We start from the raw sequence: 50,064 nt of genomic DNA on the forward strand, positions 1-50,064 counted from the left end.
CACGCTGGGGTGCCCGTTCAGCCGCCCTCGCCGGCCGGGGACGGGCTGTCACCGGCGTCCACCGCGTCGGCCCCCGTCCCGCGGCAGCGACGCGGTTGGTGGAGCCTCCTGACCGGACTGCTCCGGCGGTGAGGGCGGCGGCCACCGCCACGACTCCTCCCGCACGACCACTGGTTGTCGCGGCAGGCGGGGCATAACCTCACCCCGAGGGTGCAGGTATCTCTGGAGGGGACGATGACGGTTGCCACTGTCGGGATCCTGGGGTTCGCCCTGGGGTGTCTGGTCGCGGCGGCGGTGCTGCGGAACCAGGCCGTCGGCGCTGCCCGGCGGGCCGCCGAGTCGGCCGCCGCAGCCGCCCGTTCGGCCGCCGAGTCGGCCGCCGCGGCGCAGCAGCCCGCGCCGGTGAAGGGTCGCAGGACCCCGCCGGGCAAGGCGGTGAGCCCGACGACCAGGCCGACCTCCAAGCCCACCTCCAAACGTGCGTCCAAACCCGCGCCCGCGAAGGCCCCCAAGCCCGCGCCCGCGCCCGCCTCCGAACCCAGGCCCGCGCGGGCCGGGAGCAGCGAGCCGGCGGCGGAGTCACCGCCCCCCGAGGACTCCCCGGTCACGGACGACGGGCTGCCCCGGCTCGACCGCGTCCCCGTACCGCGGGACCGGCCGGGCCCGGTGCCCCGGCGCCGGGAGTGGGAACGGCACCACTACTCCGGGGTGTGGGACAAGCCGACCGAACGGGAGTTCCCCATCGAGCGGCCCGAACCCGAGGCCGTGACGATCGCCCTGGTCGAGGCCTCCGCCGAGCACGGGCACGTCACCATCACCCCGATGACGCGCACCCCGACCCGGGTGGAGACCCATGCGAACCTGCTGTTCCACTACTCCGCGACCGAGCGCGGCACCGCGCGCACGGTGGTGTCGCGGGACGTCACCCACCTCAAGGTCGAGAGCAGCGGCGACTGCGAGTGGTCCGTCCGGCTGTTCGGGCCCTCCGAGATCGACGAGTTGCTCCGCGAGCGCGACGGCTCCGGCGACGCCGTCCTCATGGTCCGCCCGGACGCCCCCGCCGAGCTCGTCGTCCACGTCAACTCCTCCTCCTGGCAGGTGAGGTTCGTCTGCGGCTGCTGGCGGGCGGACCGGTACGGCACCTGCAAGTGCCCACTTCCTCCGGGCTGGACCAGCAGGGGTTCGACGTTCGCGAGTGCGAGCGGCGAGGCCATGCGGACCGTCGCGGTGCCCCGTCCCGGCCTGCTGGTCCTGAGGACGTCGGAGCCGACCGACCCGTGGCGCCTGCACCTGCGCCCCCGCGGCCCGGAGCAGGAGGACGAGTGACACCGCACCCGTACCGCGGCGGCCCACGGCGTACCCGCGCGGAGCGCCCGGCGGGAGGCGGGGCCCGAGGTCGGAGTCGCCCGGAGCGCGGGTGCGGTCCGGATCGGGTGCCGGCCCGAGCGGCGTCATCCACCTGGCCTTCGCCCGGCCCCGACCCGGTGGCGGGTGGCGTTCGAGGCGGGTAGGTCGACGGCGGGGCGGTCGACGGCGGGGCAGGCGGTCCGGTGGTCCCGCGCCCGGGACACGCTCCGTGCGCGTCCTTTCACGCCCTGCCCGGCCGGAGCCTCGGTTCCTAGGGTGGGAGCGCATGGCCGTGACGGTCCGTCGCGGCCCGCGCCGACGAAGGGGAACCGCCCGTGCAACGCCGAACCGTCGCCGCCGCCCTCACCGCCGTGCTCGCCCTGGGCACGGCCGGTCTCATCGCGCCCCAGGGCGCAGCCGCCGCCGTCCCCGGAGGCTGCGCCTACACCTCGTCGAGCCACCGCCCGGTGCTCAGCCAGGGCTCGACCGGCGCCGCCGTCAAGCAGGCGCAGTGCCTGACCAACGTCTGGGGCGGCGTCCCGAAGCTGGCGGTGGACGGCGTCTTCGGCCCCGCGACCCGCACCAAGATCAAGTGGATCCAGGGCTGTCACGGCCTCGCCAAGGACGGGATCGTCGGCCCGGCCACCTGGAACGCCCTCTACAACCCCGTGCCCGACTGCTACGACCCCTACCCCGGCTGATCCCGCACACCGGGTCGCGGGCCCGGTGCACCGGGCCCGTCACGTGTGCCGGGTCGGTGCACCGGGCCCGTGTCGTTCACCGGGCCGCCGCGTCCATCGTGTCCGCCGTGTCCGCCGAAGGGCGGGCGGCCGTCAGACGTCGCCGCCCGGCTCGGCGAGGTGGGCGTCCATGGTGGCGTTCAGGTCCGCCACGAAGGACTCGAACCGGTCCAGGAGGTCCGGCGGGTACCGGTCCATGGCGGCGCCCATCCGGTGGGCGAGCGGGCCGAAGAACTCGTCGGCCCGGTCCTGGATGTGGTCGCCGCCGCGCAGGGTCACGACGCGCCGGTCGGTGTGTTCCCGGGTGCGGGTGATGTGGCCGGCCGCTTCGAGGCGGTTCAGCAGCGCGGTGGTGGCGCCCGTGGACAGCGAGATGCGCTCGCTCAGGCGGGCCGGCGAGAGCGGGACGCCCCGCTCCTCGGCCGCGGCGATCTCCAGGACCGCGGTCGCGTCGGTGGAGTGCAGGCCCAGCCAGGCGGCGAAGCGCCGGCTCAGCTCCGCGTAGTGGCCGCCGTAGATCCGCAGGCCCTCCATCAGTCGCTCGTGCTGCGCCGCCTTCTCCTCGCGTGCCGGTTCCGCCATCGGCCAGCCACCCTTCCTCTCCCGTCGCACGGTCCGCGTCGGCGGTCGCTTTGACAACCTACCGCCATCACTTTACCTTCATCATGGAATTACTTCACCATGGAGGTATCGCGATGCTCGACCCGTCCCCCACCACCCGCGAGGGAACCGGGCCCTACCGGTGGCGGTGGCTGATCCTCGTGGTCATGCTCGTCGCGGAGATCATGGATCTCCTGGACGCCTCGATCGTCAACGTCGCGGGGCCCGCCCTGGAGGAGTCCCTCGGTGCGACCCCCGTCGGCCTGCAGTGGGTGATCGGCGGCTACGCCCTGACCCTGGGAGCCGGGCTGGTCCTCGGCGGCCGGCTCGGCGACCGCTACGGACGCCGCCGGATGTTCCTGCTCGGCCTGGCCGCCTTCACCGCCACCTCGCTGCTCTGCGCACTCGCACCGAACATCGGCTCACTGATCGCCTTCCGCCTGCTCCAGGGCACCGCCGGAGCGCTGCTCCTCCCCCAGGGCCTGGGCCTGCTGCGGGAGAACTTCTCCGGCGCGGAGCTCACCAAGGTCTTCGGGATCTTCGGCCCCGTCCTCGGCCTGGGCGGCATCATCGGCCCCGTCCTGGGCGGCGGGCTCATCGAGAGCGACCTCTTCGGACTGGGCTGGCGGTCGGTCTTCCTCGTCAACCTGCCGATCGGCATCGCCGCCCTGGTCGTCGCGGCCCGGTTCATCCCGACGAAGCCCGGCGACCGGACCCTCCGGGTCGACCTGGTCGGCGCCGGGCTGATCGTCGCGTCCTGCGCCCTGCTGGTCCTGCCGCTCAACCAGGGGCAGGAGGACGGCTGGCCGCTCTGGACCTGGCTGTCGATGGCCGGGTCCGCCCTGGGCTTCGCGCTGTTCGCCCTCCACCAGCGCCGGACGGCCGCCGCCGGCCGCGAGCCGCTGGTGACCCCCGGCCTCCTGCGCAAGCCCGCCTTCACCGTCGGGCTCGGCGGCATCGCCCTGTTCTTCGCCGGGCTCGTCGGCACCCAGCTCGTCCTGACCCTCTACCTCCAGATCGGCCGGCACTTCACCGCCGGGGAGGCCGGTGTCGGCAACCTGCCGCTCGCCCTCGGCACCGCGATCGGCGGCGCGGTCAGCGGAGCGTTCCTCGCCGACAGGATCGGGCGCAAGGTGCTCCAGATCGGCCCGCTCGTCCAGCTCCTCGGCGCGGTCCTGCTCTGGTTCGAGCTCGACGGCCGGGGCACCGACTCCTTCTCCGTCCTGGACATCGCCCCGGGCGTGGTCGTGGCCGGCATCGGATCGGGCATGGTGATCGCCGCCCTGTTCAGCTTCCTCCTCGCCGCCGTCGACGACCACGAGATCGGCTCCGCCTCCGGTGTCCTCTCCGCGGTGCAGTCCGTGGGAGGCTCCGTCGGCGTCGCGGTCTTCGGCTCGGTCTTCTTCGACCGCGCCGGGGAGGGTGACTTCACCGGCGGCTTCCGGAACGCCCTCGTCGTCCAGATGTGCCTGCTGGCCGCGTTCCTCGCCATCACCTTCCTGCTGCCCGCGAAGGGCCGCCCCGAGGACGAGCAGCACGCCGCGCCCGCCTCCCCCGCTCCCGTCGCCGCCGACGTCTGACCGGAGGTCCGGCCCGCCCGGTCCCCCCTGGCCGGAGCGCCGTCGGCGACCACGGTCGCCGACGGCGCCCAGGACCGCGCCGGCGACCGTCCCGGCGAGAGCGCAGAGGAAGGCCAGGCGGGAGGCCCGGGACCAGGTGGCGATCGCCCCGTCGGCCCAGCGCAGGTAGGGCGTCAGCGCGACGACGCCCACCGCCGAGCCGAGGACCAGCATGGCGAGCAGGGTGCGCCGGGGCGGCTGCGGCCCGCGCCACAGCGCGGCCAGCATCGGGAGGAGGAGCAGCGTCAGCACGGCGGCCAACGCCACCCCGGGGACGGCCCACAGGAAACGTCCACCGCAGAGCCAGGCCGCGAGCCAGAGCCAGCACAGGCAGACGACCTGACGGATCGCCAGCCCGAGCGCCGGGTGGGCGCGACGGCCGCGCGCGGTACCGCTCAGCAGCCGGGCGGCGAGGGCCGCGAGGGCCGCCGCGCATCCGGCGGTCACCGCGACCGGGATGCCCAGGGCCCAGGAGCGCGGTCCTTCGACGTGGACGACGGGCGGGCGGACCGGGTACGCCAGGGACTCCCACCTGTTGTCCTGGTCGCCCCGGATCAGCGCCTGCCCGGGGTAGTTGGCGAGCACCGCCCAGCCACCGTGCACGGTGACGACCACGATCTGGGCGGGATAGTCGGCCCTGGCCGTCGGCCGCACCGGCGGCTGTGCGCCGGTCGGGTCGACGTCGACGGTCTGTTCCGGCATCGGCGGGTCCGCGGTGGGCGGATCCGGCACCGGCACCTCCGGCATCAGCGACTCCGACGACTCCGACGGGAGCGGCCCCCGCGGCGTCGCGGCCGCGGGCAGCCCGGGCAGGGCCTGAACCAGGACGGACGGCCGCGGAGGTGGGAGACTCCTCCGCACCGACGGGCCGGGGTCGTTGGCGAGCCCCCAGTGGCGACCCCCATCGGTGCTGACCTCGATCGGCGAGGTGGAGTCGAGCAGCCGGAAGCAGTGCAGGGGGTCGCCGGGCAGGCAGGAGCCGGTGTCCGGGCGCCGGGCCCGATCGCCGGGCCGGGCGGTGGGCTCCCCCTTCAGCAGGGTCCAGGTGGAGCCGCCGTCGCCGGTCGTCCAGAGGTCGCTCCCGACCTCCAGCACCGGCCGGCCCCGATCGTCCCAGAGGAACGGGGTCCGGTCCTGCGTCGGCGAGGTGGCCACCATCGCAGCCACGGCCAGCGGCACACCCACCACCGCCGACCACGGCCGGCGGCGCCGGGGCGCACGCGCCCGGGTCCACAGCCACCAGCTCAGCCCGAGCAGCGGCAGCGCGGCCAGGTCGGCCGGGTCCCCCTCGATCCGGCTCGGCAGCCCGCTCCACGACCAGATGCCGGAGGCGATCTCACCGCCCGGTGGGCCGGACTTGGCGAAGCCGAAGCTCACCGCCGTGACCAGCAGGCCGATCACCGCGGGCCGGTCGCCGCACAGGCGCAGCGGTGCGCGCACCGGCAGCAGGGCCGCGAGCGGGGTCAGCACCAGGGTCACGAGCAGGGCCGTGACCGGGGGCGCGGCGAGCATCCAGGCGAGGTCGCTGGCCTTGCCGGTGAGCAGGGTGTCCGGCCAGATCCGTTTGCCCACATGGTCGTTGACGACCAGCACCAGAACGGCGCCCAGTGTCCCCGGATGCCCCGCCCAGCGCGCGACGGCGCGCACGGCGTCCCGCTCCCCCGATGTCCCCATGCGCCCGAGTGTTCCGCGCCCGGGACACGACAACGCCACGCCGACATCGCGATTCGGACGCGGCCGAACCTTCCGGGGCCTGGATTCCGGAGCCGGGGCCGGGGGGTGGGACGCGGTGACGTCGGCAGGCCACGTGCGCACCGTTCGCGGCCGGTTTTGGCGGGTCGCCGGGGCGGTCGCCGGGGCTACCGTGGCGGGATGCGGGCGCGACCGGGAAGGACGGCCTGCGCCGCACAGCCGTTGGGAGGACGGATGTCTTCGCCTCGCGGGGCGGGCCGGCCAGGCCGTACCGCCCGTCTCCTGCTCAGCACCCTGGTCGCGGCCGCCACGGCCGTGATCGCCCTGCCCGCGACCTCGGCGCACGCCGCCGGCCGGGTCGTCTACCTCACCTTCGACGACGGACCGGGTCCGTACACACCGCAGGTCCTCTCCGTCCTGGCCCAGTACGGAGCGCGCGCGACCTTCTTCGAGATCGGCCAGAACGTCGCCCGCTACCCGGAGTTGACGCGGCGGGTGGCGTCGCAGGGGCACAGCGTCCAGAACCACAGCTGGTCGCACCCCGATCTCAGGTCGCTCTCCAAGTCCGCGTTCCGGGACCAGGTGACCGCCACCGACGCCCGGATCCGCGCGCAGACCGGCTCGACGCCGGGCTGCCTGCGCCCGCCCTACGGCGGGGTGAACGCGACCGTCCGGTCCAGGGCGGCCGGGCTGGGCAAGACGGTGAGCCTGTGGAGCGTCGACCCGCAGGACTGGGCACTGCCGGGCCGGGCGGCGATCGAGCGGCGGGTGCTCGCCGGGGTCGGCCCGGGATCGGTCGTGCTGCTGCACGACGGTGGCGGCAACCGCGCCCAGACCGTCGCGGCGCTGCCCGGCATCCTGCGCACCCTGAAGGCACGGGGTTACAGCTTCGGCCTCCTGAACTGCCGCTGACCCCCCGCCGGACGGCGGCCGGGCCGCCGGTGCGGCCGGGCAGGGCCGCCGCCCGTCCTGCCCGGCCGCACCGGGCCACCGCGCGTGGCGGTGGCCCGGTCCCGGTGACCGGCGGTCCGTTCCGGCGCACCGGCCGCCGGGTCCCGGCGGTGTCTGCGGCCCCGACGGCCTCAGCGGTGCCGGCGGCGTCAGCGCACCGGCTGCGGGGCGCGCTGCGCCCGGACGGCCCGGGTCTCCGACGCCGAGGCCGCGCCCAGGCCCGCCCCCCGGGTCTCCTCGGCCCACAGCACGCAGACCAGCAGGCCGACCGCGGTGACGCCGGCCGCGATCAGCATGGTCGGCCCGGTGCCGAGTCCGGTCAGCGACAGCGGCAGCAGGTAGGTGCCGACGGCCGCGCCGATCCGGCTCACGGAGGTCGCGACGCCGACGGCGGTCGCCCGGATCTCGGTCGGGAAGAGTTCGTTGGGGTAGGTCCAGTCGAGCACGTTGGGCCCGCCGCACAGGAAGGCGTACGCACACAGGGCGACGACCGCGACGACGGCCGGGGCGGCCGGCCACAGGCCCAGCAGGGCCAGCGGGACGATCATCAGGGCGAACGACCAGATGATCACCGGACGGCGGCCCCAGGTGTCGATCAGGCGCAGCGCCGGGTAGCAACCCAGCAGGAACACCAGGCTCACCAGGCCGGTGCCGAGCGTCTCCAGCACCGTCCCGCCCGGCATGCCGAACGCCGCGAGGATCTGCGGCCCGAAGGTGAGCATGGCGAAGAGCGGCGCGACCTGGCAGAGGAAGAACAGCCCGCAGAACAGGGCCCGGCGCCGGTACGGCGGGGTCATCAGCAGGCGCAGTCCGGTGGCACGGCCGGGCTCGGCCGGCTCGGGCATCAGCTCGCGCCCGTCCACCCGGACGCCGAGGTGCTTCTCGACGACACGGACCGCCTCGCCGACCCGCCCGTTGGCGGCGAGCCAGCGCGGGGACTCCGGCGAGCCCCGGCGGATCACCAGGAACACCACGCACAGCACGGCCGAGCTGGCCAGCATCCACCGCCAGCTGCCCGGCCCCCCGATCCGCAGGAACAGGTAGCCCGTCAGGTAGGCGAGCACCGAGCCGGCGTACCAGGCGACGATCTGCTGGCCGAGCAGCCGTCCGCGCTGCTTGGCGGGCAGCCACTCGGCCAGCAGCGAGGTCGCGATCGGGTAGTCGGCGGCCACCGCCATGCCGAGCACGAAGCGCAGCAGGGTGATCGCCCAGACGGCGTCGACCCAGAAGGACAGGACCGAGCAGGCGATCATCACGAGCAGGTCGGCGGTGTACATCACCTCCCGGCCGATCCGGTCGGTCAGCACGCCGAAGAGCGCGCCGCCGACGAACATGCCGATCAGGGCCGCGGCTCCGATCAGGCTGACGTCGGTGGCGGAGAGCCCGAGCTCGGGGCGCATGCCGATGAGGGCGACGCCGACGATGCTCAGGATGTACCCGTCGAGCAGGGGTCCGCCGGAGCAGGCGAGGGCGAGCCTGCGGTGGAAGGCGGTATACGGGGCGTTGTCGATGGTGCGTGACATGGAAGTCGGGTCCTCCGGAGCGGACGGCGGTGCTCCCGCACCCCGTACGCCGGCGTAGACGACGGATAGGCGGGCCGCCCCCCGGGGGGAACGGCCCGCTCGCCCGGAAACCGACCGGGCGACCGTCCACAGTTGCCCGCCTTTCCGACCCGGCCGCGGGGGCGAAGGTCAGCACGGGAGAGGACGGAGGTCCCGAATCGGACGGGCCCTCGGCCCCTGCCGGAACGGCGCCCGCCCAGTCGTGACGGGCCGTCCGGGGGTGTCCGCAGCCCTCCGGGCCGCGCCGTGTGACCCTCGACACCCCGTCGGCTCCCCCGGCCGGGCGGTCCGGCGGCCCCGAGAGCGGCGGTTTACTCCCGGCGGGACGGGTCAGACGGATCCCATGAGCGACCGACCCCGCCGTCCCGGCGTCTTCGACCACCACGGGAGCTGGCAGACCCGCGCGGCCTGCCGGCACGCCGACAGCCGACTCTTCTTCCACCCCAACGGCGAACGCGGTCAGGCCCACGAGGACCGCGACCGGGAGGCCAAACGCGTCTGCGCCCACTGCCCCGTCAGCCGGGCCTGCCTGGAGTACGCCCTGCTGGCCGAGGAGGTCTACGGCATCTGGGGCGGGCTGACCGAGGCCGAACGCGCCGAACTCGTCCGGCCCTCCCGCCGCAGGACCGCCCGCCGAACGGCCACCCACGACAGGGCCTCCTCGCGCGGTTCCCACGACGCGGCGTAGCGGACGCCGCTTCCGCGGGCAGGCACCGCGGCGCGCGCCGTCGGCGTCCCGTGCGACGCCGGGCACACCGGGCACCGCCGCCGCGTCGGGGGAGCCTCCCCGCGCACCCCCTCCCTCTTCACAAAATCATCACGCGACCGGGGGACATCACCCCGCCGGTCCCGGGTAGAGCCGTCCTCGTCATCGCGGAACCGATGAAAGGACCGACATGGCTGCGCCCAGTGATGCTCTCCTCGCCCCCGCCCCGGCGGCCGTCCCCGGCCGGGCCGGACGAAGGGGTGCCTCCCCCGTCACCGCCCTGCCCGCGCCGACGGCCGTCCGGCCGCTCCAGGACGAACGGCCGGCGCCGTACGTGCTGCCCGAGGTACCGGACCCGTCCGAGGTCGCCCCCGCCGACGCCCGCGAGCTGACCCGGGACCTGCTCCTGCGGCTCCGGGACCTGGAGGAGGGCACGCCCGAGTACTCGTACGTCCGGGGCACGCTGATCGAGCTCAACACCTCGCTCGTGCGGTACGCCATGCGCCGCTTCGCCTCCGGCCGCGAGCCGCAGGAGGATCTCCTCCAGGTCGGCACCATCGGTCTGATCAAGGCGATCGACCGTTTCGACCACAGCCACGGCGTGGAGTTCACCACCTTCGCGATGCCCACCATCCTCGGTGAGATCCGCCGGCACTTCCGCGACACCACCTGGGCGGTGCACGTCCCGCGCAGGCTCCAGGAGCTGCGGCTGGCGCTGGCCAAGGCCCAGGAACGGCTCGCCCAGGGCCTCGACCGCGCGCCGACGGTGGCGGAGCTCGCGGAGGACCTCGGCCTCACGCAGGAAGAGATCATCGAGGGGCTCACCGCAGCCAACGGTCACTCCGCCGGGTCGCTGGACTCCTCGGCCGACCCCGACGCCGCGGACTCCCCGCTGCGGCGACTCGGCGGCGTGGACGGCCGGCTGGAACTGGTCGAGAGCCTGGTCGCGCTGAAGCCGCTGATCGCCGAACTGCCCGAACGCGACCGGCTGATCCTCTCGATGCGCTTCACCGAGGAACTCACCCAGTCCCAGATCGGCGCCCGCCTCGGCGTCTCCCAGATGCACGTCTCCCGCCTGCTCAGCCGAATCCTGAAGCGGCTCCGGGACGGCCTGGACGAGTCCTGAGACGGCCCGAGTCCCCGCCCGTCGCCGAGGCCGGGACCGCGCATCCCCCTGCGCCCCTGGCTGTACGGCCTCTCATCGGCGTAAGGTCACCGAGAGCATCCGGAGAGAAGGGCACGTACCATGCCAGCCCAGGACGACCAGTATCCGGTGGCCGCCCCGGCGGCCACCGTGCCCACCGCACCGGGCGTAGAGGTTCGCCTCGCCGGCACGGAGTCGGCCGTCTGCGCACTGAGCGGCGACCTCGACATCGACAGCCTCGCCCCGGCCGAGCAGGCCCTCACCGAGCTGGTGGCCCAGCGCCCCCGGCGGATGGTCGTGGACCTGCGCGAGGTCGGCTTCTGCGACTCCTCGGGGCTCAACCTGCTGCTGAGGGCGCGGCTCGCCGCCGGCAACGCGGACGTCGAGTTCCGGCTCGCCGCGCCGTCCCCGCAGGTCGCCCGGCTCCTGGAGATCACCGGAGCCGAAGCGGTCTTCTCCATCCACGAGACCGTGCCCGCCGCGCTTGCCTCGTGAGGCGCGGCCGGGCACCCTCCGTGCCCGCCGGGCCCCAGTGGCCCGGCATCCACCCCCAGGCGCAGGAATGACTCCGATGCCCCGGGGCAACCGATCAGACGACCTCTCATCACCCGTGCGAGGAAGGGGTGAGCGACCCATGGCGACGAGCCGCGGCGCGCTCGACGGCAGCCGGTCCGGGAGCGGCCGCCCGGCGAGCGGGCAGCGCCGGCGGCTTCGGCTGGCCGGGCTTCCCAAACCGGTCGCCCGCTCCCGGGCGTTCACCGGCGAAGCACTGGCCGACTGGTCCTGGCTACGGCCCGAGGACGGCGTGGACCCCGACGTGGTCGACGACGTCGTCCTGCTCGTCGCCGAGCTGGTGGCCAACGCGATGATGCACGGCGGGGGCCCGCTGGAGCTGGTGCTCGACGCCACCGAGGCGCGTCTGCGGATCGAGGTCAGCGACGGGTCCTCGACCCTGCCGGAGCTCCGGCTGCCGCACCGGCCCGGCGTGCCCGGCGGGCACGGCCTGTTCATCGTCCAGCGGGCGGCCGACCGCTGGGGCGCCGCGCTGCACGAGAGCGGCAAGGCGGTCTGGGCCGAGATCGACAGCCACCGGCTGGTGCCCGTACAGGGCTGACCGGCCGCCGGGGCGCCACCCGGACCGGGCGTGCCGCGGTCCGCGTCCGGGGCCGGACGCGGACCACGGCACGGCTGGGGTCAGCTCCAGGGGTTGGCGGGCTGGTCGTTGATCGCGGTCCAGAAACGGGTGTTGTTCGGGATGTCACCGTAGGCCCAGAAGGTCCAGCCACCGGTCTGTGCGAGGTCCGGACCGTAGTGGCCGTCGTGGAACTCGGCCTCGCGCCACCCGGCACCGAACGTGGCCTGGCAGACACTGTCGGCCGCGCCGCGGCTGTTGAGGCGGCTGCCCTTCACCGGGCGGCTGAGCGCCACGGTGCCCTGGGCCCAGCCGTCGTAGAAGCCGATGCTGATGCCGGCCGGGGCCGGGCTGCCGTCCACGTTGAGGCAGAGCACGGGCAGCGAGACCGACGGCGCGGTGTCGCCGTAGTAGGCGTTGCTCGACGTGCCGCCGGGGCCCCCGACGTGGACGGTGTCGTCCGGCCCGTACCCGAGGACCTCCCAGGTCATCCCGTAGTGCGTGGCCGGCCCCGGGGCGGCGTTGGCCGGAACGGCGGTCAGCGGGACCACGACGGCCGCGGTGAGGGCCACCGCGGCAGCGGCGAGGCGCTTGGTGAAGGTCATGGCTGTGTCTCCAGAGATCGCAGGCAAGTAGTGGGAACGCCCCCGGCCTTTCATCGGCCCGGTGCGGGTTCGACCCTCTCAATCGACGGCACCGATCTGGCATGATCTGGTCATCAGACCGTCACCAAACGCGACGGCCTGACAGCGGTGTGCAGCGCCCTGGGGAGGGGAACGCATGGAGTTCGCGATTCTGGGACCGCTGGAGGTGCGGACCGGCACGGCCGGCAGGGTCCGGCTGGGGGGCGACCGGCAGGAGCGGCTGCTCGCGGCCCTGCTGCTGAACGCCGACGGCTCCGTCCCGGTGGCGCGGCTGGTCGACGCCGTCTGGGACGACCGGCCGCCGGCCACCGCCGACCGCCAGGTCCGCAACCTCGCCGGGATGCTCCGCCGGCTCTTCGACCGGGCCGACCCCGGTGGCCCGGCCGTGCTGCTCACCGACGGCCACGGGTACCGGATCTCACTGGACGGCCACCGGCTGGACGCCCGGACCTTCGCCGACCGGATCGCCCGGGCTCGCGCCACCGCCGCAGACGGCGAACCGGCCGCCGCGGCGACGGGCCTGCGGGAGGCGCTCGCCCTGTGGCGCGGCCCCGTCCTGGACGGGCTCCCCGGACAACTGCTGGCGGCGGGCTCCGTCGCGCTGGACGAGCTGCGGCTGACCGCCTGGGAGGACTGTCTCGACCTGGAGGCCGCCCTGGGCCGGCACCGGGCCACAGTGCCGGAACTCACCGCGCTGGTGGCCGACCACCCGCTCCGGGAACGGTTCGTCGGGCAGTTGATGCGGGCCCTGCACCGCTCCGGCCGCACTGCCGACGCCCTCGCGGTCCACCGGCGGTTCGCCGGACGGCTCGCGGAGGAGCTGGGACTCGATCCGAGCAGCGAACTCCAGCTGCTTCATCTGGAGTTGCTCACCACCGGACCGGGCCGTCCGGACGGGCCGCGCCCGGACGGCGGCGGGGCCCGAGGGATCCGCGGCGAGCGGACGGACGACGGGGCGGGCGCCAGAACGACGGGCGCCAGAACGACCGGTGGCAGAACGACCGGTGGCAGCGGGACGGGTGGCAGCCGGACGAGCGGGCACCGGCCCGCCGAGCGCGGGACGGGCGGGCGCGAGCGCCACCCGGAAGCGACCGGGCAGGAGGCACCCGGCCGGTCAACGGCCCGGCAGGAGCGGACGGAGCCGGAGCGTGCGGGGCGGGGCGGGGCGGGACGCGGCAGCGCCACGGCGGTGGGCACCGGCCGGGACGGCCCCGGACACGCCGGGCCGGAGAGACCGGCCGGGTCCGTGCCGCGGCCGGCCCAACTGCCACCGCCGTCGGCCACGTTCACGGGCCGTGAGGCGGAGCTGGCGACGCTGGACGGGATCGCGGGGCTCGACCGCCCCCCGGCCCCGGACGAGCCCGCCGGGCAGGCGGGCACCGCACGCCGGGCGAACGCCGGGCCGGGCCCGGCCCGCAGGGCGAGGGCGGCCCCGATCTGTGCGGTCTCCGGCAGCGCCGGCGTCGGCAAGAGCACCCTCGTCGTCCACTGGGCCCACCGGATGCGCGACCAGTTCCCCGACGGCCAGCTCTACGCCGACCTGCACGGCTTCTCCCCGGGCCCGCCGCTCTCACCCCACGCCGTCCTGGCCCGCTTCCTGCGCGCCCTCGGCACCTCCGGCGAGCACGTCCCCACCGCCCCCGAGGAGGCCGCCGCCCTCTACCGCACCCTCCTCGCCGACCAGCGGATCCTCGTCGTCCTCGACAACGCCCACAGCGCCGAACAGGTCCGCCCCCTGCTCCCCGGCGCCCCCCAGTGCCTGACCCTGGTCACCAGCCGCACCCGCCTCGCCGGCCTCACCGCCCGCGACGGCGCCCGGCCCCTCGCCCTCGGCCTGATGCCCGCCCCCGACGCCCTCGCCCTCCTGCACCGCGTCATCGGCGACGACCGCACCCGCACCGAACCCGCGGCCGCGACCGAACTCGCCACCGCCTGCGGCCACCTCCCCCTCGCCCTCGCGATCACCGCCGCCCGCCTCGCCGAACGCCCCCACCGCACCCTCACCGACCACGTCACGGAACTGCGCGACACCGAGAACCGCCTCACCGCGCTCCAGATCGACGGCGACACCACCTCCGCCGTCCGCACCGCGCTCGGCCTCTCGTACCACGCCCTGCCCACCCCCGCCCGCACCCTCTTCCGGCACCTCGCCCTCGCCCCCACCCCCACCTTCAGCACCGCCGCGGCCGCCGCGCTGCACGGACACCCCATCCACGCCGTCCGCCCGCTCCTCGACCAGCTCGCCACCGCCCACCTCCTCACCCACGAGAACCCCGACCACTACCGCATGCACGACCTGCTCCGCCTCTACGCCACCGAACGCGCCACCGCCGAAACCGGCCCCGCCGCCCGCACCGCCGCCCGCGAACGCCTCTGTACCTGGTACCTCCACCACGCCGACGCCGCCGCCCGCCTCCTCACCCCGCACCGCCGCCGGCTCCCCCTCACCACCCCCGGCGCCTGGTACGAGTCCCCGGCCTTCACCACCGCCACCCAGGCCCGGCAGTGGTGCGAGAGCGAACACACCCACCTGCTCGACACCGTCCGCACCGCCGCCCGGCACGGCCTCGACGACGTGGCCTGGCGGCTACCGGCCGCCCTGTGGGGCTACTACTTCCTCAGCCCCCACCTCGACGACTGGGAGGAAGCGGCCCGCCTCGCCGTCGCCGCCGCCCACCGCGCCGGTGACCCCCACGGCGAGGGCCGCACCAGGAACGACCTCGCCACCGCCCTCACCGCGCTCGGCCGCCACGACGACTCCCTCACCGAGCTCCGCCGGGCCCGCGCCCTCCTCGCCTCCGTCGGCGACCGGGTCGGTGAAGCCCTCGTCATCGGCAACCTCGGCGACCACAGCCTCCACACCGGCGCCTACGGGCAGGCCCGCGTGTACCTCCAGGGAGCGCTCGCCCTGCTGCGGGCGCAGCCGGCGGACCGCCGGGACGACTGGGCGATCGGGGCCTGCGAGACCAACGTCGGCGTGAGCGCGATGCGGGCCGGCCGCACCGGGGAGGCGGACGAGTACCTGCACCGGGCGCTCGACCGCCACCGCTCGACCGGGAACCCCGTCCTGGAGAGCATCACCCTGTTCCACCTGGGCGACCACCACCGCCGTCTGGACCGGCCCGAACAGGCCGCCGAGCGTCTCCACCAGGCGCTGGCCGTGATCGACGGCAGCACCGGAAACCCGCGGCTGCGCGCCGAGGTGCTGGCGGCACTGGCCGATCTGGGGGAACGGGCGGGCCGCGGCGAGCGGGCCGACCACGGCACGTCGGCCGGCCTGCGGCGCACGGGCTGACCGTCCGGGCCGCGCCGTCCGCCGCACCGAGCACGCGGCCCGGCCGGCCCGGGGCCGGTTGTCGCCCGGGCGGGTGGTCGGGACACCGGCACGGCAGGGCGGGGGCGGTGCGGGGGGCCGGGCGTGCTCGGATGGCGGAGAGTCCGGCCGGGGCCGGCACGGTGGGCCGTCGCCCCCAGGGGCTGCGGGCGTGCCGGCGGTCGAGGGGCTCCGGCGGGCCCGGGCGACCGGCCGAGGGCGAGGAGGGGACGATGCGGCGCACCGCGATGGCGGCCGTGGTGTCGGCGGCGGTGCTGGCGATCGCGGCGGTCGGACCGGCCGGGCCGCCGGTCGACGACGGGGCGGGTGCGGCGGCCGGGCAGCGGGCGCCGTCGTGGTCCGGGGACTTCGGCGGGCGCGGCGGGTTCGACGACTTCGACGACCTGGGCGGCCTCGGCGACTTCGCCGGAACCGCCGGAACCGCGGGGGCCGACGCCCTCGGCGGCTTCGGCCGGCCCGGTGGACCGGCCGGGACCGGTGGCGGACGCCTGCGGGTGCTCGCCGGGGTCCTGCGGCAGGACCGGCCCGGCAGCGGCTGGTACCTGGTCGGCGGGGCGCACCTGGCGCTCGGCCTCCAGGTCGTCTCCGCCGACCACGAGCAGATCGTGCTGCGCTTCCCACCCGCCCGCCGGGTGGTGTCCGTGCTCTGCGGGCCCGACGAGACGTACGCGCCGCAGGGATTCACCTGCGGCGCGTCCGTCTCGCTCGACCGGGTCACCGTCCGCCTCGGCCGCAACGGGCGGCCCGCCGACCCGGCCGTCACCAGTGCCGGCGAGTACGCCAACTTCTGGTTGCTCGGACTCGTCGAGCGGCGCTGACGGCCGGGGCGGTACCCAGGAGCCGGGGCGGTCCCGGCGGCCGGGTCAGCGCTCGGCCGGTGCCGTCCAGGACGGCTCCGCGGCCGGTGCCCAGGCCCGGTCGTCGCCCGGTCCCTGCTCCGTCGACTCCCACGAGCGCTCCGCGTCGGGGCGCGGACGGCCCCGTCGGCCGCCGGGGCGCACCGGCCACCAGAGTCCGCGGCCGAGCAGGACCGCCAGCGCGGGCACCAGGACGACGGAGAGCAGGAACGCGGAGAGCAGGATGCCGAGCGCCGTCGCGAAGCCGACCTGCTGGGTGGACGGCTGCGGGGTGACCGCCAGGCCGGCGAACGACCCGGCCAGTACCAGGCCCGCCGTCGCGATGGCCGGCGTGGTGTGCCGGACGGCCCTGGCGACCGCGGCCCGGGCGGGCCCGGGGCGCTCCATCTCCTCCCGGATCCGGTCGCTGATCAGGATGTTGTAGTCGGTGCCCAGCGCGACGACGAAGAGGAACAGCACCAGCGGGAGGGTGAAGTTGACGCCCGGCTTGTCCAGCGCGTGCTGGAACACCAGCGCGGACGCACCGAGGGTGGCCGCGAAGCCGAGGCCGACGGAGAGCAGCAGGACGACCGGCGCGAGCAGGCTGCGCAGCAGGACGAGCAGGATCAGCCCGATCAGACCGGCGGCGACCGGGAAGACCAGCCGGAGGTCGTGGTCGACGGCGGTCGAGACGTCGGCGAAGACCGCCGGGGTGCCGCCGACGTGCGCCGCCAGCCCGTTCGGGGTGTTCGCCGCGACCGCCGCGCGGACCGGTCCGGAGACGAGGTCGCGCGCCGCGCCGGACTGCGGGTCGGCGGTCAGGAAGAGGTCGATCCGGACGGCCCGGCGGCTCTCGCTCAGTACCGGCGTGCCCGCCTGGCCGACGCCCTCGACCCGGGCGAGCGCCTTGGCCAGGCCGTCGACCGCGCCGGCGGTGAGCGGGCCGCCGTCCCGCGCCTCGACGAGGACGGTGGTCGGGTCGGACACCCCGGCGGGCAGGGCGCGGGAGATCTCGGCGGCGGTGGTCTGGGCGGCGGTCCGCGGGCCGCCGCCGAAGCCGTAGTCCATCCGGATCCCGATCAGACCGGCGGCCAGCGCACCCATCAGGGCGACCGAGCCGACGACCATGGTCAGCGGGCGGCGGGCCACGAGGTCCCCGAACCGGGCGGACGCGCCCGCGGCGGGTTCACGGCGCAGGGAGCGCGAAGGCCAGAACAGGGCCCGTCCGGTGGCCGCCAGCACGGCCGGCATCAGGGTGAGGCCGGCCAGCAGCATGACCAGGACCGAGACGGCGACGGCCGGGCCGAGCACCCGGAACTGCCCGAAGCTCGCGATCCCGAGGGTGGCGAAGGCAGCGACGATGGTCAGCGCGGCCGACGTGATCGCGGTGCCGACCCGGGCGCCGACCTCGGCCGCGACGGCGCGGTGGTGGCGGTCCGGGCGGGCTCGCAACTCCTCGCGGAAGCGGAACATCAGGAAGAGGAAGTAGTCGATCCCGATCCCGAGCAGCACCACCGCGATCAGGCTCGGCACGGAGGGGTCGAGCTTGATGTCGGCCAGCAGCGCGGTGCCGACGACCGCGCCGCTCGCCACCCCGCCGATCAGGGCCACCGAGACCAGCGGCACGAGGGCCGCCATGACGCTGCGGAACACCAGCACGTTGAGCAGCATGATCAGCACGACCGAGCCGATCGAGGCGATCTTGCCGAGCGTCTCGCTGTCGTCGGCGGAGTCGATCTGCTCGGCCAGGGCGCCGGTGAAGCCGGTCCGCAGGCCGGCGTCGGCGAACTGGGCCCGGGCGCCGTCCCGGAACGCCCGGTAGGTGCCGTGCAGTCCCGGGTCCGCCGAGTTCCCGGTGAGGCTGGCGGTGAGCAGCTCGAAGGTCCGGTCCGGCGCGACCATGGCCGGGGCGACCTGGGGGACCTGCGAGTAGTCCTTCCGCAGCAGGGCCGGGGCGTCGTCGGTCACGGGCATCGTGACCTTCGACCGGCCGAGCTTCTCGGCCACCCCGGCGACGCGCTGCCGGTCCGCGTCGGTGAGCGCCGCGCCGTCGGCCCGCGCGACCAGGACGGTGACCGGGTTGGCGTCGGCCTTGGCCCCGAAGTGTTCCTGGGCGATCGTCGTGGCGGCGGCCGAGTCGTAGCTCCTGGGCAGGAAGTCGGCCGTCTGGGTCTGGGTCACCCGGAAGATCAGGGCCTGGCTGAGAACGGTCAGGAGCATTCCCAGGACCGCCCAGACGGCGATGACCTTCCACGGATTCCTGGTGGAGAATCCGGTCAGGGCGCGGATCACGATGTCCTCCGGCTGTGGTGCGACTGCCGGGGTCTCCCGGCAGATCTCAAGCTCATCAGCCCGCATCCGCCGTTTCCTCCGAGCCCAGGACGAGAACGCCACCGGGACCGCGGTCTCCCGCGCCCTCCCCGACCGGGACCGTGGTCCCGGTCGGGGAGGGCGCGGGAGACCGGGACCGGCACCCTGACGACACCTCACCGGTACCCGTGGTCACGGGGCCCGGACCGGAGCGGGTACGGTCTGACCGGAATGCGGGAACGTGTCACGTCCCCGCCGCAGGGCGGGGCGGACCGGACGCGCCGGTCGAGGGAGAGGAACTGCTCGGATGACGGCACCACCGGAGCCGATCAAGGTGCTGATCGCGGACGACCAGCCACTGGTACGTCGCGGACTGGCCCTGATCCTGTCCCCCGACCCGGGGTTCGACGTGGTCGCCGAGGCGGAGAACGGCGAGCAGGCGGTCGCCCTCGCGCACCGGCACCGGCCGCACGTCGTGGTGATGGACATCCGGATGCCGGTCCTCGACGGCGTCGCGGCGACCGAGCGGCTGTCCCGCGAGCTGCCCGAGTGCCGGGTGCTCGCGCTGAGCACCTTCGACATGGACGAGTACGTGGTCGCCGCCCTGCGCGCGGGGGCCTGCGGGTTCCTGCCCAAGGACATCTCCCCGGAGGAACTGCTCTCGGCGGTCCGTACCGTCCACACGGGCGAGGCGGCGGTGGCCCCACGCCTGCTCACCCGTCTGATCTCCTCCTACGTCACCTCGGCCCGGCCGCCGCAGCCGGCGGCACCGGCCACCGGCCTGGGCGAGCTGACGCCGCGCGAGGTCGAGGTGTGGCGCCTGCTGGCCACCGGGCTCGACAACACGGAGATCGCGGGGGCGATGGAGATCAGCGTCTCCACGGTCAAGAACTACATCACCAGCATCTTCGGCAAGCTCAGCGTCCGCGACCGCGCCCAGGCGGTGATCGCGGCCTACGAGTCCGGCCTGGTCGAGGCCCGGCCGGCGGGCTGACCCGGGGGCGGGCCGGTGACCGGCCCGCCCCCACCCCGCCGGGGGTCAGCGGCAGAAGGCCGCGTCCACGGCGTCCGCCATGTGCCGCACCGTCGCCTCGTTGTCCGGGACGGCGGTCACGGTGATGTTGACGGCGCGCCCGTCCTCGGTGACGCCGCCCCGCGACCGGAACGCCTGGGTGGTGCCGCCGTGGCCCCAGTACACGCCGCCGCACGAGAGCGGCCTGCTCTGCAGGCCCAGCCCGTAGCGGATGCCGGCGCCCAGCTCCTCGGCCGGCACGGTGGTGCGCATCTCGGCGAGCTGCGCCGGCGGCAGCAGCCGCCCGTCGAGCAGGGCCGTGTAGAAGCGGTTGAGGTCGGTGTCGGTCGAGACGACCGCGCCCGCCGCCCAGGCCACCGACGAGTCCATGTCGGTGAACTCCCGCAGCGGCCCGCCCGGTTCGCTCCGGACGTAGCCCTTGGGGTGGCGCTCGTGGATGGCGAGGTCCCCTGGGGCGGGGAAGTAGGTGTGGCGCAGCCCGATCCGGTCGATCACCCGCCGGGTGATCTCCTCACCGACGGGCCGGCCGGTGACCTTCTGGACGATCAGGCCGGCCACCAGGTAGTTGGTGTTGTTGTACTCCCACTTCGTGCCCGCCGGGAAGCGGGCCTTGCGGGCCAGTGCCATGTCGATCAGTTCGCGGGGCTCGAAGTAGCGGTACCGCACCGCGGTGAGGTCGGCCAGCGCCGGGTCCTCCAGGTACTCGGGCAGGCCACTGGTGTGCTGGAGCAGCTGCCGGACGGTGACGGTCCGTCCGTCGAACCCGTCACCGCGCAGCAGGCCCGGCAGGTAGGTGTCGACCGGGGCGTCCAGGCGGACCTTCCCCTCGGCGACCAGCTGCAGCACGGCGACGGCGGTGAACGCCTTGGTGTTGCTGCCGATCCGGACCTGCCCGCCGACGGGCACGGCGGCGCCGGTCGCGAGGTCCCCGACGCCGGCGGTGTAGGTGCGGGTCCGGCCGTCGCGGCCCCGTACGGCGGCCAGGGCGGCCGGCAGGCCATCGTCGCGCACCAGCGCGTCGAGGCTCCGCCGGACGGAGTCGGGCCCGGCAGCGGCGGGTGCCGGGGCGGCCTCGGAGGCGAGGGCGGCGGGCGCACCGGCCGCCGTCAGGCCGGCGACCACGGCCGCGGCCAGTGCGGCGGCCACCGCGGCTCGGCGACGGCCCGTCCCGGTCCGGCGCGTTGCGTGTTCGGTCATGAAGCGACTCCCCTGCTGGACGGCGCCGGGAGCTCCCGGCGTCTTCCAGAGGACCATGCGGGAGCAGGGCGGTTCGTCCGCGTCCGGAAGGAGAGCCGAGGCAGGAGCGTGCTCCGGGAGGGGCCACCGCTTGGGACCGTGCTCCCGGGGACAGGCCGGGCCGGGCCGCCGTGCGCGGCCTGCCGTGCGCGCCTACGACTGGTCCCAGACGTCGACGGTCAGCGTCCGATCGGCCGGGCAGGCGGCGATCAGGTCGGGGTGCAGCTCGTGGCTCCACACCGGGATGTCGGGCCGGGCGCCGGGGATCGCGTCGCCGTCGAACAGCGGCAGTACCTCGCCCGCGCGGACGGTGAAGCGGTTGGGGTAGCCGTCGAAGGACAGCTGCTCGGCCTTCCCGCTCGCGGCGAGCTTCATGATCCAGTCCGCCCCGAAGAGCCCGGTCTCCCATGTGGCGAGGACCACGGGACTGCCCGCGCCGTCCACGGCCTCGTCGGCCTGCGGGCCCGGCGCCGACACGATGATGAACCAGCCGAGCATGCGACACGCTCCCCTTCGGTCCGCTGCGGATCGGTCGAGAGCCTACGCGGGTCAGGCCGGCGGCACACCGCTTCGGCGAACCTCCCGGGTACGGCCCGCGAACGTCCGGCGGGGCCGGAGGAGGCCGCCGGCGGTGCGAGCCCTACGGGCGGCCCGGCCCGGCCCCGGTCACGGCCGGTCCGGTCCGGGCCGAGAGGTCCGGGCCAGGAGGTCCGGGCCAGGAGGTCAGGGCTTGAGGATCAGCCGGATCGGGTCGCCCTTCTTCTGCTCCAGCGCCTCCACCGCGTGGGCGGCGTCGGCCAGCGAGAAGGTGCCGCTGACGGACCGGGAGAACTCCAGCCGGCCGCCGCGCACCAGGTCGACGAGGTCGATGACGTCCTGCGGTCCGGAGCCGTAGTGGCCGCGGATCTGCTGGCGCAGGTAGCTGACGAGGGTGCCGTTGGTGACGGTCAGCGGCTTGTCGGTCAGACCGACCAGCACCAGGCGGCCGTGCTCCCCGAGCGAGGCCATCGCCTGCTCGCGCACCGGCGCGACGCCGGCGAAGTCGAACGCGGCGGCCAGCGGGCGGCCCCGGGTGGCGGCACGCAGGCGGTCGGCGAACGCGGGGTCGGCGGGGTCGAGGGCGGCGTCCGCGCCGAAGGCCAGTGCGCGTTCGCGGGCTGCGGGCAGCGGGTCGACGGCCACGATCGGGTAGGCGCCGACGGCGCGGAGCAGCTGGACGCCGTGGGCACCGAGGCCGCCCACGCCCCAGACGCCGACGGCCTCGGCCGGGCGGACCGCGCCGGTGGACGTGATGGCCGCCCACGGGGTGGAGACCGCGTCCGGGACGAAGCATGCCTGCTCGAAGGGCAGGTCGTCGGGGATGGGCACCAGGGTGGTGGCGGTGGCGAGCGCGAACTCGGCCCAGCCGCCGTCGTAGTCCACGCCGCGGGTGTAGACGACGCCGTCGCGGGTCTCGCCGGCCTGGAGCAGCACGCGGTCGCCGACCGCGGCGGTGGTGACGCCCGCGCCGAGGGTGTGCACGGTACCGGCGACCTCGTGACCGAGGGTGACGGTGTCGCCCTGGAGGAAGAGCGGCTTGAGCATGCCCTGGATCAGGTGGACGTCGGACAGGCAGACACCGGCGGCCTCGACCTTGATCAGGACCTCGCCCGGGCCGGGCGAGGGCACGGGCACCTCCTGGACGGCGAAGGCTCCCTTCGCGACGTCGAGCCGGCCGGCGAGCATCGTGGCGGTCATTCCGGTTCCCTTCCACAGGGGGCGGCGGTCGGTGGGCGCGCCGCTCCGAACTTACTTGTTGTTCGACAAGCAAGTTGCACTCTACCATGGTGGTATGCCTACGCACGAAGCCCCGGACCCGTCCGCCCGGCCGCCCCGCCCCTCCCGGCCCTCGTCCGGCGGATCCGGCGAGCCGCCCCGTCGGACCCAGGCCGAGCGCCGCGCCCGGGCCGAGGCCGCACTGCTCGCCGCCGCCGCCCGGCTGGTCGCCGAACACGGCAGCGCCGGGGTGACCCTCGCCCGGGTCGGCGAGGAGGCCGGTTTCAGCCGCGGCCTCGCCACCCACTACTTCGGCTCCAGGGCCGCACTGCTGACCCGGCTCCAGGAGGAGGCACTCTCCGAGGCGATGGCGGCCGCGGCACCCGAGCGCAGCGGCTCCGACCCCGTCGAGGAGCTCTGCCGGTTCGCCCGAGCCTGCCTGGACGGGGTGCGACGGCCGACCGACCTGGGGCGGGCGTTCGTCGTCCTGGGCGCCGAGGCCCTCGCCGGATCCTCCGAACTCACCGACGCCGTCGCACGGTTGGACGACCGGATGCGCGGCTGGGTGGCCGGCGTGGTCCGCCAGGGCGCGGCCGACGGGCAGGTCCGGGCCGGCGTGGACCCGGACGCCTACGCGGTGGCGCTGGTCGGCCTGCTCAAAGGGCTGATCGTGCAGGCCGCCGCCGCTCCCGAGTCCTTCGCGGTGGACCTCGCGGGCACGGAGGCCGAGCGGTGGATCCGCCTCGCCCTCACCGCGCCCTGACGGCCCGCCCCTCCTCGCGACCGACCGGCGGCCGAGGCGCTCCGGATCCTCGGCACTGCGGCGCTCCGGCGCTCCGGCGCTTCGGAGTTGACGAATCTGTCCATGAAAAGGTCTTCTGTACAACGGAGTCGGGCTTCGCACCCCGCCGGTGACGGCAGCGGGGTATAGCGCCGGCCGTCGGTCCCCAACGGCATCTCCCGCCGATCGGCGGGTGCTCCTACGGTTTGCGGCAACCCCCACACCGTGACCGCAGGAGATCCCCCATGCTCAGACGACCTGTCCGGGCGGCGTGTGCCGTCCTGGCCGCCGCCGTCCTGACGTTGACGGCGCTGCAGACCAGCGCCGGCGCCGCCGCACCCCCGGCGGGCGGCCCCGCCGACACCGCCCGGGCGGCGGCGGCCTCCGCACCGGACACGCTCGGCGTGTCCGCGGCGCCGCCCGAGGTGCTGGCCGCGCTGCAGCGCGACCTCGGCCTCACCCCCGACCGGGCCAGGACCCGGCTGGCCAACGAGGCCCGGGCGGGCGCCAGGGCCGCGGCCCTGGCCCAGGGCCTGGGCGGCACCTGGGCCGGCTCATGGGTCGACGGCCCCGACGCCGCCACCCTGACCGTCGCCACCACGCGGCCCGCCGACGCCGAGACGATCCGGGCGGCCGGCGCCAGCCCCGCCCTCGTCACCCACCCGCTCGGCACGCTGGAACGGACCCTCGCCGCACTCGACCGCGCCGCCGGACACACCACCGCGGTCGCGGCGCCGGTACGGTTCGTCGACGTGCGCACCAACGCCGTCGTGCTCCAGGCCACCGACACGCGCGCCGCCGAGCGGCTGGTCACGGCGGCCGGCGTGGACCGGGCACTGGTCCGGGTGGAGACGGTCACCGAGACACCCCGGCCGCTCTACGACATCCGCGGCGGTGACGCCTACTACATCGGCGGCAGCAGCCGCTGCTCCGTGGGCTTCGCGATCACCCGCGGAACCACCCAGGGCTTCGCCACCGCCGGCCACTGCGGGCGTGCCGGCTCCTCCACCACCGGATCCAACCGGGCCTCCCAGGGCAGCTTCCAGGCCTCGGTCTTCCCCGGCAACGACATGGCGTGGGTCGCCACCAACAGCAGCTGGACCGCCACCCCGTACGTGAGCGGTCCCGGCGGGAACGTCCAGGTGACCGGCTCGGTGCTGCAGCCCGTCGGCTCCTCCGTCTGCCGGTCCGGCTCCACCACCGGCTGGCACTGCGGGACCATCCAGCAGCACAACACCAGCGTCACCTACGCCGAGGGGACCATCTCCGGGGTCACCCGCACCAGCGTGTGCGCCGAACCCGGGGACTCCGGCGGCTCGTTCATCTCCGGCAGCCAGGCTCAGGGCGTCACCTCCGGCGGCTCCGGCAACTGCTCGCAGGGCGGCACCACCTACTTCCAGCCCGTCAACCCCATCCTCCAGGGCTACGGACTCACCCTGAAGACCGACTCCCAGGGACCGGGCCCCGGCCCCGGTCCGGGCCCCGGTCCCGGCACCCCCGGCGGCACCTGGGCGGCGGGCACCGTCTACCAGGCCGGCGCCACCGTCACCTACGGCGGCGGCACCTACCGCTGCCTCCAGGGCCACCAGGCCCAGCCCGGCTGGGAGCCGCCCAACACCCCCGCGCTCTGGCAGAGCGCCTGATCCCGCACCGCACCGACTCCCGCGTGCGCCGTGGTCCGCCGCGTGGCGGACCACGGCGCACGTGCGGTGCACCCCGGGCCGCCTCCGGCACGGCGCGACGGCGGGCCGGTGATGTGAGACGTTGGTCGGGGGTCGGAACCATGGAGGAGGCGCCATGTCGTCCAAGCGACGCCGCAAGAAGAAGGCCCGCCGCAAGCACGCCGCGAACCACGGCAGGCGGCCCCAGTGCTGAACCGCCGCCCGGGGTGAGGCCGGGTGTCCGGCCCGGAGCACCGACGTGCTCCGGGCCGGCCAGCGCTCGGACCCCAGCGGCCGGGCGTCAGCGGCAGCACCCCAGCGGCAGGGTGTCAGGAGTCGGGCGTCAGCGGCCGGCGGCCTCCGGGGCGAAGCAGAGGCTCGCCATGGTGGCGCGGGCGGTCCAGCCGAGGGAGGCGTAGAGCGCGCGGCCGTCCGGGGTCGCGACCAGCAGACCGGTGCCGGCCCCGCTCCGGCGGGCGGCGTCCTGCAAGGTGCGCATCACCAGGCCGCCCAGACCGCGCCGGCGGTGCTCGGGCGCGGTCTCGATCTGGTCGGCGACGGCGGTGGCGCCGGTGCAGGCGATCTGACCGCGCGCGGCGAAGTGGCCGTCGGCGGTGCGGACCAGCACCCGGACCACGCCGCCCCGGCTCCACGAGGTGAGGGTGTAGCCGGCCGGCACCGTCGGACGCTCGGCGGCGAGCGGCACGGTCATCAGGAAGCCCGGCACGTCGAACTGCCAGCCGGGGCCGAGCCAGGGACGGACGGTGTCGTCGTCCGCGAAGAGCTTCAGCCACGTCCCCGGCGCGCTGGTACCGGCCACGATCTTCCGGACGTCGGCCTCGGTGGGCTCGGGCAGGACGTGCCGCGACACCTGGGCCCTCTGTCCGACGTCGACGGTCCACCCCCACGGCTCGTCCACGGGGTCGCTCGCGCCCCGCGAGACGATCCAGCCCTCGATCCACATCCGGACGAGTTCGTTGACGGTGAGTCCCTGCATCATCCACCCCCGTAATGGTCAAAATAGTCCCGTACAGCTTACCCGACCGTGCCCGGTGCGGTCGATGCGTTCGCCGGGACCGGCGTCGCCGCCGCCGCGAAACCGCCGTACCCCCGCCGTTCGGCAGGGGTACGGTCGGCCACGCCGGACAAGGACGCGCCCGGGCCGGTCCGGCTACTCCTCGGGCTCGGCGATCAGGCCGAACTCGGCCAGCAACGCGCCGACTTCGGTCGCGTCCAGCCGGTGCAGCAGGTGCTTGCGCACGAACGCCGGCCCCGGAAGATCGAGTTGCTCGCCGTCGCGCAGCCGGCTCGTCGCGGCGAGCAGCTTGCGCAGGTCGTAGGTCGAGTTGAACACCTCGGGCACACCGCGCTCGATGCCGAGGAGACGGTAGGCCGCCTCCATGCCGGTGCGGACGGAGTACTCGGTGGTGAAGATCGTGTCCCGGGTCGTCTCGGCGAACTGGCCGATGAAGGCGAAGTTGACCGCGCCCTCCGGCACCACGTCCGGCCGGTCCCCGGCACGGCGGGGAAGGAAGAAGGACGTCACGTACGGCATCATCACCGGCACGCACCGCGCGCCCTCGGCCGCGAGGTCGGGAATCTCCTCCACGGGGACGCCCAGGTGGTACAGCCACTCCCGGGTGATCTCCTCCCCCGTGCACTCCTGCATCGGCTTGCGGACGAAGTCGCCGGGCCGGTCCACGAAGAGCGAGTAGAGCCAGACCACGATCCGGTCCGCCGGCTGCTGCTTGAAGTGCGGCTGCCGGTTGACCGTCCAGCTGAGCAGCCAGGAGGAGTCCCGGGCGGTCACGATGCCACCGGTGACGACACCGCCGGAGAACGGGTCGCGCTTGGCGACCTTCTGGATGTACCGCGGGATCCGCGGGTCGAGGGTGGTGACCGTCGCCGACTCCCACTTGCTCTGTGCGATGTTGCCGCAGAACACCTCCGGGTGCCCGAAGGAGGGGTCCTTCGCGGCGATCCGGCGCCACAGGTCCCAGGCCGGGGCGGGGCCCTCGTCGAGCCGGGCCGGAGTGTGCTGGTCGCCGTTGTCGGAGTTCTCGGTGAGCGAGCCGATGGTCGTGAGGACCAGGTCGTCCGCCCCGAGGTCGACGCCGCCCGGCCGCCCGGCCTCGGTCCAGTGGATCCTGGTCGCCAGCTTGCGCCCCGGGGCGAGATCGAAGTCGATGTCGGTGACCTCGGTCCCGAAGCGGAAGACCACGCCCTGGTCCAGCAGCCACCGGGTCAGCGGGAGCACCATCGACTCGTACTGGTTGTACTTGGTGAACTTCAGTGCGGACAGGTCCGGCAGTCCCCCGACGTGGTGGACGAAGCGGTGGAGGTAGAGCTTCATCTCCAGGGCGCCGTGCCACTCCTCGAAGGCGAACATGGTGCGCCAGTAGAGCCAGAAGTTGCTCTCCAGGAACTCCCGCCCGAACACCTCGTCGATCCGTTTGCCCTCCAGTTCCTCGTGGGTGGTGAGGAAGATCCGCACGAGGTCCTTCTGCGCGCGGTCGTCGAGAGCGAAGAGCCCGTCGGTGCCGGCGTCCTCGCCGCGCCGCTCGGTCACCCGCTGGAGCGAGAAGTTCGGGTCGTCCTTGTTGAGCCAGTAGAACTCGTCGAGGACGGAGGCGCCCTCGATCTCCAGCGACGGGACGGAGCGGAAGAGGTCCCAGAGGCACTCCATGTGGTCCTCCAGCTCCCGGCCGCCGCGGATCACGAAGCCCTTGCCGGGCTCCTTGATACCGTCCAGCGCGCCCCCGGGGAGCTTCAGCCGCTCCAGGACGGTGATCCGCTCCCCCGGCAGCTGGCCGTCCCGGATCAGGAAGGCGGCCCCGGCCAGCGACGCCAGCCCCGCCCCGACGAACCAGGCACTCTTCCGCTCCACGCCGTCCGGCTTGCGGGGGCGGGCGAACGCCTCGTAGTTCCCACTGCTGTAGTACACGTCGACTCCCTTGCTCGCTGGCCGTTCCATTCACTCGTGGCGCACGTGCCCACCGCCTCGCGGGCAGGACCGAACGGGTGACGGGACGGCGGTCGCGGCCCGGGTGTCAGACGGCCGCGCTCTCGGGCCGCGGTGCGCGGGCGTCCGATGCCCGCTGCTCGCGCCGCGCCCAGCGGACGGCCGGCGGCGGCGCGACCGGTGGCAGGAACAGCAGGATCGCGGCGGACGCCGCGAAGGCGACCGCGTTGCCGAGGACCGGCAGCCGGTAGGCGGTCACCGTACCCACCTGGACCGTCCAGCCGGCCAACAGGGCGCCGAGCGAGGTGCCGACGTTGGTCACGGCGCGGAGGTGGGCGCGGAATCTCCTGCGGCCGGTCGCCGCCGTGATGCCGGATGAGCGGGCTGCGCGCGGCCAGTCCGGCTGCCTCGGCACCGGTGGCCGCGCACACCGCGAGGACGAACGGCCAGAAGGCGTCCACCAGGACGAAGGCGGCGGTCGCCAGCGCCTGGACGACCAGGGTCGTCGCGTAGACGCCGCGCGCCCCGCGCCGGTCCGCAGCAGCGAGTCCGGTCCGACGCGCCCCCGGGCGGACGTCCGGGCGGCACACCGCCCGGGTCCGGGCCTCAGTACGGCAGGTAGTAGCTCAGGAAGTCGGCCGTGAGCGGCGGGAACAGCACCGGGAACAGCTCCTCGTCCGTTCCGTAGACGTCGGGGCGGATCCGGGCCAGCCCCTCGATGCCGTGCGGGCCGAACAGCAGCGCGGGGAGCTGGTCGGGCGCCACCCCGGCGCCCTTCGCAAGGCCGGGCCCCTGCATCGGGCCGCCGGTGACGACCTCGCCGAGGCCGTCCGCGAGGACCGGGATCCGGTAGTGGGCGCCGAAGGTGGAGATCACGACGTCCCGGCCGACGCGGTCGACGCCGGCCGCGGCGAGGCGTTCCCGGAACAGCGGCCGCAGGCGGTCGAGCAGCACCGCGACGTCCGGGATGCGGACGTAGTACTGCTCCGCCGTGCGGCGCGGCCCGTCGTCGAGGAACTCCTGCCAGGCGGCGGCGGTCACGGTGCCGGCCCGGTGGACGACCCGCAGCCCGCCCTCGGGCACCAGGGCGGCGGCGGCGCGGAGCAGCTCCCGCGCCGCCGCCTCGTCGACCGCCGCGGCCTCGGCCAGCAGCATCTGCTCGCCCGGGGGCGTGATCCGCCCGACGGCCGCGACCGACCCGGCGCGTTCGAGGACGCGGAGGCTGCTGGCGTCGTGCTCCAGCAGCCACCGCCAGCGCGCCTGCGGGTGAGCGACGGCGACGTCGAACCCGGCCTGTGCCGCGTCCTGCAGCGCCGTCACGGCCGGGATGTCGGCCGGTCCGGCGGCACGGAGCAGCGGCGCGCCCTCCCCGGTCGGCAGGCTCCGCACAACCTGCGTCCGCGGTATGTCGATGGCGTACTCGTAGCCGAACAACCGGTAGAAGTACGGAATCCCGATCATCACCTGGACGAGGTGCCCCCGGGCGGCGGACCGGTCGTGCGCCCACCGCATGAGGGCCCGGACCAGGCCCCGCCCCTCGTACGCGGAGTCGGTGGCGACCAGTTCGACCTGGCCGGCGGGCAGCCGGACGCTCCCGATGCGGACCTCCTCGTCGAGCAGCGTCGCGGTGGAGACCACCCGGTCCCCGTCGACGACCACCGCGCAGGACGGATACCCGGCGTCGGGGTCGTCGACCACCAGGCGGTGGTCCAGCGCGTCCCCCGGCTCGCCGCGCTCGGTGAGGAGCGCGCCGATCTGCTCCAGGTCGGCCGGCCCCGCCTCCCGCAGGACGAGGCCGTCGGCCAGCGATACGGACACGGAGGATCCTGTGGTCTCGGTCACGCCCGGACTATTGCACCCGTCGCTCCGCCGCGTCCATCGAGTTTCCGGGCGCCGCTCCGGGGCGGCCGGACGGGGGCGCCGTCGCCCGAACGCCGCACGGCGGGGCGTGCCGCCATCCCACCGGGCCCCCTCCGATGGCCGACCGGGGCCGCGGGGGATTGCATGGAGGGACCGACCCCACTGTTCCGGGAGGGTGCCATGTACGAGATGTGGGCCGAGCACGATCCGGCGGTGAACCCGCCGTCCCTGGTCTGGCACGTCGTGGCGAAGGAGGATGCGTCGAAGTCGCTCTGCGGCCGGTTCCTGGAACCGGGTCAGCGCGTCGTGCCGGGCGGCTCCGACGGGCAGCCCGGGCTGCCGGACAGTTACTGCGACCCGTGCCTCGTCACGGTGCGCGAGAGCATGGCGGCGACCGCCGGCTGATCGTGCCGGGCAGCAGGGTGCCCCGCCGGGACGTCCGGCCGGGCACCCTTCCGGCTGCCCGCCGTCCGCCGTCGGTCCACCCGTTCCGTCCCGAGCTATTGACGCGGATTCCAACAGTGGCGATTCTCGTCACACCGAGTACGCGGGACATGACAGTCGATCCGGCGGGGTTCTCGCGCTCCGAGCGGACGGCCCTTCGACCGCGTCGTCCGCTCGTCCGGAACTGAGTGGTGACCATGACCCGACTCCCCCACGCCCGGCCACGAATCGTCACCCTGCTGATCTCCCTCCTCGCCCTCGCCGCCGCGATGCTCGCCTCCCCGGCGCCCGGAGCGGCGAGCGGCGCCGACTGGTGGGAGCCCGTCTCCCGCCCGGCGCCCGACTCCCGGATCGACGTCACGGGCGAGCCCTTCCGGGGCACCGACGCCCAGGGCAGGGTCCGCGGCTTCGTCGACGCGCACAACCACCTGATGTCCAACGAGGCCTTCGGCGGCCGGCTCATCTGCGGCAAGACCTTCTCGGAGGCCGGCGTCGCGGACGCCCTGAAGGACTGTCCCGAGCACTACCCCGACGGGTCGCTCGCCTTCTTCGACCTCATCACCAAGGGCGGCGACGGCCGGCACGACCCCGCCGGCTGGCCGACGTTCGCCGACTGGCCGGCCCACGACTCGCTGACCCACCAGCAGAACTACTACGCCTGGGTCGAACGCGCCTGGCGCGGCGGCCAGCGGGTCCTCGTCAACGACCTGGTCACCAACGGGGTGATCTGCTCGGTCTACTTCTTCAAGGACCGCAGCTGCGACGAGATGACCTCCATCCGCCTCCAGGCGCAGAAGACGTACGACCTCCAGGCCTACGTCGACCGCATGTACGGCGGACCGGGCAGGGGCTGGTTCCGGATCGTCACCGACAGCGCGCAGGCCCGCGAGGTCGTCCGCCAGGGCAAACTGGCCGTCGTCCTCGGCGTGGAGACCTCGGAGCCGTTCGGCTGCAAGCAGATCCTGGACGTCGCCCAGTGCAGCCGCGACGACATCGACCGGGGACTGGACGAGCTGCACCGGCTCGGCGTCCGCAGCATGTTCCTCTGCCACAAGTTCGACAACGCGCTGTGCGGGGTGCGGTTCGACGAGGGCGGCCTCGGCACGGCGATCAACGCCGGCCAGTTCCTGTCGACCGGCACCTTCTGGCAGACCGAGCGGTGCGCCGGCCCGCAGCACGACAACCCCATCGGCCTGGCCCCGGCGACGGCCTCCGTGCAGCAGCAGCTCCCGCCGGGCGTGACGGTCCCCTCGTACGCCGGGGACGCGCAGTGCAACACCCGCGGCCTGACCGAGCTCGGCGAGTACGCCGTGCGCGGCCTGATGAAACGCAAGATGATGCTGGAGGTCGACCACATGAGCGTCAAGGCGGCGGGCCGCGCCTTCGACGTCCTCGAATCGCAGTCGTACCCCGGCGTCCTCTCCTCGCACAGCTGGATGGACCTCGACTGGACCGAGCGGGTCTACCGGCTCGGCGGCTTCGTCGCCCAGTACATGCACGGCGCCGAGGGGTTCAGCGCGGAGGCGGGGCGCACCGACGCACTGCGCGACAAGTACCGCGTCGGGTACGGCTACGGCACCGACATGAACGGCGTGGGCGGCTGGCCGGGCCCGCGCGGGGCGGACACCGCGAACCCGGTGCGCTACCCGTTCCGCAGCGCGGACGGCGGCTCCCTGATCGACCGTCAGACCACCGGCAGCCGTACCTGGGACCTCAACACCGACGGCGCCGCCCACGACGGCCTCGTCCCGGACTGGCTGGAGGACGTCCGGCTGGTCGGCGGCCAGGACGTGGTGGACGACCTCTTCCGGGGCGCGGAGTCCTACCTCACCACCTGGGGCGCGGCCGAACAGCACCGGGCCACCGTGAACCTGGCGGCGGGAGCACCCGCCGCCGCCAGCTCCAGCGAGTGGAACCCGTTCACGAGTTACGCACCCGGCCGGGCCGTGGACGGCAGCACGGCCACCCGCTGGGCGAGCGACTGGAGCGACGACCAGTGGCTGCGGATCGACCTCGGGGCCACCACCCTGGTCGGCCGGGTCACCCTGGACTGGGAGCGCGCGTTCGGACGGTCCTACCGCATCGAGGTCTCCACCGACGGCGCGACCTGGCAGCCCGTCTGGGCCACCGCCGACGGTGACGGCGGCCTCGACACGGCACGGTTCGCCGGTGTCCCGGCCCGCCAGGTCCGCGTCCACGGCCTGCAGCGCGGCACCTCCTGGGGCTACTCGCTGCACGAGCTCGGCGTCTACGGCGGCTGACCGTCCCGGAGCACGGCCACGGCCGCCTCCCGCAGCGCGTCGCGGCGGGGGGCGGTCGCGGCGCGTGTGACCCACGGTGACGGGGGCGTCCGGGGCGCCGCCCGCCGACGGCGCCCGGAGAGTGCACGGTGTAGTCGACCGGCCACGTGTCGTAGGTCTCATCGGCGGCCCGGGCCGGTTCGTCCGCGTTCCGATGTGGTGGGATGTGCCGTCACCAGGTGATGGTCACTGACGCGGGGGTGCGTGTTGAGGAGTGGACGACTGTTCGGTCTCCGGCCGGACGAGGGTGCGGCGGAGCTCGCCGCGGCGGGCCTGATCCGGCTTGCGGCCGAGGAGCGGCGGGGCGGCGGGGCCGGCACCCGGCCCTGGCTGTGGCAGATGCGGGCGGCCTCGTTCGCGGACGCCTGGCTGGCCTTCGCCGACCCGGCGGCGCCCGGGCTGCGGGTGCCCGCGGAGGCCGTCCTGCGGTCGGTGGTGCACCGGGCGGCCGAGCTGGTCCTCCAGGCGCACGACGGGGACGGGCCGGCGGCGCTCGACCGGCTGGGCCGGCAGGCCGCCGAGGCCCGCGAGCGGGCCCGGCGGGACGACGCCTCCCACCCGGCCGAACCCGACGCCTTCGCCCTCGTCTGGCACGGCGTCCAGGCCGCGTCCGCCGGCCACGGCGCCGAGACCGAGCGGGAACTCCACCGCACGCGCATCGCCGAACGGTGCGAGGCGTACGTCCGCGGGCGGCACCGCCGCCAGGACACGCTCGCGCTCGTGCTGGCCTGCGCCCGGTGCGCCGCGGGCGCCCTGGGCGAGCTGAGCGACGACGACCCGGGGGCTACGGCCGCGTGTCTGGAGGAGCACGCGGCCCGGTTCATGCGGCAGGACGGTCCCGCCCCGCTCTGGGTGCCGGGCCGACCGGGCCAGCTCACCGGCTGAGGCCACCGGGCGGGCGGCCGTCGGCCGCCCGTCACCGGGCGCTCGTCAGGCGCCGGCGCGGGGCACCTCGTCGAGGAGGTGCCCCAGCGCCTCGTCGGCCAGTGCGTACCGGACGACCCGGCCCTCCTTCACCGCGGTGACGGCGCCGGACGCCCGCAGCAGGCGCAGGGTCTGCGAGACGGCGGTGGGGCTCACGCCGCAGGCGAGGGCGAGGTCGGAGACCGGGATCGGCCCGGCCGCGCGCAGGGCCACCAGCACGGCCAGCCGCCCCGGTTCGGCCAGCAGCGCGAACCGGGCCGCCGCCCGGCGCAGCCCGTCCCGGCCGGCCACGGCCTCGGCCGCCGCGCGTGCCGCGGCGTCGTCGATCGCCCGTGCCACCCCGTCCCCCACTCGTACGCATGCCGCCACGTTGCGTTATTGCAACATATGCGCAACTGCGCAACCTTGTCGAGAAGTGCGGCATGCCCCTACGGTGGTCCCGCCGTGGTGCTCGGGAAGACCGGTGACGCTCCTTCGGGAGCCAGTCCGGAGCGGCCCTCGCCACTGTGAACGGGGAGTGTCCCTGCCGGGTCCGCGCACGCGGGCAGTCACCGGTGCCGCACGGCGCCGGGAAGACGAGTCAGGGACGCGCTCGGCCCTGCCCGGACGCGGGCGGAGCCGTCCACCCAGAGCCAGGAGACCGGCCGCGGCGTGCACGACTCCCCCGACCTCACCCGGGGGTGCCCCCCATCGAGGAGCTGGAGAGGCTGCCCGCCCATGTCCCTGACCAATGAGTCCCCCGGAACGACACTCGCCCAGCCGCCCCGCTGGCAGCGCCGGGACACCGTCCGCACCGCGGTCCTGCTGGGCGTCATCGCCGCCATGCACGTGGTCGCCTTCGGCACGCTGTTCCTGCTGGTCGCGCCCAACGACTACACCGTCGGCACCCAGGTCTTCGGCGTCGGACTCGGCGTCACCGCCTACACCCTCGGCATGCGGCACGCCTTCGACGCCGACCACATCGCCGCCATCGACAACACCACCCGCAAGCTGATGGCGGACGGGCAGCGCCCGATCTCGGTCGGCTTCTGGTTCGCGCTCGGCCACTCCAGCATCGTCATGGCGATGGCCGCCCTGGTCGCCGGCGGCGCCCAGTTCGCCGGCACCCTCGTCGACGAGGAATCCAGCGTCCACGGTGTGCTCGGCGTGATCGGCACCAGCGTCTCCGGGACCTTCCTCTACCTGATCGCGGCGCTCAACCTGTTCGCGCTCGCCGGCATCTACAAGGTCTACAAGGCCATGCGGGCCGGGCAGTTCGACGAGCGGCAGCTGGAGAAGCACCTCGACGAGCGCGGCTTCATGAACCGGATCCTCGGCCGCCTCACCAAGTCCATCACCCGCCCCGGCCAGATGTACCCGCTGGGCGTGCTCTTCGGCCTCGGCTTCGACACCGCGACCGAGGTCGCCCTGATGGTGATGGCCGGATCCGGCGCCGCCTCCGGCCTGCCCTGGTACGCCATCCTCTGCCTGCCGCTGCTCTTCGCCTGCGGCATGAGCCTGTTCGACACCCTCGACGGCACCTTCATGAACTTCGCCTACCACTGGGCGTTCTCCAACCCCGTGCGCAAGGTCTACTACAACCTCACCATCACCGGCCTCTCCATCGCCGTCGCCTTCCTGATCGGCACCATCGAGCTGGTCTCCGTCCTGCACGAGAAACTCGACCTCACCGACCCGGTCAGTACCTGGATCGCCGAGATCAGTCTCGACAACGTCGGCTACGTCATCGTCGGACTGTTCGTCGTGGTCTGGGCCTGCGCCCTCGGCTACTGGCGCATCAGCAACGTCGAGCAGCGCTGGGCCGCCCGGGTCGAGAAGACCGGCTGAGCCGAGCACCCCGGCCGGCCCCGGTACCCGGCCGACGCGCGCCCCCGGGCCGCCACCGCGTGGTGGCGGCCCGGGGGCGCCGTGCTTCCGGCGGGGCGGACGGGGCGCAGCGCTCCGTGCGGAGGTCACGTCCGGGCGCCGGGCCCGGCGGGCCCGGCGACCGGGGCCGGCAGGTGCGCGTGCACGGTCTTGCCGCCGCCGGGGCCGAGGGTGGTGTAGAGGCAGTCGCAGAGAGCCGCGACCAGGCCCAGTCCGAGACCGCTCGTGGCGACGCCCGGTTCCGCCGGTCGCGGCACGGGCAGGAGGCGGCTGGTGTCACTCACGGTGACGGCGATCCCCGAAGCGTCGCTGCTCAGGCGGACGTTCCCGGGGCCGCCGGTGTGACGGACGGCGTTGGTGACGAGTTCGCTGACGACCAGCAGGGTGTCCTCGTACAGCGCGGGCGGGACGCGGCTGCGGGCGAGGAAGGCCCGGGCCTGCGCGCGGACCTCCGCGACGCCGGAGGGCCGGCCGGGGAAGGAATCGGTCCACGCCGGCGGTGGGATCCGGGCGGGGGCGGACAGGGGTGCGACGGTGTCCATGGCCTGACGGCCTTTCGGGAGCCGGCCGGGCGGCGGCCCGGCCGGTGGTCCGGAGGTGAGGGGTCCGGGTCCGGCGGCGGGAACGGGCGCGGGGACCGGAACGGGGGCGGGGCGACGCCCCGACCGCCCGTCCGACCCGTCGCCGACCGTACGCCGTGGGGACACGGTGCACGGCCGGCGGGCCCGGTGGCGAGGACCTGGTGGCGGGGCCTGCGGCGGCCTGACGGCAGCCGACGGCGGTGTCGTACGGCGGTGCCGTTCAGCGGCAGTGCCAGCCGGCGGACACCCAGACGCGCTCCCAGTGCGCCGGGGTCCACTTGTTCTCCCAACCGGCCTTGTGCCACACCTTGTGCCAGGAGCCGTCGTGCCAGTGGTGGTGGTTGTCCCACCAGCCCGGGTGCCACTCGTTGTGCCAGTGGCCGGACTGCCGGACCGGCTCCGAGTGGCCGGGCACCAGCTTGTTCTCCCAGTGCGCCGGGTACCAGCGGCACTGCCGGTGATCCTGGTGCTGCCGGTGGTCCTGGTGCTGCCGGTCGCCGTGGTCGGTCGTCCGGACGGTACTCGCCGAGGCGGCCGAGGCCGCACCGGCGGACGTGGCGACCGCTGCGCCGCCGCCGAGCATCACGCAGGTGGCGGCGACGGCCAGCGACTTCCTGGTCCGTGTTGCGCGCATGGCCCGTCCTCCTTCCTGATCCGATGTCATCCGGCCCTTCCCGCCGCACTGTTCGGGTGCTCTGACGGGCGGACGCCGGAACTTGTTCTCTGCCACTGATTCGCACGGGACCGGGCGCCGGACGGGTCACGCGGGCATAAATTGTGGGGGAATGTTCTACTTTTCACCGGTAAAGGAAGCACTGGCGACCCGCCCGGCGGACAGGGGACCCCGCACCCCGCCCCCGGCCGCGGCCGACCCGCGGTCGACCCGCCCGGGTGATTCCTGCCGGGAGACCAGTCCGCGGGGCCCGTCGGTCACGAATCACCAGTGCGGGCGCGCGTGAGAGCCCCCGCGCCCGGCGTGCGACCGTTCGCCGGGCCGTGCGAGTCGGAACCGCCGGGGTGAGCGACGGCACGGACGCAGCCGTACCCGGGCGCCGTCCGTGCCGCCCCGGCTCCGGCGACGAAGGGAGCCACGGTGTCCGAGCCGCTAGCACTGCCCGGCCCCACCGCCGCGGACCGGCGACTGCGGGAGCTGGTGGCCCGCACAGCCGTCGGCGACCACGACGCCTACCGCACGCTCTACCGGGCCCTGGCCGGCCAGGTCCTCGGCATGGTGCGCCGCGTCCTGCGCGATCCGGCCCAGTCCGAGGAGGTCGCGCAGGAGGTGATGCTGGAGGTCTGGCGCTCCGCCGCCCGCTACCGCCCCGACCGCGGCGGCGTCCTGGCCTGGGTGATGACCATGGCCCACCACCGCGCCGTCGACCGCGTCCGGCGCTCCCAGGCCGAGTCCTCACGCGAGGAGAAGGCCGCCGCCCACCTCCAGGAACGCGCCTTCGACGAGGTAGCGGAGCAGATCGAGAACCGGCTGGAGCGTGAGCGCGTGCGCCGCTGCCTGGGCCGGCTCACCGAACTCCAGCGCCAGTCACTCGTCCTGGCCTACTACCGCGGGCTGACCTACCCGGAGGTCGCCGACCTCCTCGAAGCCCCGCTGAGCACCGTCAAGACCCGGATGCGCGACGGACTCGTCCGCCTGCGCGACTGTCTGGGGGCCGGCTCATGACCGCGCACGACTCCCACACCCTCGGGGGCGCCCACGCCCTCCACGCCCTCGAACCCGCCGAGGCCGCGCTCTTCGAGACGCACCTGGCCGCCTGCCCGTCCTGCGTCCAGGAGGCCGCGGAGTTCGCCGACACCCTGGCCCGGTTCGCCGCCGCCGACGCCGTGCCCCTGCCGGACGGCATGGAGGCGCGCGCGATGACCGCCGTCACCGGGATCCGCCAACTCCCTCCGGCGCGCCGCACCCCGGACCCGCGTCCACCGGCACCCCCGGAGCCGGGCCACGAACCGGCCCCGTCCGTACCGGCGCCCCGCCGCCCGCGCCGCCGCGCGCGCGAGCTCGTCCTGGCCGCCTGCCTCGCGCTCACCGCCACCCTCGGCGGGGTCGCCGTGCAGCAGCACGACCAGGCCGAACGGGCCCGCACGGCCGCCGCACACCAGCGGACCGAACTCCAGGAGGTCGCCGCGCTGGTCACCGCCCCCGACGCCCGTAGCAGCACCACCGGCTCCGACGAGGGGAGCGGCACCGTCGTCTGGTCCGCGGACCGCAACCAGGCCGCCTTCCTCACCACGGGGCTGGCCCCCCTCCCGCCCGATCGCGTCTACGAACTCTGGTACGTCGACGACGAACCGCGGCCGGCCGGTCTGCTCCCGCAGTCCCGCGGCACCGTGGTGCTCGCCGGTCCGCTGGACGGCGCGAAGGCCGTCGCCGTCACGGCGGAACCCCTCGGCGGCTCCCCCGCACCGACCACCGACCCCCTGCTCGTCGTCCGCCTCGCCTGACCGCCGCGGGCGCCGCGCGCCGGGGCCGGGAGCCGGTCGCGCCACCGTGACGGCCTTCTCTCCCCCCGTCCTTCACACACCTGTCCTCCCCGGTGTTCGACGGGTGACGCGTACGTCGACCGTGCCGTCGACGCACCCGTCACCCGTCCGGCGTCACCCGTCGGCGTCACCCGTCAGGCGGCACCCGTGGGCGGAGGTCAGTCCTGGGCGATCGGCAGGGCCAGATCCGTGACGGCCGAGCCGGCCGCGAACGCACCGAGCGCGGTGGCCCGTCCGGTCAGGACGTCGACCCGGTAGAGCGACCGGGTGCCGCCGACCTCGAGCGCGGCGTAGCCGTGGTTGGTGCCCTGCCCGGTCGAGTAGTAGATGTCGAAGCCCGCGTCGACGGCGGGGTCGACGCCCAGCGCACCGGTCGGGGCGAGGGTCCCGGCGTTGGCCGGCGACTGCAGGACCGTCCGGTTGAGGGTGGTGTCGAGGTCGAAGAGCGTGGTGGCGGTGGCCGGGTCGAGGTCGTTGTTGGTGTAGGCCGCCGCGGTGACGCCGAGCGCGGTGGTGCCGGTGGTCGCCGGGGGGACGGCCGGGTTGGTCAGCGTGCCGTCGGCGACGGTGGTGCCGGCCGCCGGGGTGCCCGCCGGGTCGTCGAGGTTGTGGCGCAGGTTCTGGCCGGTGTCCGAGATGACCCGCAGCCGGTTGGCGGCGGGGTTGAAGTCCACTCCGAAGAAGGCGCCCTGGAGCGGGACGGTCAGCTGGGAGACCTTGGTGGCGCAGCCGCTGGTGTCGTCGAGGGTGTAGATGCCGCCCTGGTCACCGACCCCGTAGAGCAGGCCGTTCTGCACGCGGTAGTCGATGCCGACGATCCTCGCGTCGCCCGTGAGACCGGTGACCGCCCCGACGGTGCGGACCCGGTCGGGGTGGGTGACCGGGAAGTCCACGAGTGTCTGGTCGGCGGTGAGGCCGATGGCGTGGAGTTTCTCCCCGCCCTTGGCGTCGGCGGGGGTCAGCGCGGTGGCGCCGGGGGCGAAGGTCAGGCCGAGCGAGGCGGCGGTGAGGGCGGTGGCGACGGCTGCCGCCAGACGGTTGCGCATGGGTGCTTCCTCCGGTGGGTGGCGGGCCCCCGGGGTGGGGGCCCGCCACCCAGCAACGCACGGCGTCGGCCGCTCCCGCCGCTCGGCGCGGCCGTGGTTCACCCGGGAGGAGGCCGGGTCGGGGTGAAACCCGTGACCCGACCAGTCCGGCGGCCCTCGGTGTGCGAACACTCCGCTGCCGGGGCGTCGCGCCCCGGCCCAGGGGCACCGCGCCCCGGGTGCGCCCGGAGCGCGGGGAGGGCCTAGAAGTAGTGGACCACCGCCAGCCGGAAGCGGGCCTGTACGGCGATTCCCGCGCCCTCGTGCGCGAAGGTCACGTCCTGGTGCCGGGCCAGGCCGGGCTGCGTGACGTCCGCGCTGGAGATCGTCCCGAAGGACTCGCCCAGGGACAGCGGTGCGATGTCCTCCGCGAACAGCTCCCCGCCGAAGTCGAGGAAGTAGCCGAAGTACTTCGGTTCCGAGGGATCGAGGTTCTCCCCGACGGACAGGGCGATCCGCATCCCCGCGTCGACGGGCGTGGCTCCGCCCCGGAAGAGGCGGAGGGGGCCCTCCGGGAAGGTGAACACGTCGTGCCGTGCCATCTCCACCGCCGTGACGGCTCCGCCGGTCATCAGGACCTTGTTGTAGGTCACTCCCCGGAGCCCGCCCGACACCTCCACGTAATCGTCGGATCCGAACCCGCCGGTCTCGGCGTAGAACTCCTCCAGGACGACCTCGACGAGTTTCGCCATCGGGGACCTCCACCCGCGCGTCACTCCGCCCGGTCCCGGGCGCTGCGCCCGCCGGAGCGGAGGATCTTCCCCGGCATCGCAGCCGGGCGGCGGCCCCGCGCATCGGTCGGGTCCCCACGGCCGAGGGCCCGTCCGGCCGCCGCGGGGTGCGGCCTGCGCCACCTCCGGGACCAGTGGGCCGGGATCCGCCGGGGCGCGGGAAGGACCTCGCACCGGGCCGTCCACGGTACGGCCGGCAGGACAGCGCCGCGCCGCCGGACCGCGCCGCGCACTTCCGGCGCCCCCGACCGGCCCCGGTATCCGCCCGGCGGGCACCCGCGCCGGGTCCCGGCTTCCGTCGCATGACATCGTGGACCCATGTGCGGACGCTTCGTTTCCACCACGACTCCCGTCGACCTGGTCGCCCTGCTCGGGGAGATGCGCTGGGACCCCGCCGAAACCCTCGCCCCGAACTGGAACGTCGCACCGACCGACCCGGTGGCGGCCGTGCTGGAGCGCCTCGACCGGGAGTCCGGTGAGCTGGTGCGGCAGGTGCGCCCGGTGCGCTGGGGTCTGGTGCCGTCCTGGTCGAAGGACGCGTCCGGCGGCGCGCGGATGATCAACGCGCGGTCGGAGACCGTCCACGAGAAGCCGGCCTACCGGAAGGCCTTCGCCGAGCGGCGCTGCGTGATCCCGGCCGACGGCTACTTCGAGTGGCGGCCCGTCCCGGCGGGCGAGGGCCGCAAGGCGTACAAGCAGCCGTACTTCCTCACCACCGGGGAACCGATGCTGATGGCCGGCCTGTACGAGTTCTGGCGCGACCCGGCGGTGCCCGAGGACGACCCGGCCGCGTGGCTGGCCACCGCGACCGTCGTCACCCGGGACGCCACCGACAGCGCCGGCCGGATCCACGACCGGATGCCGCTGACCATCGCCACCGCCGACCTCGCGACCTGGCTCGACCCCGCGACCACGGATCCCGACGAGCTCCACCACCTGCTGCACACCCCGGGCGGCGGCGACCTCACCGTCCGCGCCGTCTCCACCGCGGTGAACAGCGTCCGCTCCGACGGCCCGCAGCTGCTGGACGAGGTGCCGGACCCGCTCGGCCTCGCCGGGTAGCGGCCGGGCCTGCGGTTCCGGCGGCGCGACCGGTGGCGCGTCGGACCGGGGCGGTCAGGCGGGGGCGGTCAGGCGGGCGGGACGTCGGGACGGAAGGCCAGGAGGGCGATGTCGTCGCGGGCGTCGGGGACCTGGGCGAGCAGGTGGTCGCACAGATCGTCCAACGGACGGTCGCGCGCCCGGCCGGCCGTGTGCGCGAGCCGGTCCAGGCCCGTGGTCAGGTGCTCACCGGGGACTTCGACGAGTCCGTCCGTGTAGAGGATCAGGGTGTCACCGGCGGCGAGGCCGGCCCGGTGGGTCCGGCGCTCCTCGGCGGGGGCCACGCAGAGCGGCACGTCCGTCAGGTCCGACGTGAGGTAGCGGGCCGGGCCGTCGGCGGGCAGCAGCAGCGGGGGCGGGTGTCCGGCGTTGGACCAGGCCGCGAACCAGCCCCGGCCGGAGCGGGTGAGCTGGACGTGGACCGCGGTGGCGAAGGAGCCGATGCCGAGGCCCTCGGCGGCCCGGTCGAGCGCGGACAGGGTGTCGGCGGGCGTGTGCCCGGGCGTCGCGTTGTAGGCGACCGAGCGCAGCATGCTGCGGAACTGGCCCATCGTGGTGGCGGCGGTGAGGTCGTGGCCGGCGACGTCCCCGATGGTCAGGGTGAGGGACCCGTCGGGCAGGAGGAAGGCGTCGTACCAGTCGCCGCCGACCTCGGCGGTGCGGTTGCCCGGCTGGTAGCGGGCGGCGAGCCGGGCGCCGGGGACGGCCGGCGGCTCGGTGAGCAGGGCCCGCTGGAGGATCAGCGCGGCGTGGCGGGTGCGCTGGAGCTCCAGGGTCTGGCCCAGCGCGCCCTGTGCGCGCTGGAGGACTTCCTGGAGGAGGTCGATGTCGCCCCGGCCCGGCGGGGGCGAGCCCTGGCAGGTGGCGGCCGCGGCGAGGGCGGCAGGGGTGCCGTCGATGACCAGGGGCAGCAGGGTGAGGCTGGTGGCGCCGGCGGCGGCCAGCCAGCGCGCGGACTCCTCGGGCACCACGCCGGCGGGGATCTCGCCCGGCGGGAAGGTCAGCAGGGCCGGGGTGCGGTCGGCGACCGCGCGCAGGGCCACGGGTCCGAGCCGGAACGTCTGCCCCCGGAGCGGGGGCAGCGGGGGCAGTCCCGCGCGGGAGGTGGAGGCGATGCGGGTGCCGGTCGTCGCCCCGTGGCCCCGTTCGGAGAGCAGGAACACGGTGCAGGCGTCCGTGAGCTCGGGCACCACCAGCCCCGCGACGGCCGCGAAGGCGTCCTCCGGTCCCACGCTCTCGGTGACGGCCATGGTGTCGGCGAGGAGCCGTTCGCGCAGCCGGGTGCGCCAGCGGTCCTCGACGTCGGCGGTCGCACCGACCCACTCCACGAGCTCGCCCTCGCGCACGATCGGGACGCCGCGGGCGGTGATGTGGCGGTACTCGCCGGAGGCGAAGCGCAGCCGGTAGGTGTGTTCGAACATGGCAGGCTCACCGGCCTCCGCCTCCATCCAGCGTTCCCGCAGGCCGGCGCGGTCGTTGGGGTGGACCAACGACATCCAGGCCTCGTCCATGGTGTCGCGCCAGGGGTGCCCGGTCAGCCGCTCCCAGCCGGGGACCAGCTCGGTCATCGCGCCGTCCGGCTGGGCGGTCCACACCAGCTGGGAGACGGCCGAGACGAGGGCCTCGTAGCGCTGGAGGGCGTGCAGGCGTTCCGTCGACAGGCGCTGGGCGCGCTGGGCGGAGTGCACCTGCCCGGTGGTGTCGATGGCGGCGACGAGGACGCCGGGGCCGAAACGGGAGGCGACCGGCGAGCAGCTGTAGACGAAGTGCCGGTGCTCGCGCTCCCCGTCGCCGGAGCCCTCCAGGGTGCGCGGGGTGGTGACCTGTCGGGCGGTGGTGTCGGCGAGGACGAGGTCGAGGGTGTCGACGAGTCCCTCCTCCTGCGGTTCGGTGAACAGCTCGCCGACGGGCACGCCGAGCGGCCGGGGGCCGAACAGGTCACGGAAGGCGTCGTTGCGGTAGACCAGGCGGTGTTCCCGGCCGGCCGTCAGCGCGATCGCCACGATCGCCCGGTCGAAGACCTCCGGGGTCAACTGCGGCTCGAACACCCGTGACGGCCCCTTTCCGGTTTCCGGACGACGGACGACGGACGACGGACGACGGACGACGGACGACGGCAGGACACTCAGGCCCGGTGTCGGCGGCAGGCGGGACCGCCGTTCGGTCGGCAGGTTCCGATGCAATGGAACCACCGATGGGCCGCACTCCGCATCCAAGGCGCCGCCTCGCGCGGTCACCGCGGGTGACGGCGCCCCGGGTCGGGGCCGGGGCGCCGCCGGGCGGTCACCCCGTGGCCGTCCACCTCAGCAGGGCCGCGCCGAGCGACATGCCGCCGCCGAACCCGGCGAGCAGCACCAGGTCGCCCGCGCGCAGGTGGCCGCCCCGGTGGGCCTCGTCGAGGGCCAGGGCCACCGACGCGCTGCCGGTGTTGCCGTACCGCTCCAGCGTCCGGTGCGTGTGCGCGTGGTCCAGGCCGGCCAGGGTCACCAGCTCGCCCAGCAGCACGCCGTTCGCCTGGTGCGGCACGAAGTGGTCGACGTCGGCCAACCGGTGGCCGGTGCGCTCGACCAGCGTCCGGACCGCTCCGGGAACGTGCTCCACGGCGAAGTCCCGGACGGCCCGGCCCTTCATCCGGAAGAAGTGGCCGCCGTTCTCGACGGTGTCGTGCGTGGCCGGGTGCCGGCTGCCGCCGGCCTCCACCCCGATCAGCCCGTGCGCGTGCCCGTGCCCGGTCAGCTCCACGTCCACGAAACCGCCCTCCGGCACGGCACCGACCAGCGCCGCCCCGGCGCCGTCACCGAACAGCACCACCGTCCTGCGGTCGGTGGGGTCCAGGATCCGCGAGTACACGTCGGCGGCGACCACCAGCGCGTACGCGCCGGGCTCCTGGGCCACCAGGGCCCGGGCCAGAGCCAGGCCGTAGACGAAGCCGCTGCAGACGACGTTGATGTCGAAGCACGCGGCGCCGTGCGCGCCGAGTGCGTCCTGCACCAGGTGCGAGGTGGGCGGCTGCGGCGAGTCGGGCGTCGAGGTGGAGACGATGAGGTAGCGCAGCGCCGAGGCCGGCAGCCCCGCCTGCCGGAGCGTCCGTGCCGCGGCCTCGGCCGCCAGGTCCGAGGTGGCCTGGTCCGGTGCGGCGTAGCGGCGGGCGGCGATCCGCGTCTTCCGCTCGATCCACTCCGGGGTGACACCGGCCGGCCCGGCGATGTCGGCGCCGGTCACGATCCGCTCGGGGACGTACGACCCGGTGGCCAGGATCCCGGTCCCGCCCATCGTCACACCCGCGCCGTCGACGCGTACCGGCGCCAGGAGGTGAGCCGCTCGGCGCCGATCCGTGCGCGGGCGTCCGGGTCGGTCACCCCCAGGCCCTCCGCGGGCGCCAGGCAGAGCACGCCGACCTTGCCGATGTGCCGGTTGGTCTGCACCAGGCGCAGCGCCTCGCCGGTCTCCTCGAGGGGGAAGACGTCGGTGAGGATCGGCACCAGGCCGCCCTGCCGGAACAGCCTGGCGGTGTCGAACTGCTCCTGAAGGTTGGCGATGTGACTGCCGATCACCCGCTTGAGGTTCATCCACAGGTAGCGGTTGTCGTACTGGTGCTGGTAGCCGGTGCTCGACCCGCAGGTGACGACGATGCCGCCGCGCCGCACGACGTGCACCGAGGTGCCGAACGTGGCCCGGCCGACGTAGTCGAAGGCGACCCTGGGGTCCTCCCCGAGCTCGGCCCGGATCCTGCGGCCGAGCCGCTTGCCGTACTCGATCGCGTCCGCCGTGCCGTCCGAGTCGTCGCCCATGCCGATCTCGCGCCGGTCGATGATCACGTCGCAGCCCTGCTCGCGGAGGATCTGCGCCTTCCGGTCGGAGCTCACCACCCCGACCGCGATGCCGCCGCCGTTCTTGACCATCTGCACGGCGAACCCGCCCAGGCCGCCGGTCGCGCCCCAGACCAGCACGACGTCGCCCTGCTTGATCTGCGCGCCGTGGTGGCCGACCAGCATGCGGTAGGCGGTGCCCGCGCACAGCGTGATCGAGGCGGCCTCCTCCCAGGTCAGGTGCGGCGGCTTGGGCACCAGCTGGCTGGCCCGCGCGACCGTGTAGTGGGCCAGGCCGCCGAAGTTGGTCTCGTAGCCCCAGGCCCGCCCGCCGGGGCCCATCATGCCGTCGTCGTGCGCGCCCGGCTCCTGGTCGTCGACGTAGGCCGGGCTGACCATGACGTGGTCGCCGACGTTCCAGTGCCGCACGCCGTCGCCGACCCGGACCACCACGCCGGCGGCGTCCGAACCGACGATCTGGTGCGGCAGGTCGTGGCGGGCCGCGTATCCGCCCTGCCGGGCGAGCCGGTTCAGCGCCGTGAACGTCGAGATCGGCTTGAACATCGCCGACCACACGGTGTTGTAGTTGATCGAGCTGGCCATCACCGCGACGACCACCTCGTCCGGGGCCAGCCGGGGCATCGGCACCGGGCCGACGTGCAGCGACCGCCGGACGTCGGGGTCGGCGTCGCCGTCGAAGATCCCGACGTCCGAGGCCCGCAGGTGCGCCGCGGGGAACAGATCGGGCAGCGGGAGCGCGCCGAGTTCCTCCGGGGAGGCACCGGAGAGCACCGCTTCGGCCAAGATATCCATGGAAGAGTCCTCGCGTTCGCGAACGGGTGTGCGGTCAGCCGGTGGCGTCGAACGCGGCGGCGTCACCGACGTCGCCGACGGCCGGCACCGGGAAGGGGGAGGCCGCGCCGGGCCGGACCGGTGCGCCCTCGCGGCCGGCGCCGGCGGCCCCGGGGCGGTGCGGACGGCCGGACGGTTCGCCGGAGGACCGCCCGCGCAGGGCCGGCGCGACGCCGGCACCGGGCCACCGGGTGGACGTCGCCGTCCCGGTCGGCGTGTGCATCCGGCTCTCCCCCCGCTTGCCGTGCTCCCCACCCCGATCCTTGGGGCCGACCGTGCCCGTTCACACCCCAGCGTCGCCCCTACGGGTCCGACGCCTTCCGTGGGACCCGGGGCGCCGCCGGACGGGACGGCCGCCGGCGCCCCGGGACCGCTCACGCGGCGGGTACGAGCGTCACACCCGCCGCCGCCGCGAGGGCCGCGTCGGCGGCCTCGCCGGGTGCGCAGGAGCGCCGCAGGGCGGCCAGCAGCCGCGGGTCCAGCCGGGCCGAGGCGGCCCGCCGCCCCGGGTCCACCAGCCGGGCGGCCTCCGCCAGCCATGCGGAGGACGCCGGCACACCCAGGAACCCGGCCAACCGGGTCAGCTCCGCCGGGGCGTCCGCGACCAGGGCCTCGTAGGAGATCATGGTCCACTCCTCGGAGGGCAGCCGCAGCAGTTCGTCGGCGCCCTCGCTGACCATCGTGGACCACAGCGCACCGAACGCGGTGACCGGGATGTCCCGGCGCATCAGCCGCGGCAGTTCCGACGGGAGCGCCAGCAACCGGCCCAACTCCTCCGGGAGCAGCCGGAACTGGGCCTCCCCCAGCTCCCCCGGGGAGGCGACCCCGGCGATCCGGGCGGCCTCCTGGCCCAGCAGCATCTGCCGGAACCCGGGGTGCCGGCTCATCGACAGCGCCGAGTCGGCACCGTCCCGGGTGAGGTAGACGAACCTGGCCTCGGGGAACTGCGCCCGCAGCGCGGGCAGCATCCCCAGCGACCCTCCGGACCGCTCCACGGGAACCGGCCGGTCGAAGCGTTCGGCCAGGTGGGCGAAGAGCGCCCGGTACTGGTCCGCGATCGGACGGGCCGGCCAGCCCGGCACCTCCCCGGCCAGCTCGTCGTGGAGCGCGTCCGGGTCGTCGGAGAGCATCGGCAGCGTCATGTGGCAGATCGCCGGGACACCCTCGACCGGGTCGAACCGCCCGGTCCCGTACGGGTAGATCAGTTCGGAGACCTTGAGTCCCTCGGCGACCATGATGTCCATGGTCGGCTCGGGCTCGCTGAGCATCCGCCAGAACTGCGCGCCGTCCGGGGCCCCGTCGAGGTAGCCACGGCTGCGCACGGTGCTGAAGAGCTCGCTCAGGCTGAGCACCTCGGGGTGGGCGCGCAGCATCCGGGAGACCAGCGTCGACCCGCACCGGCCGGTACTGATGACGAACGTCGGAGTCATGGACCGTCCTCAGAGCGAGAGGGAGAGCAGCTGGTCGCTGATCAGGTTGATCACCGCACGCTGGTGCTTGGCGAGGTAGAAGTGGCCGCCCTCGAAGGAGCGCAGCTCGAACTCCCCGGTGGTGTGGTCGGCCCACGCGCCGGCCTCGTCCAGGGTCACCTTCGGGTCGCTGTCGCCGGTCAGCGCGATGATCGGGCAGTCGAGCACCGGTCCGGGCCGGTACCGGTAGGTCTCGGCGGCCGTGTAGTCGCTGCGGATCGCCGGCAGGATCATCCGCAGCAGCTCCAGGTCACCGAGGATGCGGGCATCGGTGCCGCTGAGGGTCTTCAGCTCCGCGACGATCTCGTCGTCGCCGAGCTTGTGCACGTTCTCGTCGCGGTGCCGGGAGGGGGCGCGGCGGCCCGAGGCGAACAGCGTGACGGGGGCTTCGAGCTGCTCGCGCTTCATCCGCACGGCGACCTCGAACGCCACGGTGGCGCCCATGCTGTGGCCGAAGAACGCCAGCGGGCGGTCCATCAGCGGGCGCAGCGCGGCGAAGGCCTCGTCGGCCAGCTCGGCGACGGTGGTCAGCGGCCGCTCGTGCCGCCGGTCCTGCCGGCCCGGGTACTGCAGCGCCACCACCTGGACGGTCGACTGCATCGCGTCGGAGACCGGGTAGAAGAAGCTGGCCGATCCACCGGCGTGCGGGAAGCAGACCAGGGTGACCTCGCTCGGTTCGTGGTGGAACCGGCGGACCCACGGGTTGTCGTACTCGACGTTGGTCATCGGGAGGAGGCTTTCGGTTCGAGAGGGGACGAGGGCGTGGAGGAGAAGGAGGAAACGGGAGCGGAGGAGGACGGACCGGGGGCTGCGGGGGATCCGGCCGACGCGGCGAGCCAGTCGTCGACCGCCCGTGCCGTGGTCGCGGCGTGCTCCTCCATGACCGAGAAGTGGTTGCCGGGGGTGTCCACCGTGCTGTGCGGCAGCGTCCACGACGAGCGCCAGTCACCGTCGCGCGACCAGCCGAACATGGGCTCGGTGGCCCGGACGAGCAGCGTGCGGGCCCGGATCGGGGTCGGCTGCCACCCGTGGAACAGCCGGACGTAGCCGCCCATCGCGGTCAGCCGGGTGTCGTCCATCGGGACGTAGCCGTCCTCCCGCTCGATCATGCCGGCGCTGAGGACCGGCTGGATGCCCGCGAGCGCCTCGACGTCGTGCGAGTAGATGTCGATGAGCACCAGCGCGTCCACGGCCGCGCCGGCACGCTCCAGTTCGGCGGCCACCGCGTGCGCGAGCATGCCGCCCGAGGAGTGTCCGACCAGCGCGATCGGCGATTCGCCGGTGTGCGCCAGGATCGCCTCGGCCTGCGCCGAGACCACCGCCTCCACCGTCGCCGGCAGTGGCTCGCCACGGCCGAACCCGGGCGCGGCGACGGCCGCGACGTCCCGCCGGCCGCGCAGGGCGCCGGCGAACCGGACGTACTGGTGCGGGCCGGAGATGGCCAGGATCGAGGGCAGGCAGACGAGGCCGGGCGCGTCCGTGCCCCCGGCCAGCCGCACCACCGGAACCGGCGCGGGCAGCTCGCGACTCGTCCGGAAGGCCGGGCGGAACTCCGACGCGGCGACCAGCAGGCCGAAGAAGTCGCCGCTGCGCCCGGTGGCGGAGGCTTCCCGGAACAGCGTGCCGAGGGTGCCGGCGGCCTCCTCCGGCGCGGGCCGGTCCCCGTCGCCGGGCGCGAACTGCCCGGCGAGGTGGGCCACGAGGGCATCGGGGGTGGGGTGGTCGAACAGCAGCGTGGTCGGCAGCCGCAGTCCGGTGGCCGCGCCGAGCCGGTTGCGCAGCTCCACCGACGTGAGCGAATCGAATCCGGCCTCCAGGAAGGGCCGGTGCGGGTCGAGGGTGTCGGACCCGGTGTGGGCGAGGACGACAGCGGCCTGCCGGGCGACCAGGTCGGCCAGCGCCTCCCGCCGCTCGTCGGCGGGCAGTTGCGCCAGCCGGCGCTGGAAGGCCGCGAGCGCGGACCGGTCCGGCACACCTCCCCCGGACCGGCCCGCCGGGGCGAGCCCGGCCAGGATCTCGGGGAGCGCCCCGGCGGCCCCGGCGGCACGGAGTCCGGCCAGGTCCAGGGAGACCGGGACGACGAGCGGACGTCCCTCGGCGAGCGCGGCGTCGAGGGCGGCGAGTCCCTGCTCGTCGGTGAGTGGGAGGACTCCGCCCTGGCGCAGCCGCCGCCGCTCGGCGTCGGTGAGGCTCTCACCCATGCCCGCGCCCCACAGGCCCCAGGCGAGCGACGTCGCCGGGACTCCCTGCGCGCGCAGCTGGGTCGCGTACGCGTCCAGGAACGTGTTGGCGGCGGCGTAGTTGGCCTGGCCCGGGTTGCCGACGACGCCGGCCACCGAGGAGTAGAGGACGAAGGCACTGAGCGTCCTGCCCTCCGTCGCGGCGGCGAGGTTGCGCGCGGCGTCGACCTTGGAGCGCAGCACCGCGTCGAGGCGCTCGGGCGTCAGATCGGCGAGGAGCGCGTCGTCCAGCACACCGGCGGCGTGGATCACCGCCGTCAC

44 protein-coding genes are annotated in these 50,064 nt (G+C 74.8%); 21 read left to right on the forward strand and 23 right to left on the reverse strand.

Annotation, left to right across the window (positions count from 1 at the left end; genetic code table 11):
- Window positions 1-234 precede the first annotated feature (234 nt).
- On the forward strand, window positions 235-1,326 hold the full coding sequence (locus PUR61_RS23415) for a hypothetical protein (protein ID WP_329881333.1): 1,092 nt from the start codon (window positions 235-237) through the stop codon (window positions 1,324-1,326).
- A gap of 356 nt (window positions 1,327-1,682) precedes the next feature.
- On the forward strand, window positions 1,683-2,048 hold the full coding sequence (locus PUR61_RS23420) for a peptidoglycan-binding domain-containing protein (protein WP_329881334.1): 366 nt from the start codon (window positions 1,683-1,685) through the stop codon (window positions 2,046-2,048).
- A gap of 132 nt (window positions 2,049-2,180) precedes the next feature.
- Here PUR61_RS23420 and PUR61_RS23425 read toward each other — a convergent pair whose 3' ends face one another.
- Window positions 2,181-2,669, reverse strand: a complete 489-nt coding sequence (locus PUR61_RS23425; RefSeq protein WP_329881335.1) for a MarR family winged helix-turn-helix transcriptional regulator — start codon at window positions 2,667-2,669, stop codon at window positions 2,181-2,183.
- Window positions 2,670-2,782: 113 nt separating this feature from the next.
- On the opposite strand from PUR61_RS23425, the gene PUR61_RS23430 reads away from it, so the two are divergent.
- Window positions 2,783-4,267 carry an MFS transporter gene (locus tag PUR61_RS23430; protein ID WP_329881336.1) on the forward strand — a complete coding sequence of 495 codons (1,485 nt, stop codon included), beginning with the start codon at window positions 2,783-2,785 and terminating at the stop codon, window positions 4,265-4,267.
- 1,965 nt (window positions 4,268-6,232) lie between these two features.
- Window positions 6,233-6,910, forward strand: coding sequence for a polysaccharide deacetylase family protein (locus tag PUR61_RS23435; RefSeq protein WP_329881337.1), 678 nt, complete (start codon window positions 6,233-6,235; stop codon window positions 6,908-6,910).
- A 188-nt stretch (window positions 6,911-7,098) separates the two neighbouring features.
- Here the strand turns inward: PUR61_RS23435 and PUR61_RS23440 are convergent, their stop codons facing one another.
- The gene (locus PUR61_RS23440) at window positions 7,099-8,472 is read right to left on the reverse strand and encodes an MFS transporter (protein WP_329881338.1); all 1,374 of its coding nucleotides are present in this window, start codon (window positions 8,470-8,472) and stop codon (window positions 7,099-7,101) included.
- Window positions 8,473-8,854: 382 nt separating this feature from the next.
- On the opposite strand from PUR61_RS23440, the gene PUR61_RS23445 reads away from it, so the two are divergent.
- The 4 genes from PUR61_RS23445 (at window position 8,855) to PUR61_RS23460 (ending at window position 11,475) form a co-directional block, all read left to right on the forward strand.
- On the forward strand, window positions 8,855-9,199 hold the full coding sequence (locus tag PUR61_RS23445) for a WhiB family transcriptional regulator (protein ID WP_329881339.1): 345 nt from the start codon (window positions 8,855-8,857) through the stop codon (window positions 9,197-9,199).
- A gap of 208 nt (window positions 9,200-9,407) precedes the next feature.
- Entirely contained in the window at window positions 9,408-10,343 is a 936-nt protein-coding gene (locus PUR61_RS23450) for a SigB/SigF/SigG family RNA polymerase sigma factor (RefSeq protein ID WP_329881340.1), read from the forward strand.
- 120 nt (window positions 10,344-10,463) lie between these two features.
- Window positions 10,464-10,856, forward strand: a complete 393-nt coding sequence (locus PUR61_RS23455) for an STAS domain-containing protein (RefSeq protein ID WP_329881341.1) — start codon at window positions 10,464-10,466, stop codon at window positions 10,854-10,856.
- A 139-nt stretch (window positions 10,857-10,995) separates the two neighbouring features.
- On the forward strand, window positions 10,996-11,475 hold the full coding sequence (locus PUR61_RS23460; protein WP_329881342.1) for an ATP-binding protein: 480 nt from the start codon (window positions 10,996-10,998) through the stop codon (window positions 11,473-11,475).
- 80 nt (window positions 11,476-11,555) lie between these two features.
- Here the strand turns inward: PUR61_RS23460 and PUR61_RS23465 are convergent, their stop codons facing one another.
- Window positions 11,556-12,098: a hypothetical protein gene (locus PUR61_RS23465; protein ID WP_329881343.1), complete on the reverse strand. Its 543-nt coding sequence runs from the start codon at window positions 12,096-12,098 to the stop codon at window positions 11,556-11,558.
- A 175-nt stretch (window positions 12,099-12,273) separates the two neighbouring features.
- On the opposite strand from PUR61_RS23465, the gene PUR61_RS23470 reads away from it, so the two are divergent.
- Window positions 12,274-15,432 carry an AfsR/SARP family transcriptional regulator gene (locus PUR61_RS23470; protein WP_329881344.1) on the forward strand — a complete coding sequence of 1,053 codons (3,159 nt, stop codon included), beginning with the start codon at window positions 12,274-12,276 and terminating at the stop codon, window positions 15,430-15,432.
- A gap of 251 nt (window positions 15,433-15,683) precedes the next feature.
- Window positions 15,684-16,289: a hypothetical protein gene (locus PUR61_RS23475; RefSeq protein ID WP_329881345.1), complete on the forward strand. Its 606-nt coding sequence runs from the start codon at window positions 15,684-15,686 to the stop codon at window positions 16,287-16,289.
- 45 nt (window positions 16,290-16,334) lie between these two features.
- On the opposite strand, the gene PUR61_RS23480 is transcribed toward PUR61_RS23475, so the two are convergent.
- Window positions 16,335-18,665 (reverse strand): MMPL family transporter, encoded by a 2,331-nt coding sequence (locus PUR61_RS23480; protein ID WP_329881346.1) that lies wholly within the window; start codon window positions 18,663-18,665, stop codon window positions 16,335-16,337.
- A 259-nt stretch (window positions 18,666-18,924) separates the two neighbouring features.
- Between PUR61_RS23480 and PUR61_RS23485 the strand changes: the two genes are divergently transcribed.
- On the forward strand, window positions 18,925-19,611 hold the full coding sequence (locus tag PUR61_RS23485) for a response regulator transcription factor (RefSeq protein WP_329881347.1): 687 nt from the start codon (window positions 18,925-18,927) through the stop codon (window positions 19,609-19,611).
- Between the two features lie 45 nt (window positions 19,612-19,656).
- On the opposite strand, the gene PUR61_RS23490 is transcribed toward PUR61_RS23485, so the two are convergent.
- From PUR61_RS23490 to PUR61_RS23500, 3 genes are all read right to left on the reverse strand, one after another.
- Window positions 19,657-20,847 (reverse strand): serine hydrolase domain-containing protein, encoded by a 1,191-nt coding sequence (locus PUR61_RS23490; protein WP_329881348.1) that lies wholly within the window; start codon window positions 20,845-20,847, stop codon window positions 19,657-19,659.
- Window positions 20,848-21,039: 192 nt separating this feature from the next.
- Window positions 21,040-21,384, reverse strand: a complete 345-nt coding sequence (locus PUR61_RS23495) for a hypothetical protein (RefSeq protein ID WP_329881349.1) — start codon at window positions 21,382-21,384, stop codon at window positions 21,040-21,042.
- Between the two features lie 225 nt (window positions 21,385-21,609).
- Window positions 21,610-22,623, reverse strand: coding sequence for a zinc-binding dehydrogenase (locus tag PUR61_RS23500; protein ID WP_329881350.1), 1,014 nt, complete (start codon window positions 22,621-22,623; stop codon window positions 21,610-21,612).
- A 94-nt stretch (window positions 22,624-22,717) separates the two neighbouring features.
- On the opposite strand from PUR61_RS23500, the gene PUR61_RS23505 reads away from it, so the two are divergent.
- A complete protein-coding gene (locus PUR61_RS23505; protein ID WP_329881351.1) occupies window positions 22,718-23,404 on the forward strand; it encodes a TetR/AcrR family transcriptional regulator in 687 nt (228 codons plus the stop codon).
- A gap of 263 nt (window positions 23,405-23,667) precedes the next feature.
- The gene (locus PUR61_RS23510; RefSeq protein ID WP_329881352.1) at window positions 23,668-25,065 is read left to right on the forward strand and encodes a carbohydrate-binding protein; all 1,398 of its coding nucleotides are present in this window, start codon (window positions 23,668-23,670) and stop codon (window positions 25,063-25,065) included.
- A gap of 361 nt (window positions 25,066-25,426) precedes the next feature.
- On the opposite strand, the gene PUR61_RS23515 is transcribed toward PUR61_RS23510, so the two are convergent.
- From PUR61_RS23515 to PUR61_RS23525, 3 genes are all read right to left on the reverse strand, one after another.
- A complete protein-coding gene (locus PUR61_RS23515) occupies window positions 25,427-26,083 on the reverse strand; it encodes a GNAT family N-acetyltransferase (protein ID WP_329881353.1) in 657 nt (218 codons plus the stop codon).
- A 171-nt stretch (window positions 26,084-26,254) separates the two neighbouring features.
- A complete protein-coding gene (locus PUR61_RS23520; RefSeq protein WP_329881354.1) occupies window positions 26,255-28,027 on the reverse strand; it encodes an oleate hydratase in 1,773 nt (590 codons plus the stop codon).
- Between the two features lie 106 nt (window positions 28,028-28,133).
- Window positions 28,134-28,367 carry a hypothetical protein gene (locus tag PUR61_RS23525; RefSeq protein ID WP_329881355.1) on the reverse strand — a complete coding sequence of 78 codons (234 nt, stop codon included), beginning with the start codon at window positions 28,365-28,367 and terminating at the stop codon, window positions 28,134-28,136.
- Between the two features lie 53 nt (window positions 28,368-28,420).
- Between PUR61_RS23525 and PUR61_RS23530 the strand changes: the two genes are divergently transcribed.
- Window positions 28,421-28,558: a hypothetical protein gene (locus tag PUR61_RS23530; protein WP_329881356.1), complete on the forward strand. Its 138-nt coding sequence runs from the start codon at window positions 28,421-28,423 to the stop codon at window positions 28,556-28,558.
- Between the two features lie 93 nt (window positions 28,559-28,651).
- Here PUR61_RS23530 and PUR61_RS23535 read toward each other — a convergent pair whose 3' ends face one another.
- Window positions 28,652-29,887, reverse strand: a complete 1,236-nt coding sequence (locus PUR61_RS23535) for a GNAT family N-acetyltransferase (protein ID WP_329881357.1) — start codon at window positions 29,885-29,887, stop codon at window positions 28,652-28,654.
- A gap of 198 nt (window positions 29,888-30,085) precedes the next feature.
- Between PUR61_RS23535 and PUR61_RS23540 the strand changes: the two genes are divergently transcribed.
- The 3 genes from PUR61_RS23540 (at window position 30,086) to PUR61_RS23550 (ending at window position 33,534) form a co-directional block, all read left to right on the forward strand.
- Window positions 30,086-30,310 carry a hypothetical protein gene (locus tag PUR61_RS23540; RefSeq protein WP_329881358.1) on the forward strand — a complete coding sequence of 75 codons (225 nt, stop codon included), beginning with the start codon at window positions 30,086-30,088 and terminating at the stop codon, window positions 30,308-30,310.
- A gap of 236 nt (window positions 30,311-30,546) precedes the next feature.
- On the forward strand, window positions 30,547-32,610 hold the full coding sequence (locus PUR61_RS23545) for a galactose-binding domain-containing protein (RefSeq protein WP_329881359.1): 2,064 nt from the start codon (window positions 30,547-30,549) through the stop codon (window positions 32,608-32,610).
- Window positions 32,611-32,856: 246 nt separating this feature from the next.
- Window positions 32,857-33,534, forward strand: a complete 678-nt coding sequence (locus PUR61_RS23550; protein ID WP_329881360.1) for a hypothetical protein — start codon at window positions 32,857-32,859, stop codon at window positions 33,532-33,534.
- A gap of 45 nt (window positions 33,535-33,579) precedes the next feature.
- On the opposite strand, the gene PUR61_RS23555 is transcribed toward PUR61_RS23550, so the two are convergent.
- Window positions 33,580-33,912, reverse strand: a complete 333-nt coding sequence (locus tag PUR61_RS23555) for an ArsR/SmtB family transcription factor (RefSeq protein WP_329881361.1) — start codon at window positions 33,910-33,912, stop codon at window positions 33,580-33,582.
- 378 nt (window positions 33,913-34,290) lie between these two features.
- Between PUR61_RS23555 and PUR61_RS23560 the strand changes: the two genes are divergently transcribed.
- Window positions 34,291-35,400, forward strand: a complete 1,110-nt coding sequence (locus PUR61_RS23560) for a HoxN/HupN/NixA family nickel/cobalt transporter (RefSeq protein ID WP_329881362.1) — start codon at window positions 34,291-34,293, stop codon at window positions 35,398-35,400.
- A gap of 125 nt (window positions 35,401-35,525) precedes the next feature.
- On the opposite strand, the gene PUR61_RS23565 is transcribed toward PUR61_RS23560, so the two are convergent.
- Together PUR61_RS23565 and PUR61_RS23570 are read right to left on the reverse strand one after the other, a co-directional pair.
- Window positions 35,526-35,981: an ATP-binding protein gene (locus tag PUR61_RS23565; RefSeq protein ID WP_329881363.1), complete on the reverse strand. Its 456-nt coding sequence runs from the start codon at window positions 35,979-35,981 to the stop codon at window positions 35,526-35,528.
- A gap of 259 nt (window positions 35,982-36,240) precedes the next feature.
- Window positions 36,241-36,654 (reverse strand): hypothetical protein, encoded by a 414-nt coding sequence (locus tag PUR61_RS23570; RefSeq protein WP_329881364.1) that lies wholly within the window; start codon window positions 36,652-36,654, stop codon window positions 36,241-36,243.
- Between the two features lie 459 nt (window positions 36,655-37,113).
- Between PUR61_RS23570 and sigK the strand changes: the two genes are divergently transcribed.
- Both sigK and PUR61_RS23580 read left to right on the forward strand, forming a co-directional pair.
- On the forward strand, window positions 37,114-37,698 hold the full coding sequence (gene sigK, locus PUR61_RS23575; protein ID WP_329881365.1) for an ECF RNA polymerase sigma factor SigK: 585 nt from the start codon (window positions 37,114-37,116) through the stop codon (window positions 37,696-37,698).
- Window positions 37,695-38,477: an anti-sigma factor gene (locus tag PUR61_RS23580; RefSeq protein ID WP_329881366.1), complete on the forward strand. Its 783-nt coding sequence runs from the start codon at window positions 37,695-37,697 to the stop codon at window positions 38,475-38,477. The genes sigK and PUR61_RS23580 overlap by 4 nt, the downstream gene beginning before the upstream one ends.
- A 197-nt stretch (window positions 38,478-38,674) precedes the next feature.
- Here PUR61_RS23580 and PUR61_RS23585 read toward each other — a convergent pair whose 3' ends face one another.
- The gene (locus PUR61_RS23585) at window positions 38,675-39,562 is read right to left on the reverse strand and encodes a DUF4394 domain-containing protein (RefSeq protein ID WP_329881367.1); all 888 of its coding nucleotides are present in this window, start codon (window positions 39,560-39,562) and stop codon (window positions 38,675-38,677) included.
- A 242-nt stretch (window positions 39,563-39,804) separates the two neighbouring features.
- Window positions 39,805-40,293 (reverse strand): hypothetical protein, encoded by a 489-nt coding sequence (locus tag PUR61_RS23590; protein ID WP_329881368.1) that lies wholly within the window; start codon window positions 40,291-40,293, stop codon window positions 39,805-39,807.
- Between the two features lie 357 nt (window positions 40,294-40,650).
- Here PUR61_RS23590 and PUR61_RS23595 point away from each other — a divergent pair, with 357 nt between their 5' ends.
- Window positions 40,651-41,394 carry an SOS response-associated peptidase gene (locus PUR61_RS23595; RefSeq protein WP_329881369.1) on the forward strand — a complete coding sequence of 248 codons (744 nt, stop codon included), beginning with the start codon at window positions 40,651-40,653 and terminating at the stop codon, window positions 41,392-41,394.
- 68 nt (window positions 41,395-41,462) lie between these two features.
- On the opposite strand, the gene PUR61_RS23600 is transcribed toward PUR61_RS23595, so the two are convergent.
- From PUR61_RS23600 to PUR61_RS23630, 7 genes are all read right to left on the reverse strand, one after another.
- Window positions 41,463-43,481 carry a SpoIIE family protein phosphatase gene (locus PUR61_RS23600; protein ID WP_329881370.1) on the reverse strand — a complete coding sequence of 673 codons (2,019 nt, stop codon included), beginning with the start codon at window positions 43,479-43,481 and terminating at the stop codon, window positions 41,463-41,465.
- A 235-nt stretch (window positions 43,482-43,716) separates the two neighbouring features.
- Complete coding sequence (locus tag PUR61_RS23605) at window positions 43,717-44,706, reverse strand: 3-oxoacyl-ACP synthase III family protein (RefSeq protein WP_329881371.1); 990 nt, start codon at window positions 44,704-44,706, stop codon at window positions 43,717-43,719.
- 2 nt (window positions 44,707-44,708) lie between these two features.
- Window positions 44,709-46,055, reverse strand: coding sequence for a crotonyl-CoA carboxylase/reductase (gene ccrA / locus PUR61_RS23610; protein WP_329881372.1), 1,347 nt, complete (start codon window positions 46,053-46,055; stop codon window positions 44,709-44,711).
- Window positions 46,056-46,089: 34 nt separating this feature from the next.
- Window positions 46,090-46,317, reverse strand: coding sequence for a hypothetical protein (locus tag PUR61_RS23615; RefSeq protein ID WP_329881373.1), 228 nt, complete (start codon window positions 46,315-46,317; stop codon window positions 46,090-46,092).
- A gap of 151 nt (window positions 46,318-46,468) precedes the next feature.
- The gene (locus PUR61_RS23620; protein WP_329881374.1) at window positions 46,469-47,524 is read right to left on the reverse strand and encodes a sulfotransferase; all 1,056 of its coding nucleotides are present in this window, start codon (window positions 47,522-47,524) and stop codon (window positions 46,469-46,471) included.
- A 9-nt stretch (window positions 47,525-47,533) separates the two neighbouring features.
- Window positions 47,534-48,289: a thioesterase II family protein gene (locus PUR61_RS23625; RefSeq protein ID WP_329881375.1), complete on the reverse strand. Its 756-nt coding sequence runs from the start codon at window positions 48,287-48,289 to the stop codon at window positions 47,534-47,536.
- The coding region (locus PUR61_RS23630; protein ID WP_329881376.1) for an alpha/beta fold hydrolase at window positions 48,286-50,064 on the reverse strand (1,779 nt) is incomplete at its 5' end. The genes PUR61_RS23625 and PUR61_RS23630, both read right to left, overlap by 4 nt.

It is taken from the genome of Streptomyces sp. BE20, from assembly GCF_036322525.1.
In the GTDB taxonomy this organism is placed as follows: domain Bacteria; phylum Actinomycetota; class Actinomycetes; order Streptomycetales; family Streptomycetaceae; genus Kitasatospora.

Excerpts from the sequence above, each read along its gene's own strand:
- PUR61_RS23415 (WP_329881333.1), top strand. The coding sequence starts at position 235 with ATGACGGTTGCCACTGTCGGGATCCTGGGGTTCGCCCTGGGGTGTCTG.
- PUR61_RS23425 (WP_329881335.1), bottom strand. The coding sequence starts at position 2,669 with ATGGCGGAACCGGCACGCGAGGAGAAGGCGGCGCAGCACGAGCGACTG.
- PUR61_RS23430 (WP_329881336.1), top strand. The coding sequence starts at position 2,783 with ATGCTCGACCCGTCCCCCACCACCCGCGAGGGAACCGGGCCCTACCGG.
- PUR61_RS23435 (WP_329881337.1), top strand. The coding sequence starts at position 6,233 with ATGTCTTCGCCTCGCGGGGCGGGCCGGCCAGGCCGTACCGCCCGTCTC.
- PUR61_RS23440 (WP_329881338.1), bottom strand. The coding sequence starts at position 8,472 with ATGTCACGCACCATCGACAACGCCCCGTATACCGCCTTCCACCGCAGG.
- PUR61_RS23445 (WP_329881339.1), top strand. The coding sequence starts at position 8,855 with ATGAGCGACCGACCCCGCCGTCCCGGCGTCTTCGACCACCACGGGAGC.
- PUR61_RS23450 (WP_329881340.1), top strand. The coding sequence starts at position 9,408 with ATGGCTGCGCCCAGTGATGCTCTCCTCGCCCCCGCCCCGGCGGCCGTC.
- PUR61_RS23455 (WP_329881341.1), top strand. The coding sequence starts at position 10,464 with ATGCCAGCCCAGGACGACCAGTATCCGGTGGCCGCCCCGGCGGCCACC.
- PUR61_RS23460 (WP_329881342.1), top strand. The coding sequence starts at position 10,996 with ATGGCGACGAGCCGCGGCGCGCTCGACGGCAGCCGGTCCGGGAGCGGC.
- PUR61_RS23465 (WP_329881343.1), bottom strand. The coding sequence starts at position 12,098 with ATGACCTTCACCAAGCGCCTCGCCGCTGCCGCGGTGGCCCTCACCGCG.
- PUR61_RS23470 (WP_329881344.1), top strand. The coding sequence starts at position 12,274 with ATGGAGTTCGCGATTCTGGGACCGCTGGAGGTGCGGACCGGCACGGCC.
- PUR61_RS23475 (WP_329881345.1), top strand. The coding sequence starts at position 15,684 with ATGCGGCGCACCGCGATGGCGGCCGTGGTGTCGGCGGCGGTGCTGGCG.
- PUR61_RS23480 (WP_329881346.1), bottom strand. The coding sequence starts at position 18,665 with ATGCGGGCTGATGAGCTTGAGATCTGCCGGGAGACCCCGGCAGTCGCA.
- PUR61_RS23485 (WP_329881347.1), top strand. The coding sequence starts at position 18,925 with ATGACGGCACCACCGGAGCCGATCAAGGTGCTGATCGCGGACGACCAG.
- PUR61_RS23490 (WP_329881348.1), bottom strand. The coding sequence starts at position 20,847 with ATGACCGAACACGCAACGCGCCGGACCGGGACGGGCCGTCGCCGAGCC.
- PUR61_RS23495 (WP_329881349.1), bottom strand. The coding sequence starts at position 21,384 with ATGCTCGGCTGGTTCATCATCGTGTCGGCGCCGGGCCCGCAGGCCGAC.
- PUR61_RS23500 (WP_329881350.1), bottom strand. The coding sequence starts at position 22,623 with ATGACCGCCACGATGCTCGCCGGCCGGCTCGACGTCGCGAAGGGAGCC.
- PUR61_RS23505 (WP_329881351.1), top strand. The coding sequence starts at position 22,718 with ATGCCTACGCACGAAGCCCCGGACCCGTCCGCCCGGCCGCCCCGCCCC.
- PUR61_RS23510 (WP_329881352.1), top strand. The coding sequence starts at position 23,668 with ATGCTCAGACGACCTGTCCGGGCGGCGTGTGCCGTCCTGGCCGCCGCC.
- PUR61_RS23515 (WP_329881353.1), bottom strand. The coding sequence starts at position 26,083 with ATGATGCAGGGACTCACCGTCAACGAACTCGTCCGGATGTGGATCGAG.
- PUR61_RS23530 (WP_329881356.1), top strand. The coding sequence starts at position 28,421 with ATGAGCGGGCTGCGCGCGGCCAGTCCGGCTGCCTCGGCACCGGTGGCC.
- PUR61_RS23540 (WP_329881358.1), top strand. The coding sequence starts at position 30,086 with ATGTACGAGATGTGGGCCGAGCACGATCCGGCGGTGAACCCGCCGTCC.
- PUR61_RS23545 (WP_329881359.1), top strand. The coding sequence starts at position 30,547 with ATGACCCGACTCCCCCACGCCCGGCCACGAATCGTCACCCTGCTGATC.
- PUR61_RS23560 (WP_329881362.1), top strand. The coding sequence starts at position 34,291 with ATGTCCCTGACCAATGAGTCCCCCGGAACGACACTCGCCCAGCCGCCC.
- PUR61_RS23565 (WP_329881363.1), bottom strand. The coding sequence starts at position 35,981 with ATGGACACCGTCGCACCCCTGTCCGCCCCCGCCCGGATCCCACCGCCG.
- PUR61_RS23570 (WP_329881364.1), bottom strand. The coding sequence starts at position 36,654 with ATGCGCGCAACACGGACCAGGAAGTCGCTGGCCGTCGCCGCCACCTGC.
- PUR61_RS23580 (WP_329881366.1), top strand. The coding sequence starts at position 37,695 with ATGACCGCGCACGACTCCCACACCCTCGGGGGCGCCCACGCCCTCCAC.
- PUR61_RS23585 (WP_329881367.1), bottom strand. The coding sequence starts at position 39,562 with ATGCGCAACCGTCTGGCGGCAGCCGTCGCCACCGCCCTCACCGCCGCC.
- PUR61_RS23590 (WP_329881368.1), bottom strand. The coding sequence starts at position 40,293 with ATGGCGAAACTCGTCGAGGTCGTCCTGGAGGAGTTCTACGCCGAGACC.
- PUR61_RS23595 (WP_329881369.1), top strand. The coding sequence starts at position 40,651 with ATGTGCGGACGCTTCGTTTCCACCACGACTCCCGTCGACCTGGTCGCC.
- PUR61_RS23605 (WP_329881371.1), bottom strand. The coding sequence starts at position 44,706 with ATGGGCGGGACCGGGATCCTGGCCACCGGGTCGTACGTCCCCGAGCGG.
- ccrA (WP_329881372.1), bottom strand. The coding sequence starts at position 46,055 with ATGGATATCTTGGCCGAAGCGGTGCTCTCCGGTGCCTCCCCGGAGGAA.
- PUR61_RS23615 (WP_329881373.1), bottom strand. The coding sequence starts at position 46,317 with ATGCACACGCCGACCGGGACGGCGACGTCCACCCGGTGGCCCGGTGCC.
- PUR61_RS23620 (WP_329881374.1), bottom strand. The coding sequence starts at position 47,524 with ATGACTCCGACGTTCGTCATCAGTACCGGCCGGTGCGGGTCGACGCTG.
- PUR61_RS23625 (WP_329881375.1), bottom strand. The coding sequence starts at position 48,289 with ATGACCAACGTCGAGTACGACAACCCGTGGGTCCGCCGGTTCCACCAC.